At 48.3% G+C, this 57,671-nt stretch carries 50 protein-coding genes (1 of these 50 only partly in view); 7 read left to right on the top strand and 43 right to left on the bottom strand.

All coding sequences use genetic code 11. The features are described from left to right. The 9 genes from ACLD72_RS27740 to pcrB form a co-directional block, all read right to left on the bottom strand. Positions 1 to 10 carry the start of an ABC transporter substrate-binding protein gene (locus ACLD72_RS27740; protein ID WP_458476277.1) on the bottom strand. It extends 1,406 nt beyond the left edge of the window, so the window shows 10 of its 1,416 coding nt (coding positions 1–10); it begins with the start codon at positions 8 to 10; its stop codon lies off the left edge, out of view. Positions 11 to 328: 318 nt separating this feature from the next. Further along, entirely contained in the window at positions 329 to 1,681 is a 1,353-nt protein-coding gene (locus tag ACLD72_RS27735; protein ID WP_411003140.1) for a radical SAM protein, read from the bottom strand. Between the two features lie 173 nt (positions 1,682 to 1,854). Further along, a complete protein-coding gene (locus ACLD72_RS27730; RefSeq protein WP_411003139.1) occupies positions 1,855 to 2,379 on the bottom strand; it encodes a PadR family transcriptional regulator in 525 nt (174 codons plus the stop codon). 148 nt (positions 2,380 to 2,527) lie between these two features. Beyond that, positions 2,528 to 4,033, bottom strand: a complete 1,506-nt coding sequence (locus tag ACLD72_RS27725; RefSeq protein WP_411003138.1) for an efflux RND transporter periplasmic adaptor subunit — start codon at positions 4,031 to 4,033, stop codon at positions 2,528 to 2,530. Positions 4,034 to 4,061: 28 nt separating this feature from the next. Then, positions 4,062 to 5,600: a DHA2 family efflux MFS transporter permease subunit gene (locus ACLD72_RS27720; protein WP_411003137.1), complete on the bottom strand. Its 1,539-nt coding sequence runs from the start codon at positions 5,598 to 5,600 to the stop codon at positions 4,062 to 4,064. Positions 5,601 to 5,613: 13 nt separating this feature from the next. Continuing rightward, positions 5,614 to 6,267: an efflux RND transporter periplasmic adaptor subunit gene (locus ACLD72_RS27715; RefSeq protein ID WP_411003136.1), complete on the bottom strand. Its 654-nt coding sequence runs from the start codon at positions 6,265 to 6,267 to the stop codon at positions 5,614 to 5,616. 251 nt (positions 6,268 to 6,518) lie between these two features. Then, the gene (gene ligA / locus ACLD72_RS27710) at positions 6,519 to 8,540 is read right to left on the bottom strand and encodes an NAD-dependent DNA ligase LigA (protein WP_411003135.1); all 2,022 of its coding nucleotides are present in this window, start codon (positions 8,538 to 8,540) and stop codon (positions 6,519 to 6,521) included. 906 nt (positions 8,541 to 9,446) lie between these two features. Continuing rightward, the gene (gene pcrA / locus ACLD72_RS27705) at positions 9,447 to 11,828 is read right to left on the bottom strand and encodes a DNA helicase PcrA (protein ID WP_411003145.1); all 2,382 of its coding nucleotides are present in this window, start codon (positions 11,826 to 11,828) and stop codon (positions 9,447 to 9,449) included. Positions 11,829 to 12,053: 225 nt separating this feature from the next. After that, the gene (gene pcrB / locus ACLD72_RS27700; protein WP_411003133.1) at positions 12,054 to 12,749 is read right to left on the bottom strand and encodes a heptaprenylglyceryl phosphate synthase; all 696 of its coding nucleotides are present in this window, start codon (positions 12,747 to 12,749) and stop codon (positions 12,054 to 12,056) included. 513 nt (positions 12,750 to 13,262) lie between these two features. Between pcrB and ACLD72_RS27695 the strand changes: the two genes are divergently transcribed. Continuing rightward, on the top strand, positions 13,263 to 13,820 hold the full coding sequence (locus ACLD72_RS27695) for a hypothetical protein (protein ID WP_411003132.1): 558 nt from the start codon (positions 13,263 to 13,265) through the stop codon (positions 13,818 to 13,820). A 183-nt stretch (positions 13,821 to 14,003) separates the two neighbouring features. Here the strand turns inward: ACLD72_RS27695 and ACLD72_RS27690 are convergent, their stop codons facing one another. The 4 genes from ACLD72_RS27690 to ACLD72_RS27675 all read right to left on the bottom strand — a co-directional run bounded on the left by ACLD72_RS27690 (position 14,004) and on the right by ACLD72_RS27675 (position 18,647). Next, positions 14,004 to 14,882 (bottom strand): phosphatidylinositol-specific phospholipase C/glycerophosphodiester phosphodiesterase family protein, encoded by an 879-nt coding sequence (locus ACLD72_RS27690; protein WP_411003131.1) that lies wholly within the window; start codon positions 14,880 to 14,882, stop codon positions 14,004 to 14,006. A 36-nt stretch (positions 14,883 to 14,918) separates the two neighbouring features. Beyond that, positions 14,919 to 16,412 (bottom strand): sugar transferase, encoded by a 1,494-nt coding sequence (locus ACLD72_RS27685; protein WP_458476271.1) that lies wholly within the window; start codon positions 16,410 to 16,412, stop codon positions 14,919 to 14,921. Between the two features lie 87 nt (positions 16,413 to 16,499). Continuing rightward, a complete protein-coding gene (locus ACLD72_RS27680; RefSeq protein ID WP_411003129.1) occupies positions 16,500 to 17,429 on the bottom strand; it encodes a glycosyltransferase family 2 protein in 930 nt (309 codons plus the stop codon). 240 nt (positions 17,430 to 17,669) lie between these two features. Beyond that, the gene (locus ACLD72_RS27675; protein WP_411003128.1) at positions 17,670 to 18,647 is read right to left on the bottom strand and encodes a glycosyltransferase family 2 protein; all 978 of its coding nucleotides are present in this window, start codon (positions 18,645 to 18,647) and stop codon (positions 17,670 to 17,672) included. A 525-nt stretch (positions 18,648 to 19,172) separates the two neighbouring features. Between ACLD72_RS27675 and ACLD72_RS27670 the strand changes: the two genes are divergently transcribed. Beyond that, a complete protein-coding gene (locus ACLD72_RS27670) occupies positions 19,173 to 20,297 on the top strand; it encodes an acyltransferase (RefSeq protein ID WP_411003127.1) in 1,125 nt (374 codons plus the stop codon). A 69-nt stretch (positions 20,298 to 20,366) separates the two neighbouring features. On the opposite strand, the gene rfbD (ACLD72_RS27665) is transcribed toward ACLD72_RS27670, so the two are convergent. From rfbD (ACLD72_RS27665) to rfbA, 12 genes are all read right to left on the bottom strand, one after another. Beyond that, complete coding sequence (gene rfbD, locus ACLD72_RS27665; RefSeq protein ID WP_411003126.1) at positions 20,367 to 21,242, bottom strand: dTDP-4-dehydrorhamnose reductase; 876 nt, start codon at positions 21,240 to 21,242, stop codon at positions 20,367 to 20,369. After that, positions 21,239 to 22,261 (bottom strand): dTDP-glucose 4,6-dehydratase, encoded by a 1,023-nt coding sequence (rfbB, locus tag ACLD72_RS27660; protein ID WP_411003125.1) that lies wholly within the window; start codon positions 22,259 to 22,261, stop codon positions 21,239 to 21,241. Before rfbB (ACLD72_RS27660) ends, rfbD (ACLD72_RS27665) begins: the two co-directional genes overlap by 4 nt. A gap of 160 nt (positions 22,262 to 22,421) precedes the next feature. Then, a complete protein-coding gene (locus ACLD72_RS27655; RefSeq protein ID WP_411003124.1) occupies positions 22,422 to 23,960 on the bottom strand; it encodes an alginate O-acetyltransferase AlgX-related protein in 1,539 nt (512 codons plus the stop codon). Positions 23,961 to 23,972: 12 nt separating this feature from the next. Next, a complete protein-coding gene (locus ACLD72_RS27650; protein ID WP_411003123.1) occupies positions 23,973 to 25,391 on the bottom strand; it encodes an MBOAT family O-acyltransferase in 1,419 nt (472 codons plus the stop codon). 44 nt (positions 25,392 to 25,435) lie between these two features. Beyond that, the gene (locus tag ACLD72_RS27645; protein ID WP_458476268.1) at positions 25,436 to 27,361 is read right to left on the bottom strand and encodes a rhamnan synthesis F family protein; all 1,926 of its coding nucleotides are present in this window, start codon (positions 27,359 to 27,361) and stop codon (positions 25,436 to 25,438) included. Positions 27,362 to 27,379: 18 nt separating this feature from the next. Next, complete coding sequence (locus tag ACLD72_RS27640; RefSeq protein WP_411003121.1) at positions 27,380 to 28,231, bottom strand: NAD-dependent epimerase/dehydratase family protein; 852 nt, start codon at positions 28,229 to 28,231, stop codon at positions 27,380 to 27,382. Between the two features lie 31 nt (positions 28,232 to 28,262). Further along, positions 28,263 to 28,994, bottom strand: coding sequence for an ABC transporter ATP-binding protein (locus ACLD72_RS27635; RefSeq protein WP_411003120.1), 732 nt, complete (start codon positions 28,992 to 28,994; stop codon positions 28,263 to 28,265). 31 nt (positions 28,995 to 29,025) lie between these two features. After that, positions 29,026 to 29,811, bottom strand: coding sequence for an ABC transporter permease (locus ACLD72_RS27630; protein ID WP_411003119.1), 786 nt, complete (start codon positions 29,809 to 29,811; stop codon positions 29,026 to 29,028). Between the two features lie 32 nt (positions 29,812 to 29,843). Then, a complete protein-coding gene (gene rfbD, locus ACLD72_RS27625) occupies positions 29,844 to 30,695 on the bottom strand; it encodes a dTDP-4-dehydrorhamnose reductase (RefSeq protein ID WP_411003118.1) in 852 nt (283 codons plus the stop codon). Between the two features lie 37 nt (positions 30,696 to 30,732). Further along, the gene (gene rfbB / locus ACLD72_RS27620) at positions 30,733 to 31,794 is read right to left on the bottom strand and encodes a dTDP-glucose 4,6-dehydratase (protein ID WP_411003117.1); all 1,062 of its coding nucleotides are present in this window, start codon (positions 31,792 to 31,794) and stop codon (positions 30,733 to 30,735) included. A 42-nt stretch (positions 31,795 to 31,836) separates the two neighbouring features. After that, positions 31,837 to 32,388, bottom strand: a complete 552-nt coding sequence (rfbC, locus tag ACLD72_RS27615) for a dTDP-4-dehydrorhamnose 3,5-epimerase (RefSeq protein WP_411003116.1) — start codon at positions 32,386 to 32,388, stop codon at positions 31,837 to 31,839. Between the two features lie 31 nt (positions 32,389 to 32,419). After that, on the bottom strand, positions 32,420 to 33,292 hold the full coding sequence (gene rfbA / locus ACLD72_RS27610) for a glucose-1-phosphate thymidylyltransferase RfbA (protein ID WP_411003115.1): 873 nt from the start codon (positions 33,290 to 33,292) through the stop codon (positions 32,420 to 32,422). Positions 33,293 to 33,430: 138 nt separating this feature from the next. On the opposite strand from rfbA, the gene ACLD72_RS27605 reads away from it, so the two are divergent. Next, positions 33,431 to 35,887, top strand: coding sequence for an O-antigen ligase family protein (locus ACLD72_RS27605; RefSeq protein ID WP_411003114.1), 2,457 nt, complete (start codon positions 33,431 to 33,433; stop codon positions 35,885 to 35,887). 21 nt (positions 35,888 to 35,908) lie between these two features. On the opposite strand, the gene galU is transcribed toward ACLD72_RS27605, so the two are convergent. The 10 genes from galU to ACLD72_RS27555 all read right to left on the bottom strand — a co-directional run bounded on the left by galU (position 35,909) and on the right by ACLD72_RS27555 (position 45,497). Further along, positions 35,909 to 36,805: a UTP--glucose-1-phosphate uridylyltransferase GalU gene (galU, locus tag ACLD72_RS27600; protein WP_411003113.1), complete on the bottom strand. Its 897-nt coding sequence runs from the start codon at positions 36,803 to 36,805 to the stop codon at positions 35,909 to 35,911. Between the two features lie 265 nt (positions 36,806 to 37,070). Then, positions 37,071 to 37,997 carry a carbohydrate kinase family protein gene (locus ACLD72_RS27595; RefSeq protein ID WP_411003112.1) on the bottom strand — a complete coding sequence of 309 codons (927 nt, stop codon included), beginning with the start codon at positions 37,995 to 37,997 and terminating at the stop codon, positions 37,071 to 37,073. A gap of 5 nt (positions 37,998 to 38,002) precedes the next feature. After that, complete coding sequence (locus tag ACLD72_RS27590; RefSeq protein ID WP_411003111.1) at positions 38,003 to 38,995, bottom strand: SIS domain-containing protein; 993 nt, start codon at positions 38,993 to 38,995, stop codon at positions 38,003 to 38,005. A gap of 5 nt (positions 38,996 to 39,000) precedes the next feature. Next, positions 39,001 to 39,852, bottom strand: a complete 852-nt coding sequence (locus ACLD72_RS27585) for a carbohydrate ABC transporter permease (protein ID WP_124333373.1) — start codon at positions 39,850 to 39,852, stop codon at positions 39,001 to 39,003. A gap of 3 nt (positions 39,853 to 39,855) precedes the next feature. Continuing rightward, positions 39,856 to 40,740: a carbohydrate ABC transporter permease gene (locus ACLD72_RS27580; RefSeq protein WP_196427512.1), complete on the bottom strand. Its 885-nt coding sequence runs from the start codon at positions 40,738 to 40,740 to the stop codon at positions 39,856 to 39,858. A gap of 67 nt (positions 40,741 to 40,807) precedes the next feature. Then, positions 40,808 to 42,091 carry an extracellular solute-binding protein gene (locus ACLD72_RS27575; RefSeq protein WP_155620303.1) on the bottom strand — a complete coding sequence of 428 codons (1,284 nt, stop codon included), beginning with the start codon at positions 42,089 to 42,091 and terminating at the stop codon, positions 40,808 to 40,810. Positions 42,092 to 42,192: 101 nt separating this feature from the next. Next, positions 42,193 to 43,326, bottom strand: coding sequence for an ROK family transcriptional regulator (locus ACLD72_RS27570; RefSeq protein ID WP_411003110.1), 1,134 nt, complete (start codon positions 43,324 to 43,326; stop codon positions 42,193 to 42,195). Positions 43,327 to 43,663: 337 nt separating this feature from the next. Then, positions 43,664 to 43,858, bottom strand: a complete 195-nt coding sequence (locus tag ACLD72_RS27565) for a hypothetical protein (protein ID WP_036619421.1) — start codon at positions 43,856 to 43,858, stop codon at positions 43,664 to 43,666. A 792-nt stretch (positions 43,859 to 44,650) separates the two neighbouring features. Beyond that, positions 44,651 to 45,172: an SRPBCC family protein gene (locus tag ACLD72_RS27560; RefSeq protein WP_411003109.1), complete on the bottom strand. Its 522-nt coding sequence runs from the start codon at positions 45,170 to 45,172 to the stop codon at positions 44,651 to 44,653. Positions 45,173 to 45,185: 13 nt separating this feature from the next. Continuing rightward, positions 45,186 to 45,497, bottom strand: coding sequence for an ArsR/SmtB family transcription factor (locus ACLD72_RS27555; protein WP_458476264.1), 312 nt, complete (start codon positions 45,495 to 45,497; stop codon positions 45,186 to 45,188). 502 nt (positions 45,498 to 45,999) lie between these two features. Here ACLD72_RS27555 and ACLD72_RS27550 point away from each other — a divergent pair. The 3 genes from ACLD72_RS27550 to fucO all read left to right on the top strand — a co-directional run bounded on the left by ACLD72_RS27550 (position 46,000) and on the right by fucO (position 48,018). Beyond that, the gene (locus tag ACLD72_RS27550) at positions 46,000 to 46,290 is read left to right on the top strand and encodes a DUF6809 family protein (protein ID WP_411003108.1); all 291 of its coding nucleotides are present in this window, start codon (positions 46,000 to 46,002) and stop codon (positions 46,288 to 46,290) included. 142 nt (positions 46,291 to 46,432) lie between these two features. Next, entirely contained in the window at positions 46,433 to 46,696 is a 264-nt protein-coding gene (locus ACLD72_RS27545; protein WP_411003107.1) for a hypothetical protein, read from the top strand. A 170-nt stretch (positions 46,697 to 46,866) separates the two neighbouring features. Continuing rightward, positions 46,867 to 48,018, top strand: a complete 1,152-nt coding sequence (gene fucO, locus ACLD72_RS27540) for a lactaldehyde reductase (RefSeq protein ID WP_411003106.1) — start codon at positions 46,867 to 46,869, stop codon at positions 48,016 to 48,018. Between the two features lie 235 nt (positions 48,019 to 48,253). Here the strand turns inward: fucO and ACLD72_RS27535 are convergent, their stop codons facing one another. The 5 genes from ACLD72_RS27535 to ACLD72_RS27515 form a co-directional block, all read right to left on the bottom strand. Beyond that, complete coding sequence (locus ACLD72_RS27535) at positions 48,254 to 48,337, bottom strand: putative holin-like toxin (RefSeq protein ID WP_221928479.1); 84 nt, start codon at positions 48,335 to 48,337, stop codon at positions 48,254 to 48,256. Between the two features lie 132 nt (positions 48,338 to 48,469). Then, the gene (locus tag ACLD72_RS27530; RefSeq protein WP_411003105.1) at positions 48,470 to 49,858 is read right to left on the bottom strand and encodes an MBL fold metallo-hydrolase; all 1,389 of its coding nucleotides are present in this window, start codon (positions 49,856 to 49,858) and stop codon (positions 48,470 to 48,472) included. Positions 49,859 to 49,872: 14 nt separating this feature from the next. Then, complete coding sequence (locus tag ACLD72_RS27525; RefSeq protein WP_458476263.1) at positions 49,873 to 51,273, bottom strand: ABC transporter substrate-binding protein; 1,401 nt, start codon at positions 51,271 to 51,273, stop codon at positions 49,873 to 49,875. A 340-nt stretch (positions 51,274 to 51,613) separates the two neighbouring features. Further along, on the bottom strand, positions 51,614 to 51,826 hold the full coding sequence (locus tag ACLD72_RS27520) for a hypothetical protein (protein ID WP_411003103.1): 213 nt from the start codon (positions 51,824 to 51,826) through the stop codon (positions 51,614 to 51,616). After that, a complete protein-coding gene (locus ACLD72_RS27515) occupies positions 51,826 to 52,725 on the bottom strand; it encodes a carbohydrate ABC transporter permease (protein ID WP_411003102.1) in 900 nt (299 codons plus the stop codon). Before ACLD72_RS27515 ends, ACLD72_RS27520 begins: the two co-directional genes overlap by 1 nt. 422 nt (positions 52,726 to 53,147) lie before the next feature. Between ACLD72_RS27515 and ACLD72_RS27510 the strand changes: the two genes are divergently transcribed. After that, positions 53,148 to 53,441, top strand: a complete 294-nt coding sequence (locus tag ACLD72_RS27510) for a hypothetical protein (RefSeq protein ID WP_411003101.1) — start codon at positions 53,148 to 53,150, stop codon at positions 53,439 to 53,441. A gap of 13 nt (positions 53,442 to 53,454) precedes the next feature. On the opposite strand, the gene ACLD72_RS27505 is transcribed toward ACLD72_RS27510, so the two are convergent. The 3 genes from ACLD72_RS27505 to ACLD72_RS27495 form a co-directional block, all read right to left on the bottom strand. Next, positions 53,455 to 56,103, bottom strand: a complete 2,649-nt coding sequence (locus tag ACLD72_RS27505) for a DUF3656 domain-containing U32 family peptidase (RefSeq protein ID WP_458476262.1) — start codon at positions 56,101 to 56,103, stop codon at positions 53,455 to 53,457. A 265-nt stretch (positions 56,104 to 56,368) separates the two neighbouring features. Then, positions 56,369 to 57,031: a deoxynucleoside kinase gene (locus tag ACLD72_RS27500; protein WP_411003907.1), complete on the bottom strand. Its 663-nt coding sequence runs from the start codon at positions 57,029 to 57,031 to the stop codon at positions 56,369 to 56,371. Between the two features lie 3 nt (positions 57,032 to 57,034). After that, positions 57,035 to 57,655 carry a deoxynucleoside kinase gene (locus tag ACLD72_RS27495; protein ID WP_411003908.1) on the bottom strand — a complete coding sequence of 207 codons (621 nt, stop codon included), beginning with the start codon at positions 57,653 to 57,655 and terminating at the stop codon, positions 57,035 to 57,037. Positions 57,656 to 57,671 lie beyond the last annotated feature (16 nt).

The raw sequence follows: 57,671 nt of genomic DNA, 5'->3' as shown, positions 1-57,671 counted from the left end.
CGTTCTTCATCATAACCTCCAAAAAATAATAATAATGGCCATGCATGCAGCAGCCGCTTTCCCAAAATCAATTAAGCCTCATTAGCCAGCCTGCTCCCCTTTCTCATCACGACCCCCTAAAATGAAATTTTTTAATCTACCCCATTAGTTAGACGTAATTAGACGCTAAATAGTTACCTTTTTCTCAAAAAAAAGCCAACCCTTTTTATATTTCCCCAAGGGTTGGCTTTCCCGGTTATCTTATTCCATCAGCTTAGATTGCCCGGTACGGACTTGGATACCCGGCCGGTTTTAACCAAAGCGGGCTGCGCCGCTGGACGGATAATTTTCATAGTATCACCTCCTCATCCCGCCGGGCCCCCATCCAGATCGTCCGCAGCGTTTTCTTGATCTGCCGCTTCTCGTAGGAGCAGGGACGATTTCCCGTCCGCATGCGGTACAGCGGGCAATGATTGCCCTGGCACGCGGGCCGGAAGAAGCAGGCCTGGCATTTCTCATCCGTTTCTTCCCCGGACGTCGTCCAAAGCGCCAGCTTGTCGTAATCCAGTTCCAGCGTTCCGTCCTCATGAATCCGGCCCAACCGGTTGTTTTCCTGTTCCAGCGCAACGGAGCATTTATACAGCATGCCATCAGAGCCGGCGATCAGGGAATTCGGCTTCGCCGCATAACAAACCGCGCCGGTCGGCAGCAAAATATCCGAAATGAAGGAGCTTACCTGCAGTCCTTCGGCAATCGCCCGTTCGTTCAACTCCCAAATCGCCCGGTCCTTCGTGCGCTCATCGCATACCGGGAGGTTCAGGTCATTTTCGCCGCCCATGCAGCCAACGGGACGGAAATACACTTTAAACCGCGGATCATCGGCAAACAGCTCCCGGAGCACGGGAATAAACCGCGATACGGCGTCAAGGTTGCTGTTGTCGAAATTGACGCGCAGGTTGATTTCAAACGGGCGGTCGACCTGCTTCAAGGACAACAAATTGTCCACGATCGTCCGGTACGTTCCCCCGCCTCCGTTCAACCCCCTGCGGGAATCATGCGTTTCCCCTTCCCCGTCCAGTGTAACCATAAAGCGCTGAACACGCAGATCCAGCATTTGCTCGAAACGGTCCCTGGTCAGGTAGTAGCCGTTCGTCGACATTTCCGCGCCGTAGGTGGCGCCGGTTTGGTCGCAAGCTTCGATAAAAGAACGGGAGAGGCGCTCGATAATATGAGGAACGAGCAGCGGCTCACCGCCATGCCAGCTTACGGTAAGCTGCTTCAACGTCTTGGCCCGCTCGGCCGTATAAGCTTCCAAACCGCGGATCACTTCCTCGCGCATCGAAGCGCGCGGAAACGATTCATAACAATAAGTGCAGCGGAAGTTGCAGGCTTCCGTCACGAGCAGCACCAGATGCATAGCGTCCTGGGCATGCATGGAGTGGTGCAAAAACAAGGCGCGGCGCTGTTCATCCACGTCCGAACGGACGAGGAACCCTTGCTCTATCAACCCGTCAACCAGCGGAGGCGCCGGCTCGGGAACAGGGGCGGCCGGTGCCAGCCACTCCAAAACTTCTTTCCGTTCCGCCGACGAGAAGGAAGCGATCGCCCCGGTGTAGCTGTTGTACAGCATCAGGCCGCCGTCATCCGTCTCGCTTTGCGCATTAAAGCGCGAAGCCTTCCACTGTGACGCGTCAAAATTCATTTTGATCCATCCTTTATTTTGAAATAGGAAACATCGGGCAAAAACCCTTAAATTCTATGATGGAAAAAAAGGGCGCTCGTTTGCCGTGATTTGCGTCACCTTTTCGGTGAATTTAAAGGGGGAGGAAAATAGAGGACACTAAATCAGCAAAGTGTTTTTTGCTCTGCGACAAGTTAAGTTTGTAAAATAAGCAAGAGCTTATTAAACATCTGGATTTCCAGCTTTATGCTTTCCGTGACCACTTCACTGATAAGCATTTTATAGTCCGGATTAACCAGGTCAACCTCGGCTGCCACCCCTCTTTCTTCAAATTCCTTCGCTTTTTTGTTAAGACGTTCCAGGATGTCCTCCACGTAAAAAACCAGCTTTTTAGCGTCAACATACTCTAAAAAAGGTAATACCGGAAATAATGGTCTTATGGACTTGGCGTTTTTAAAGCTTTTATAAATCTCTTCTTTAAAGGCTTCCCGGCCCTTTGGGGTAATGCTGTAGGTTATTTTGTCAGGACGGTTCTCCGCTTGGATAATTTGAGATTTTTGAATAAACTCCTTTTTAAACAGCGCCTCAAAATTGTAATACAGATTACCATCTGTAACATTGACCGCATTATTCGTACCCTGTAAAATTCTTTTCTTGACATCATAGGGATGATAGTCTCCTTTATGCAACAGACCCAGAATGAATATTTGCAGCGACAAGGTTGTTCTCCCCCTTTATTTGATATTAAGTATTTTACACTATAAAGGTATGAGATGCCGAATCGTACGCTCGAAATGAAACAGGGGGCGCCAGCTTTCGCCCATATCAAGGCGGCTGGCTCCCCCTTTTCTGTCTGCTTTGATGCACTTAAGGCTGTGAAACGGTAATAGCCGCATGATCAGAAAGAAGCGCATGGTTGTTTATTATAACTTGCTCCCCATTTTCAAGACCATTAGCAACCAAGGCTTGTGTACCCGATTCTTCTCCTACGGTAATATCCTTGCGTAAAGCATGGCCATCAACAGCGACGTATACATAAGACTGGTCGCCATCTTTTTCAATCGCTTTCGCCGGAATAATGATTCCTTCTGGAGCATTTGCATTCACAAAGCTTACATCGGCCAGCATCCCGGATTTCAGTTTGCCGCTCGTATTGGCAACGGCCACTTTCACCGGAAAGCCGTTGCCTTTTGCATCATCCGTACCTATGTTTTTGACCTTGCCTGTTGTCAATATGCCTGAAGCGGCTACGCGAACCTGCACAGGATCACCCGCATTAATATCATTAATCCGTTCGGCAGGCACGTAAATCTCCAGATTAACGCTATCTAGATTATGGATTACAAGTGCCGGAGATGCGGCGGAAGCTATCTCCCCGACTTCAATATTTTTGCTTCTAACAATCCCGGATATAGGCGAAGTGATGACCGCATTATCCAACGAATTTTGGGCGATTTCAACGTTAAGCTGGGCTTGCTCCAGCTTTTGCCGGCTCGCATCGACCCCTGCTGTGCTCTGTGCCACTTCCAACTGATGCTGGGCATTTTTGTAGCCGTTATTGGCATTTTCATAGCTGTTTTTAGCATTTTCGTAGGCATCTTTGGCCGTGGACAACGCTTTTTGGGCAGTGGCTAATGATCTTTCAGCCGCAGCCAGCTGTTCTTCAGCGTTGGATTTCGCATTTACCGCATTATCATAGGCCGCTTGAGCGCTAACTTGAGCAGCCTGTGCTTCTTCCAATTGCACTTGTGACGCCAGCGAGCTGGCGTAAAGAGACTCAGTGCGGGACAGGTTCTTTTTCGCATTCTCCAGCGCCTCCTGCGTCTGCTTTACCGTATTATTGGCAGTAGAGACGGTTGTCCGGGCCTGCTTCAATCCAGTTTGAGCCTGATCAACAGCTGCCTGAGCCTGATTGATTCCCCCCTGTGCCTGCGTAATTGCGCTTTTGGCGGAGATGACACCGCTTCGTGAGCTGACTACGCCTGAGTTCGCAGACACCATACCGGATTCATGCGAATCCTCCGCGGAGGCAATGGCTGCCTGCGCAGCCGCCACATCGGACTTGGCAATTTTTAATTTGTTCAGAAGATCATCATCTTCAAGCTTAAACAGCACCTGCCCCTTTTTTACCTTGTTCCCAACGTCGACGCTTATGGCAGCCACCTTGCCGGAAATTTTAGGAGCAATATTCACCGTCTCAGATGAGGTGATCTTCCCCGTATATATCTCCCCTCCTCCAATTACTCCTTTTTGCGCCTGGCTGACCTTTACACTTATGCTTATATCCTGAGCAGCCTGGCTGCCTTGCGAACAACCGGATAAAATACCGATTCCAAGCAGCAATACAGCAGTAGTCGCTTTCCACTCTTTCATCTATGCTCCGTCTCCTTTCTCTCCGTGCTTATGCTTGAATTTCCACTACTTCATCCTTTGCTGCTTTTCGTTTTCGTCCGGTGGCAAACAGGAAAATCAGCGGTATCGAACAAAATAATGGTATGGATGATAACAGGAATGTATCCGCAATCCCCCGGGAATAAGCGTCCAGCGAAATTAAACCGGTCACTGTAGAAGCCCACGAGCTCCCAAGCGTCGATTGTAAGATTTGCGCTCCATCCGCGGTTATGGATTCGGCAATATGCTGCGTATGCAGGGCCGTACGGTTCTGCATGAGGAAGGTGAAAACCGCAATGGCCATGGAACCGGCGAGCGTTCTTATCAGGTTGGACGCGGCTGAAGCTTTGCCCACCTTATTGTTCTCTACGGCGTTCATCCCGACCGTGGACAAAGGCATCATGCATAGTCCGATTCCTATTCCGCGCAGTGCAGTCACGGCCTGAAACCACAAGTGTGATGTCTGTGGCGTCAACAAGTGAAGGTGGTAGGTCATCAGACTGGTTAAAGTCAGCCCCGCGAGTCCGATCGGCAAGATGCCTATCTTGTCTAACAGCTTGCCCGCGATCGGCATCATGAGAGCCATGCCTATAGCCTGCGGGAGTAAAATAATTCCTGTTTCGACAGGAGATACCGACTGAATATTTTGCAAAAATAACGGCGTCAAAAAGGTGCCTCCATACATCCCCATCATGACAAAACTGGAGGTAATAACACTGACGGTAAACTTATGATTTTTAAACAGTGAAATATCGATAACTGCATTATCCTTGCCCTTCTCGACAAAAATGAGAAACACCAACGACCAGAAAGCGATAAAAAGCAACGAAACAATTTTAAAAGATCCCCAGCCGTCGGACGGCCCGCTGGAAAGCGCGTAAAGCAATGTGCCCGCACAAGTCGCGGCTAATAAAAAACCTGGAACGTCAAACTTGATGGGCGCACCTTTTGGCGGTTCCTTGATCAATAACACAACCATCAGAATGGCGAATAAGGCAAACGGAACACAAGCAATAAACAGAAATCTCCAGTTAAACCATTCAATCAAATAACCGCTTAGTGTCGGACCGATGGCAGGCGCGGCCATGGAGGAAATTCCCCAGATCCCGATCGCCATTCCAATTTGTTCGCGCGGTATAATTTTATACACAATCGTCATGCTCAGCGGCATGATAACTCCGCCGCCAAGGCCGGCAATAATGCGGGCGGCAATCAACGACAGGTCATTCCAGGCAAAAATGCACAAGGCCGTGCCTATCGTAAATACGGAGAGAGCGCCGAGCAAAAACTTCTTATAGCCAACCCGCTGCTCCATAAACCCCGTGATCGGAACGATAATTCCTTGAGCCAGTGTATAGCCGGTAATTACCCACTGAATCCGCGAGGCGGTCGACCCTAAATCCGTAGTCAATTGCGGAATCGCCACGTTAATCAAACTGTTGTTCAAGACGGCCACAAAAGCTCCCACGACAATGGCAAAGAAAGCCAGCCAACGTTCTTTGGATGATGAATCAGCGGGAGGAGCAGCGGTTATTGGATTTGAATCCATGCCAATCCCCCCCCTATGGAGTGTGAATTCTGACTTCAACGTTCGTTCCTGGAATCAGCTCCATCCCCTCCGGTATATTCAAGGCAATTTTCACCGGAATGCGCTGCGTAACCTTGTTGAAGTTGCCGCTCGTGTTCGTTGCCGGAATTGCCGAAAATACAGAGTTTGAGGCTTGCCCGACATTACTCACTTTCCCTTGAATGACCTGACCTCCCGCGGCATCCAGTGTGACATCGACGACTTCCCCCGGCTTGATCCGGCCAATCTCGGTTTCTTCGATGTTGGTTGACACATACAGGCTGCTCATATCCACCATTACCGCTACCGCGGTGCTCGGCGACGCAATCTCTTGCTCATGAGAGTAAAGTTTAATCACGGTACCGTCAATCGGGGCACGCAGCACGGCTTTGCTGACGGAACTGGAGTCCAGGCCAGATACATCCTGGGCAGCAATCATCTCATCCTTCTTGAGCGTATCGCCTTCTTCGATATAAATCTGCTCCAGCTTGGCAGTGATTTGCGGCATCACTCGATACTGGTCCGCAGCTATACGCGCATCATCGGTTTTCACATAATGAGCGCCCTGGTACCAGTAGAAGCAGCCTAACGCCCCGCCGCTGATTACAACCAAGACAACAAGAATTAAATAAATTTTTTTCTTACTCACGCACTCCACCCCAGTAGGCTGAATTTTTTGGCAACATCCTCAATACCCAATCTGATCATGATTGAAATCACCCTTTTTGGGCAGATTTCTTTAGGAACACGCTCCTCTTTAAGTATTTTTAATCTAAATATATTACTCTGTACAGAGTAATAGCGAAAAGATAATATCTAACTCCAGGCTGATTGTCAATATTAAACATCAAAATAAAAACCCCCGAAATCGGCGATCATGCCGTTTTCGGGGGTTTTTGGCTATCCGTTGCTTTCGTTCAGCAGCCGGACGAATTCATCTTCGTCCTCGATGACCGGAATGCCGAGCTCCTGGGCTTTGGCCAGCTTGCTGCCGGCTTTTTCCCCAGCGATGACGAGATCGGTTTTCTTCGACACGCTGCCGGTCACTTTGGCGCCAAGCTTCTCCAGCCGGGCGGTCGCTTCATCGCGGCCGAGCTGGTGCAGCGTACCGGTCAGGACGACGGTTTTGCCGGAGAAGAAGGAGTCCGTCACTGGGGCCGCCGGTTTGTCCGGCGCCTTCGGGTCGACGCCCTGCTCCAGCATCTTGCGGATGGCCGCCTGCTGGAACGGGTCGGCAAAAAATGAAACGATGCTTTCGGCCACGATGCCGCCGATGTCCGGCAGGGTAATCAGGTCCTCCACCGTTGCCGACATCACTGCGGATAAGCTCCCGTAATGATCGGCCAACACTTTGGTAGTCGATTTGCCGGTGTTCGGAATGCCCAGCGCAAACAGGAAAGATGCGAGGTCGCGGCCTTTGCTCTGTTCGATCGCCTCCAGCAGGTTGTTGGCTTTCTTCTCACCGAAACGGTCGAGCTTGATCAAATCGTCAAAGGCGAGTGTGTACAAGTCTGCCGGTTCATGAACGTTCAGTTCGTCATGCAGTTGCTCCGCGGTTTTTTCGCTGAACGTCTCGATGTCCATCGCGTCACGCGAAGCGAAGTGCGTAATGCGGGCGACAATTTGCGGCTTGCAGCCCAGCCGGTTGTTGCAGAACAGATGGGCGCCGCGCTGCTCCAAAGGCGTGCCGCACGCTGGGCACGCGGTCGGAAAGATGATCTCCCCGCCGTCCTGTTCCTCCGTCACTTTGCCGAGAATTTCCGGGATGACGTCGTTGGAGCGGCGGATGAAGACGCGGGTGCCAAGTGCGAACTTCAAGTTTTTCCGCTCAATGTCACCGACATTGTTGAGCGTGCAGTTTTGCACGGTGACGCCGGCCAGTTCTACCGCCTCGACCTTGGCCAGCGGCGTGATTTTGCCGGTACGCCCGACATTCCAGGAAACGGACTCCAAAATCGTGGTCGTTTCTTCCGCCTCAAATTTGAACGCCACCGCCCAGCGCGGGAATTTATCCGTGTACCCGAGAATCTCGCGGGTGCGCATATCGGTAATTTTGACGACGGCTCCGTCGATGAGGTAGTCGAGCGAAACGCGGCGCTCAACGATCTGTTCCAGTTCGCGCATCACCTCGTCAAAGCTGCTGTGGTACGTCACGAACGGATTGACTTTAAAGCGGTTCTCTTTGAGAAACTCCATCATTTCGCGGTGGTCCCGGAACCGGACTTGATCGGAATATCCCACGTTGTAGAAAAAAGCGCTCAGCTTCCGCTCTGCGGTGACGCGCGGATTCAGGTTGCGCAGGGCGCCGGCTGCAGCGTTACGGGCGTTTTTGAGCGGTTCGGCGGCCGTTTCGTTGTATTTGGCCAGTACGGACAAATTCATGATGCCTTCGCCTTGCACCTCGATCGTGCCCTCACGGTACGGGATGGTCAGCGGCACGGATTTGATCGTTTTTACCTGGGCCAAAATGCCTTCGCCCACAACGCCGTTCCCCCGGGTCGACGCCTGCACCAGATTGCCGTCCGTATAAGTGAGGTTCAACGTCAGACCATCGAACTTCAGCTCAACGACATATGTCGGCGCCGGAAGCGGATTTTCGGGATTTTTGGTGTTATAATCCGCGATCAGCTTGAGTGCCCGGTTGTTCCAGTTTTGCAGTTGCTCCTCGTTTTGGGCCTTATCCAGGCTCCATAAAGGCGCCAGATGCCGATGAGGCTTGAATCCCTGCAGCAGCTCGCCGCCCACCCGCATCGTCGGCGAGTCCGGCAAGGTTACGCCCGTCTCCGCCTCCAAAGCGGTCAACTCATCGTACAGTTGATCATATTCCTTGTCGCTGATCAACGGCTCATCCAGGGTGTAGTAGTGATAGCTGTACTTGTTCAATTGCTCCACGAGCTGCTTCATTTTTTGCATAACATCCATGCAGGGACAACCCTCCTTATAATGTAGAAACGGAACATTCCGGGTATGCCCCGGGAATGGGTTCGCTTCGGAATTAACATTGGTGCTAACGAAGCCGGGCTTTTGTTAACAGTAGCAGCTTTAGTAAAAATGACGTCCTTTTAGGCACTAGCGTTGCATCAAATCGGACAAGATACATTTCTAACCACACAACTATCCAACGGTTGCACAAGCGCTATTTGTTCCAAAAACGTTGATTTCGAATTCTAACGGCTGCCATGGCGCTTATTTCACTTAAACCCGGCTCATTTTGCTTAGATTCAGGCAAATAACGGCGCTCACAACCGTTAGAATTTCGAAAAGGGCTTTTTTCGCAAAATAGCCGCTGCTGCAACCGTTAGAGTTCCGACGGTCGATAGTATCGCTCAAAAACCTGAGCTTTTGCGAGAAATCTGAAAAGTGTCAGGGCGACAAGTTGTCTTGTGCAGGAGTTAAAGCGACATTAGTGACGTTAGTGACGTTAGCGGCATTAGCGACTTTTTTGGGCGTTATTTGTCTTGGTTGGAGCATTTCCGCCAGTTAAGGGAATTTTATGTCGCTATTTTGGGCTACCACTGCAAAATTGCTTCAATTCAGGCCAGGTTGCATGGATAGGGACATTTTTTACCGCTATTTATGTTCAGAAGACGAAAATCGGATAGATAGCGCCATAAAATACCGTTATTTCGGGTAGCTGCGAGAAAAGAAGCTGCTCCCGGCAATTTCGGCCGTTGACTTGACCGCCGGCATGCAGCGCAACGCCACGTGCGCAGATCTATCGTGTCCCAGTCCTAGTTCCAAGTTCCGCTAGTAACTATTATCATCAGTTCCCCAGATTGGGGGAGATATACTTCGGGTCTTTCAGTAATGGTGATGAGTCCCCGGCTCTCACTCGCCGTCGGTGACCTTGGTGATCGGCGCGAATCCGGCGAGCAGGCGTTTGACGCCAACCGGAGCCGGGAAAGCGATCTGCAGCTCCGTATCGTTGCCGGAGCCTTTGATCGAGACGACCGTGCCAACGCCCCACTTGGCATGGGAGACCTTATCCCCGGCGCTGAAGTCGCCGGGGTTCGCCGCCTTGGCCGCCGCGGCTCCCGGCGCGCCGGTGGTCGCGGCAACGTTGTCCCGCCCCCGCAGGGGGACAACGTTGCTGCGCCCGGCCGGTCCGCCCGGCGCAGCCGCGGACCGCGAGCCCAGGCCGCCGCTATCCAGCAGGCGGCCGAAGTTCCCGCCGCCGGCGCTGTCGAAGCCGCGGCCGCTGTAGGCGCCGCCGACGCCCGGCCCGCGGCGGTAGCGGTCGCGCGGCGCGCCCCCGCCGTCCTCTTTCAGTTCCTCGGGGACTTCGTCGAGGAACCGGGACGGCGGGTTGGCCGTCGTGCGTCCGAACAGCGTGCGCATCTGCGCGCACGAGAGGAACAGCCGCTCCTCGGCGCGCGTTATGCCCACGTACGCCAGGCGGCGTTCCTCCTCGAGCTCTTCGTTGTCGAGGAACGCGCGGCTATGCGGGAACACGCCTTCTTCCATGCCGATGATGAACACGACCGGGAACTCCAAGCCTTTGGCGCTGTGCATCGTCATCAGCACGACGGCGTCGTCGGCCGGCTTTTCGGCGTCGCTGTTGTCGTTCATGCTGTCGATATCGGCGATCAGCGCCAGATCCGTCAGGAACGCGACGAGCGACTTGTCCTCGTTGTTGTTCTCGAATTCCATCGTTACCGACAGGAACTCGTCGATGTTTTCGAGGCGCGATCGCGATTCGATCGTATTTTCGTTTTGCAGTTCAAGCCGGTAATGGGTCATTTCCAGCAATTTTTCCGTGAGTTCGGTGACCGACAGGTAATCGACCATCTGATGCAAAGCAGCGATCATATCGTAAAACTCCACCAACGCATTGCGCGTGCGCCCCGCCAACCCGAGGTCGTCTACCGTTTCCAACACCTTGTAAATCGACGTCCCGCGCTCGGCCGCAGCGTCCGCCAGCTTGGACACCGTCGTGTCGCCGATGCCCCGCTTTGGCACATTAATGACCCGCGTCAGGCTGATGTCGTCGTCCGGATTGGACAAAAGCCGCAAATAAGCGAGCAGGTCCTTGATTTCTTTGCGGTCATAAAACTTAATGCCGCCGACAATTTGATAAGGGATGTCCGATTTGATCAAAATTTCCTCGATCACCCGCGACTGCGCGTTGGTCCGGTACAAAATCGCATGATCGCGGTAGCTGCGGCCCTTTTTTACACTATTATGAATTTCCGAGGTAACAAAATACCCTTCATCATGCTCTGAATCGGCGCGGTACACCTTGATCTTGTCGCCCTCGCCTTTATCGGTCCAAAGGTTTTTCGGCTTGCGGCCCGTATTTTGGCCGATCACCGCATTGGCGGCGTTCAGGATCGTCGAAGTGGAGCGGTAGTTTTGTTCGAGCATAATCGTTTTGGCTTCGGGATAGTCTTTTTCGAAGTTTAGGATGTTGCTGATGTCCGCCCCGCGCCAGCGATAGATCGACTGGTCGCTGTCTCCGACCACGCAAATGCGGTGATGCTTGTCGGCCAGCATCCGGCACAGCATGTACTGCGCACGGTTCGTATCCTGGTATTCGTCGACGTGGATGTATTGGAATTTTTTCTGGTAAAAATCAAGCACTTCCGGCGTTTCCTTAAACAGCTCGATCGTCTTCATGATCAGGTCGTCGAAATCGAGCGAGTTGTTGCTGCGCAGCCGTTTTTGGTACATGGCGTACACTTTGGCGACGATGCCTTCAAAATAATCCCCAATCTTCTGCTCATACTGCTGCGGTGTGATCAGTTCGTTTTTGGCCGTGCTGATCATCGCCTGAACCGCCTTCGGCTCGAATTTCTTCGTGTCGATGTTCAGCTCCTTCATGCAGTTGCGGATCACCGACAGCTGATCCGTCGAATCGAGAATGCTGAAGTTGGAGTTGAAGCCGATCCGCTCGATGTCCCGCCGCAAGATGCGCACGCACATGGAGTGGAACGTGGATACCCAAATGTCCCGTCCTTCCGCGCCGCCGACAAGCAGGGATACCCGGTCCTGCATTTCGCGGGCAGCTTTGTTCGTAAACGTAATCGCCAAAATCGCCCAAGGCGGCGCTTTGCGGGTGGCGATGAGATAAGCGATGCGGTGCGTCAGCACGCGCGTCTTGCCGCTGCCCGCGCCGGCCATGATGAGCAGCGGCCCTTCCGTCGCCTCCACCGCTTGCTTTTGCTGCGGGTTCAGGCGGTTGACCGCCTCTTGTATGTTAACAGGTTGCATGTTCATGCACCTTCCTTTCTTAAAGAGGTAGTTCAAAAAATCATCTTTTGAAGATATAAGAAAGAATATGCTTCCTGGGCGTAACTTCCTTATATCGCAAGAAAAACTTCCGCTAAACGCGGTCTGTCTTCCTGGAATGTGCGTCGATAGAGTTTGTCTTATCACGAAGCAGGCCATGAAGCGGATTCAGCGTCGAACCGGCTTTTGAACACGTACTTAAAAAAATTATCGCGTTCCCTTCACGGCCGCCACGGTTTCCAGCGCCTGCTCCAGGTCGCCGTATACCGCGTTGCCGACAACGACGGTGTCGCATACCGCCGCCGCCCGTCGGGCCGACTCGGCATCGGCGATGCCGCCGCCGTAGAACAGGCGGGAGCGCTCCAGCGTCCGGCGCATCGCCGACACCAACTCCAGATCGCCCAGCTGGCCGCTGTACTCCGCATACACGATTGGCAGCCCCAGGAGCTTGTCGGCGAACTGGGCGTAAGCGCCGGCCTGGGCGGCGTCGAGCCCGGCGTTCGCTGCGGTAACCTTGGCTACGGTCGCCTCCGGGTTCAGAACGATGTATCCTTCCGGGATCAACTGCTCCCATGGGATCATATAGCTGTACTTCTCGATCGCCCGGACATGCTGGCCGATAAGCCAGTCCGGATGACCGGCATTCAGCACGATCGGGATCATGTACAGATCGAAGCCCGGCACGACGGCTTCCAGGTCGGACACTTCCAGCACGCAGGGCGCTTCATACCAGCGCACGCGCGAGAGCAAATCGACGGTATTGTCATACGTCACGCCGCTCGACCCGCCGACCATAATCGCGTCGGTCCCGGACAGGCACACGGCCTCCAAGGCCCGGTCGTCCAGCGGGCGGTCCGGATCCAGCTTAAATACGTGCCGCCAGGATGGTATCATTTCTTTCAAGGTGAATTCCTCCAAGCAGTTTTACGCCGCCCGTACAATCATCAAGCAGCGATCGAACATACAGCCCGGAACCAAAATTCGCGAAAAAAGGGGCATCGCTCGCGCCCCGTCGGTCTTTTACACTTTGTTTGTCCAAGCTGCTTTTTTACCATTCTATCTTTTCTGTATCTAGTCTATGTTACCGTGAATAACGTGTCAATGTTCGCATAACAGGGGAACGGAAAATTAACTGCGAATCCTCTTTATGTAACCACAAAATACACTTTAACCAATTTGCCGATTGACAAAACGAGCATGACGGAACATATGTAAATTAATAATATTTTTACCATTTTATTTCAAATTTTAGATAAAGAAGGGTAGCAATCTATCCACTAAAGCCACTCAGGCTTATGTGGCAAAATCTAAATGGGGATCTCTTGAATTGATGCAAACAACATGGGATCCGTATAAACCAAATGGAGGTTACGGTCCGGCTCTAAGATATTATAATTAATGCAGGAGGAGTGCCCCGTGAAGAAACTTTATATATTGATATTGGCTGCATCATTTCTTATTGTGTTCACTGCTCTTCAAGCCAACCATGCCCGTGCCGAGGTAAAGGATCAGATAATAAGTCATATGAATACTCTGCAAAAGAACATTACGGCCTTGCCGGAAATGAATCCGAAATTGGCCGCAAGTTCTAATCCGTATGACTATGTCAAGGATAATAAAGAATATCAGAATATCGTCGCCCTAGGGAATGCCGCCCTTCCCGCGTTAACAGAACTTCTTAACGATTCACCCGAGAACGGATTAACAGAGTACATTTATGCGATCGCACTAGAGCAAATTTCAAAGACAGATCTTAAAGCCGAAACGGGATGGTCCACTGCGAAACAATTTGCAAAAAAATGGAATGTTCATCTATCCCAAATTCCGGAAAAGGTAAGTCAAATCGTCAATTCTGATGATAGTAACGCCGAAAAAATACAGCGCCTCAACAAATTAGGTACTCCAGCCATTCTTTTATTCTCAAAAGCATCGCCGCAGGTCATTCCAATCTCGTCCCGTCACTGGATTACTTAACAGAAGGAGAAGCCGGCAACAACTATAAGTCATGGTACGATAAAAATAGTGATGCCGTTGAAAAAATCAGATCTTTTGTTATCGATAAACAAAAATAGTCTACGCGCTGCCATAAATCCAAATATATAAATACAACTCCAGCGCCTGATCGGTACTGGAGTTGTATTTATATTCAGAGCCGGTTTACCGCCCCAAAGCCAAAATCCACCCCGGCTTGGCCACATCGTCTTCGGTCAAAAAGTCGGTGTAAAAGCCGTAAGCCCCCATCTTTTTGAACGCCGTCATCTTTTTCGGATCGTTTATGGTATGTACGTAAGAAACCACTCCGATCCGGTTCAGTGCCGTGATCAGCTGGGAATTCGCCCGCTGCTCGGACATTGTGATGGCGGTGATGCCTGCTTCCTTGGCAAAGCGTAACACTTCTTCATCCGTGTCGGTCGTCTGGTACAACGTGAAAATGACCGACGGGAACGGATAAATTTGCTTCAGCGGCTCCAACATCGGCTGATTGTAAATTTGCGGCACGATCCGCTCCAGCAGCGCCGGGTCCTTCGCCTTGGCTTTGGCGACGATCTGGGTAAAAATGCGCTGGATCTCCTCCGGTTTGCTCTGCTTCGTATCCGTCACGAAATACACATCCGGATAGAGCTCCATCAGCCCCAAAATGTCGTCCCAATCCAGCGGCTCGTATTGGCCCATGATTTTGGCCGCCTTGAATTCCTCGTGTGAAAAGATCGCACTATGGCGGTCCGGCTCGAGTTCGTCCTGCTGGCCCATCATTTTGGTGAAGCTTTCGCCCCACTCATGGCGGGCGATGAGTTGATCGTCGTTGCTAAACAGCAGATCCACTTCGAAAATGCGGAAACCTTTTTCATAGTTTGCAATGAAAGCTTCATAGGTATTCGTGTATGTCATTCCATTAATCCCGCCAAGGGCGTGAGCCACCATCCGGTGGGCCGTAAACCCTTGAACCTGCGGCGACTGCCGGCCGGACAGGCCTGTCAGCAAAAGAACCAGACAAGCAATGATGATTGCTGCGTTGTACTTCAGTTTGTTTTTCATGAAAAGAAAACTTCCTATCTTAGTTGTGTATCGTATTCAATAAGCCCCGGTGCCTTTAATGACAATCGGGATCGTTTTGAAAATAATCTTCAGCTCCAGCCCGAGGCTCCAATGCTCAATATAATAGAGGTCAAGCTTGACCCACTCATCAAACGGGAGATCGCTGCGGCCGTTAATTTGCCAAAGCCCCGTAATCCCGGGGCGGATGTCCAGGCGGCGCCATTCGTAGTCGGTATACCGTTCCACTTCCTGCGGCAGCGGGGGACGGGGACCAACCAGGCTCATCTGGCCAAAAACGACATTGATCAGCTGCGGCAGCTCGTCAATCGAATACTTGCGGATAAACCGCCCCACCCGGGTGATCCGGGGATCGTTTTTCATTTTAAAAACAGGTCCGTCCGCTTCGTTATGAGCGGCCAGTTGATGGATCAGCGATTCGGCATTTTCCACCATCGATCTGAACTTGTACATATTAAAAGGAGCGCCGTTTTTCCCGATGCGCCGCTGCTTGATCATGATCGGGCCTTTGGAATCCAGCTTGATACAGATCGCGACCACCGCCAACATCGGTGAGATGACAATCAGCCCCAGGCTCGCAAGCACGATGTCGACGGCCCTTTTCAAAATCAGGTTTAAACCGCGCAATGGCGTTTTAACGATCTCGATGCACGGGTAATCGTAAGCCTGGTCAAATACAACGCCGGAGGTGACCATTTCGAACATTTCCGGGATGATTTTGATGCGGACATCGTATTTGCGGATTTTCGTGATCAGTTCGTTAATGAGTTTCCGTTCTGACGGGATTGTGATGTAAATTTCGTGAATCTGGTAGTGCTGCAGCAGTTTTTCGACCTGGTCGACGCTGCCGATGACGTGGTCATCCCCCGCTTTGTAATCGTCCAAAAACCCGACGAAACGATAACCGTTCGTTTTGCTGGCAAACACATTGTTCCGAATTTCTTCCCCCACGCGCCCCGCCCCGATGATCAGCACGTTTTTGCTGTATATATCGGTCCGTTTGAGGAGGAGCATGACCCCCATCCGCAGCAGCCGGGACACAAAAGCGCAAACCACGATCATGACCGCGAACGAAAAGATGACGAGCCGGGAATACACCGTCCCTGTTTGGAGGAAAAAGATAAGTCCCAACGCGATCAAAAAGGAAAGGAACACGGCTTTGCAGACGGTGAACGTGTCATCGATCAACTTAATGTCCCGGTCCCATTTATACAGGCCGTTGTGCGTGCTGTACAATGCATAGATGGCGAAAATGACCGCCAGGAGGATACCGTAATCTACCGCGATGGGCAGCCGCTCCAAATTTCGAAACAGCTCCGACCAGCTTCCCATGTTGTAAGCTGGCAACACACGGTACGAGAACAGCGCCAAAAAGCTGAGCACGTACAAAAGATATTCGAAACCGATCAGAAAAAAATTGAGAATCCACTCCAAACGTACCGTCCTTTTCTTGTACGCCGTAATGTTCTCCGCGATCAGCAGATTGGTAGCTTTTATTTTATGGTTGTTCATCGAAACGGACGAATTCATTTCTACACTCCCTAAACAAACTTCAAACCATTGGTGTTCCTATCACTAACCGCATTCTTAAAGCGGAGCCTACCCGTTCATACCGACGTCCCGGCCGGACCCTTGGCTCTGAGCAGCTGCCGGAGCAGGTCGTTTTGCGGGTATGGCCAAGGCCGATTTCGTTACGGCCAAGGCAAATTGCACAGCGATCCCGGCGTAAATGGCCGCACTCACAAATATGTTGTAATTTTTCCGATAATGCTTGCGATAGAAAAGAATCATAGACCGGTGAAACTCATAAATGATTTTTAGCGGGCGGCGAGGCGCGCTGCCCCCTTTGTAGTGTACGATCGTCGTGCGGGGGTAATAGTAGTTCACCCATCCCGCCTGCTTGATCCGGTAGCACCAATCCGTGTCCTCCGCATACATGAAGTAATCTTCGTCCAATAAGCCAACCTGCTCGATCGTTTCCCGGCGGACCATCATAAACGCCCCGACGAGGCAATCGATCGGGTATTCCTCATTTGGATCCAGATAGCCGAGCTGATATTGATTGAACTTGGGATGGTTCGGGAACCGTTTGGAGAACCCAAACGCATAATAAAACGAAGCCGAAGGCGTCGGAAACCCGCGTTTGCACGCTTTATCCAGCGATCCATCCGGCAAAATCACCTTGCACCCCGAGGCTCCCACATCAGGGCGGCTGTCCATAAAGGAAAGCATGATGTCGAGCGTGTCCTTTTGAATGACCGTATCCGAGTTCAGCAGCAGGACATAACGGCCGGAGGATATTTTAATCGCCTGGTTGTTGGCGTACGAAAAACCCGTATTTTGCTCGTTTGCAATCAAGGTTAACTGCGGAAATTCGCGGCGGATCGTCTCCACCGAATCGTCATGCGAATAATTGTCGACGACGATCACTTCATAGGTGTAGTCCGTTTCCGACGCGTAAACCGACCGCAGACAGTCGACCGTTAAGCGGCATGTGTTGTAATTTACGATGACAATGCTTAAATCCACCTGCAACGCTCCTGACAAATATAGTAATCTATCGACATTATATCATAGGTACCGCCTTAAATAGTTGTGTAAGAATTTTTCAATTTACTTTTTTTATGTGATTCGTTGCTGTTATACTTGAAGTAAATTTCCTCCAATGCGTTAAACAAGTGTAAATAAAGGATCGGCGGCAACCGATCTCCGTTCGGCGGACCGCTATTAAAGCTTCGAGCAGGAAATAGATAGTTTCCATATCGAAGTCTATTCTTTTTCCGCTGGAAGCCTCTTTTTACTGGAAACCGCACGTTTTTTCTCCCGAATAACCCTTCGTTTCTCCCGCAGATGAGGCAGCTGCTCAAAAAAGTCCTTCCACGCGCCCAACACCTTCGGTTCCCTTAGCAAAATGTACCCGTTACTGGCCAGTTCATAGGCCAAGAGCTTCGGCAGATGTTTTAACCATTGATAGCCGAAAAGGTTTTTAAAGATCATTTTGTAGCGGTTGATGTAGGAGAATTTGCGAACAAAAAGCGGCTGTGAACTCCGCTTACCTTTCTTCCAACCACGGGCATGGGTCGCCTTCGCATCGGCACAATAGAATGCTTTCCAGCCGAGCAATCCCGCCCGCCAGGCAACGTCGACATCTTCTTTATAAGCAAAAAAGCTTTCATCAAAAAACTCGTCCTGTAGCGAAATGTCCCGAATCATCTTTCTTTTGTACATCGCCGCAGCGCCCGACACGCCAAACGCTTCACCGGATTCCTTCCAGCTTGCCGCCGATTCGCCCGTTCCGCGATCAAAAGCGCGCCAGATTCCGTTCATGGAAAGGCCGGTGCTGTCCACTATCTCGGGTACATCTTTAAAAAGGAGCAGTCCTGTAGCGCTTCCGATCTCTGGTCGCCGCTCCATCTCCCCGACTAGCCATTCCACATAGTCGGCCCCAAGCTCCACATCCGGATTGAGGACAAGCACGTAATCGCTCTCCGTCAAGCGAATGGCCTGATTGTGCGCAGGAGCAAAGCCGGTATTCAAGTGATTTGGGATGAGTTGAATGATCCGGCTTCCCGTTCGTTCGATATATTCACGTACGCGTTCCGCTGTACCGTCCGCCGAGGCATTGTCGATAACGATGACCTTCTGAGGTTCGTACGTCTGCCGCAAAACGGCATTCAGACAAACTTCGATTTCTTCAGCGCTGTTATAAGTTACAATATGTATGGTAACCGTAGGAGATAATGACATGTTAAAGCTTCCTTTTCTTATAGAGGTAGTTCAAAAAGTCATCTTTTGAAGATATAAGAAAGAATATGCTTCCTAGACGCGGCTTCCTTATATCGCAAGAAAAACTTCCGCTAAACGCGGTCTGTCTTCCTAGAATTTACGTCGATAGATGTTTTTCTTATCACGAAGCAGGTCAAGTAGCTTAATCGACATCGAATCTTGAATTCAGCCGGGCCAAGCGAATGCTTCCGAAGCATGTTTCCTGCGGAAACATTTCAGGTGCTCACGTACCCAAAACGTACGCTCCGCTCCTGACGTCCCTAGCTTCATTCGACCTAAAGCGTTTTGAAAAAACGCACATCGGAAGCATACGCTTCGGTGCTGAAAACCTGACTTTTTGAACTCGAAATTATAATAATTCCTACCATATTTATGTGGTGCGTGTTCATTATACCAAACGAGGCCACCGTACGTACACTGTGGTTGACGGGGCGGGACTTTTTCATTATGGTAATTTTATGACAAAAGCTTCTGGAGGAATTCCCCTTGAAAAAAGCAAAATTGGAAGAGATCGAAATCTTACGAGGGATTGCATTTTTGGCGGTCGTGCTGCAGCATGTCATCGCCGGCATCTTTTACCAGCCGGATGTAAGCGCCCCATCCATCATCGCCGGGACGACGTTCCTCGGATTCATCCGCTTTGCGGTTCCGCTGTTCGTTTTTATCACGGGCGTGGTGTTATTTTATAATTATGACGGCAAACTGAACTATCTGAGCTTTTTGCGGAAAAGATTCCGGCAAATCATCCTGCCCTATTTGACCTGGACCGTTTTTTACTTTGTTTGGGTCAGCTTCTTAAGCGGCGGTCCGGCATCAACGACCTGGAATGAGCTGCTTAACCTGGTGGAAGCCGCTCTAACGGGGAAGGCCTCATATCATCTGTGGTTTATGGTGATGATCATTCCGTTTTACATTTTGTTCCCCTGGTTTCGATTACTGATGTCCAAAAAAAGAAAAACCTGGATCAATCTGCTCGTCGTGGCCGTTTTCTTTGTGGTGAATCTCATTCTGGTCCATGCCTTGTCCAAAGGCATGATCGCCTCGGACAATCCGCAGCTCGCCTTTATTTTTGACTATCTGGACCGGAACTTCCTGTTCTGGATGTTTTATTTTATGTTGGGTGGTTTGGCGGGGTTGTACTACGAAACATGGAAGAAATTTGTCGACAAAGCCAAATACGTAGCCATCGCGGCTCTGGCGGTTTGCTTTTACTTCATTGTTGGCGATATCGTCCGGATAACCGGCAGTTCCACCGGCGATCCGTATCTTTACACCGCCAACGTAACGGCACCGCTTAAACCATTTATGATGATCACCATCATCGCTTTGATCGTGCTCATCTTCGCCGCTGCCATGAAGCTGGCCAGCAAACCGACGAAGTTCTCCCAACTTCTCGCTTTGTTCGGCAAATATTCCTTTGGCACCTACCTCATTCACGCTTTTGTCTTGAGTTTCACCAGCCGTTTGGCGATCGATTATTTATATATGCTGGACGTATATTCACAAACTGTGATTTCTTTTGTCCTGTGCGCGTCCATTAGTTTGTTCCTTACCGTTTGGCTCAGCCGGATGAAGATTTCGGTGGGTGAGATGTGGGTGGGGAAGGTGTAGAATCGGCAAAATACGCTATCGTCCGCCAAGCGGCGGACGATACATAACACATCTATAACGCGAAACGAATCAATTCTTTTGACTTTCCCTGAGTTCCAGTAAAAACGCCCTAAGTCCCTCTCGCCAGGGCCGCAAATCCTCCAGCCCGTTGGTACGGATCGACAGGTGATCCATCACCGAATTCTGTGGGCGCGGAGCCGGACGCGGAAATTGTTCCGTTGTGCAAGGCTCTAAACGAACCGGATAAGCTTGCCCCCAAATACTTTCAGCTTCCGCAAAAATCGCTTGGGCAAACTCAAACCATGTACATTCCCCTGCGTTTGAAGCCTGGTAAATCCCGTACTTTTCCGTATTAACCAGTTCCAAAAGAAATGCTGCTAAATCGACCGTGTAGGTAGGGGAACCTTTTTGGTCATTCACCACATTAAGCACTGGCTTCTCTTGACCAAGCTTCAACATCGTTTTCACAAAATTATGGCCATGCAGCCCGTATACCCAAGAAGTCCGAACGATAAAAAAGGCGGAAGACAAGCTTTGCACCAGCACCTCTCCCGCTCGCTTCGATTTGCCGTAGATGCTTTGAGGATTCGTATTGTCATACTCCTGATAAGCGGACATTGCGGTTCCATCAAAAACGTAGTCCGTGCTAATGTAGCAAAACTTAGCTTTGACCTGTTCCGCTGCAACAACCATATTTCTCGTACCTACTGCATTGACAGCATAAGCCGCATCAATATCGGTTTCTGCTTGATCGACGGCGGTATAAGCAGCGCAGTGAATGATTGCATCCGACTTGAATTCCTTCACACGTTCTAGACACACCTCGTAATCGGTAATATCCAGGGAATCTCGATCACACGGAAGAATTTCATGCCCGGCTTGCTCAAAAAGCCGTATGACGTCTTTTCCTAACTGCCCTCCGGCCCCGGTGACGAGCACTCTCATAAGCGCTCACCCAGACGGTTGCCATACTGATTGGCATAATACTCTTGATACGCACCCGATTGAATCCGCATCCACCATTCTTTATTGTCCAAGTACCAGCGAATCGTTTCTTTAATCCCGGTTTCAAAAGAATACTTTGGCTTCCAGCCGAGCTCCCGCATGGTTTTGGTAGGGTCGATACCATAACGACGATCATGCCCTGGGCGGTCCTGCACGTGCTTAATCAAGGACTCCGGTTTGCCGAGCAGTTCCAAAATCGTCTGCACAATATGCAGATTCGTCCGCTCGTTGTTTCCGCCAATGTTATACACTTCGCCATTCCGGCCTTTGTGAATCACCAGATCTATTGCGCTACAATGGTCCTCAACAAACAACCAGTCGCGTATATTCAACCCATCGCCGTACACCGGCAGCGCTTCGTCAGCCAATGCTTTGGAAATCATAAGGGGGATCAATTTTTCCGGAAACTGATACGGACCGTAGTTGTTGGAGCAGCGCGTAATGTTCACCGACAACCCAAAAGTTTCATGGTACGCGCGCACCAATAAATCCCCGCCAGCTTTGCTCGCTGAGTACGGGCTATTTGGCGCCAGTGGCGTTTCCTCAGTAAACAATCCCGTTTCTCCCAAAGATCCGTAGACTTCATCCGTGGAAACTTGGATATATTTTTTAACCCTATGCTTTTTTGCCGCGTCGAGCAGTATCTGAGTCCCCAGCACATTCGTCTTCACAAAAACATCCGGCTCTAAAATGCTCCGATCTACATGCGATTCTGCCGCAACGTTGACAATAACGTCAACACCTTGGCCAATCAAATCACCCATCGCTTCAGCATCCGTAATATCCGCCTTCACGAAAGTATGGTTTGGGTTACCTTCCACCGATTTCAGGTTTTCCAGGTTCCCCGCATAGCTCAGCGCATCTACATTTACGATTTGGCAATCCGGATGCTGCTTCAGCATATATAATACTAAGTTACTGCCGATAAATCCGGCACCGCCTGTGACTAGTAGTTTCACAAGAAGAGACCTCCTCCTGGCGAAGCATAGGTTCATCTCATAAATATTTCACCACATAGATATTCGAAAAAACGATCGGGGTGATAATATTGGGCCAAGGTGTAGATCTTACTTAAAAAAGCAAAAATGCCTGGTTTCCCAGGCATTTTGTGGTTAACGGTTATTTTACGACAACCTTATATTCAACTGGCGCATATTGATATGTTTTATCCTTAGATATGATTATAAAACTAATTTTACCAGCTTTAATTAACTCTTCGGAATTTACATTAAATGTAAATCCAGAGTTAGTCAGATTAGTATTTTTAAAATATTCTGAAACACTAGTACGAGACTCACCATATGAACCAGGGTAATATTTATCGCCAATTTTCAAGAATATACTGTTGGCAACATCATTAGCCCTTGGATCTATCGCCCAACCATTCAAACTTACTGTGCCACTAGTTTTATCAAGAATTACATTTTCTTGATTCTGAACAAGTTCATTATTAAAATAATCAAGCCACATTGGGTTCGTAGTACTAATTACAGGCAAATTTTTAAAAGGTTCATATTCCATAAATTCAGTAGATGTTGATAAAATATTCATTGTTTTTTCAAAGCTTCTCTCAACATTTTCATAAATAACAATATCCGGATTAAATATTTCTACAAAATCCTTAATTCGGTTAATGTTGTCGGAATATATAAAATATGTTTCAGAAAAGCTTTCCGCTAAATTTGGTGTCATAAAGCCATAAAGATAGCTATCGCCTAAAATAAGGGCTCTCGGTAGTTTACTGTTACTATTTTTATAAGAAGCAGCCATCATAGTTGTCGAAAGGTTTAGATTATCCAGCACGCCAGATGTTTCATGGGCCAATCGTTTCTCTTTATAATTAAATGCATAATCTGTTTCTGGAAAAGAAATAGCATTGTATACAATATTTTCTCTTTGATACTCAGAGATATCGAAGTCTTTCCAGGAAATGACCTTTATATCCGGGTAATACTTACGGACTCTCTTCATCAATTCTGTATATCCAATAAACGCTCCATAATTATTCCAGTGTCCGTTATCATATCTAGGCGAATAAACAGTAGCTTTACTTTTGGCCTTTAATAATTGATCTTTTGGAGTAAAGTAATCAAGGTTTGTATTTTTTTTGAAGTAGTTATCAATCAAATCCGACCTAGAAATATCCCCCACTTTTAAGATTGTGTCAGGGTAATTTTCAGGATAAATTGTTTTTTTATCAGGATTAAGCATAACTATAAAAGGTATTTCTTTTCCTTTTAAATAGTTGTTTGTTTTCTCAAGTGAATCCCCCCATTCTTTCAACTGCTGATCAGAAGGTAGGTTCAAATGTTGATAATCAGCAATAATCTCAGGAGTTACATAATACAGCCATTCATTTTTTCCAACTAATGTATCCGCCTTAGTTAATCTTCCAAACAAATTATATTGTATTTTGGTATTTTCTTGAACAAATTTATCCCTAAAACCTAAATTATCATTAAACCAAGCTTCAAATTCCTTGATAAAATGAGTATTTAGTTTTCCATCTCCCAAAGTGAAATCAGGAAATTTAGCCAGGACTCTATTTTCTGCAACAGAGACTCTCCCTTGAGTTTTATTAACCATAACTAAAGGAAGGGATATAGCTAATAAAAATATAATAGCTATTACTACATTAAACACTTTATGCGCCTTCATCTCCATAACTCCTTAAAATCTAAAATATATAAACGGGTTGTAGGTTGATGTAGCTATAAACATAATACATATCACCAGCAATATGGCAACATAAGCGTTTTGAAACAATAAACTAAATCCGTTATGATCTTCATAGGCTCCGACATTTTCTCGTACATACTTGGAAATAGGTAAGGAGGCAATGCATGCAATAATTATCATTGTTATTACCATTGGATCCAAGTAGTACCAAACAGTAAACCCTACATCATAAGGATGTGTAATACCGAACATAATTTTTAGATAATTGATAGCATAGCTAAGGTCCGAAGCCCTAAATAATACCCATCCAACAACTACAATTAACATAGTGTAAATCCATGTCAAAATTTTAGGGATTTTTATCTTAATATTAGTTCGTTTAAGTACGCGTTCAATTATAAGGAAGATACCATGCCACAAACCCCAAATCACAAAATTCCAGGCGGCCCCATGCCATAATCCCGTGACGAGAAATACAATCAATAAATTAAAATAAACGTTGCCTTTTCTATTCCCACCTAATGGGATATACAAATAATCTCTAAACCAAGATGACAGTGAAATATGCCATCTTCTCCAGAATTCAGTTACAGATTTAGAAACATACGGGAAATCAAAGTTCTCTTTAAATTTAAATCCAAACATTCGCGCAAGTCCTATTGCCATATCTGAATATCCAGAAAAATCAAAGTAAATTTGCAGTGTGTAACAAATTGCCCCTACCCAAGCCGTTGACATTGAATTCTGATAATACGGTAAATTGAATATATTATCTGCCACTTGGCCCAACGTATTTGCAATAATGACCTTTTTACCTAATCCTATTACAAAACGTCTAACACCATACGCAAAATCATCCACTGTAGTAACTCGATTATCGATTTGCTCGTCCACGTCAACATATCTAACAATCGGACCGGCAATTAATTGTGGAAAAAATGATTTAAACAAAGCAAATTTCAATAAATTCTTCTGCACGTTTACTTTTTGAAGATATACATCTATTACGTATGAAAGTCCTTGAAAAGTGAAGAAGGAAATCCCAATGGGTAGTACAATATGTTGTAATTCAAAGCTCAGACCTGTAACACTATTCAAACTAGAAATAAAAAAATCAAAATACTTAAAATAAAACAACAGACCACAGTTTGCAAGAACCCCAACAATCATGGTTAACCTACAAATTGTAATATTAAATTTAGATCTACATAAGTTTATGAGTAGCCCAAAAATATAGTTAATGAGGATCGAGAGTATAATTACGAATACAAACTTGGGTTCGCCCCAAGCATAAAAAAATAAACTTGCCAGCAACAGAAATGCATTGCGGTATTCTATTTTTAATAAAAAGTAACCGATCAAAACAAGTGGCAGAAAACAAAACAAAAAGATAGATGAGCTGAATACCATTAAATTAACTCCTCGCCTTTCTCTTACTGACCGTTATTTTCTACTTAAAATAAAGCCTTTTTGATAGCTTTCAATCTATTAACGACCTTTGGCGGTAGATGTTTACGCAGTTTAGATTTAACCAAATACTTTATGGATTTCTTCCTACCTATCGTTTTTCTAATACCGGTTACAATTTCACTAAGAGGTTGATATCGATACATACCGTTTTCAAATAGAGCCAAGTTTATTTCTCTTAACATATAATTCAAATTGGTAATTTCAATTCTTGCTAATTTATCTGACATAACCCACCCTGGATAATATCCCTCATGTTGCACTATAAATGGGTATACTCTTTCAATTGCATGCAAAAGAGTTCCGTCCATATCATTTGGCTCTTTTGGAAAGTCTTCATACTTCCAATCGTATTCAATAAGTGCTTTTAATGCTTTAGGTCTAAACCAAAACATTGTACCAAGAGGTGCGATAGGTTCTTTAGTTATATCTAATGGTATTTGATCCATTCCAAGTTTCTCTAACAATCGCTTTGTATTATTAAAATTATTAGACCACTCTAATCCAATTGTAGAATAGTATACACCATGATTAGGAGGCGGGGGGGTTAGCAATCCTAGTCTAGGGTTCTCTTCAAATGTATTAATAATATTCGCTACATACTCTTTGCTTCCAAGTACATTTTCAAAACACTTGTACATGAAAGATGTACCTACACTATACGGCTTAATTTGGGTTGTCTTCTTATCATGGGCAAAACATACATAATCATAATTCATTAATATATCTTTACACCCTACCAGAAGGGAGGAGACATCTCTACCTCGATTTTCGATCACTCTAACTTCCAATTTATTGCAATCCAACTCATTAAATACCCGAAGAATCGCTTCCCTTTTCCTCTCAGTATCAGTAGTTATATAGACATCGGAATCAGCAGTAATAGACTTAGCATATTCCAGGCACTCAACTAGCAAATCCTCAAAGTATAAGTGCATAATTAATGCTATTTTTCTATCCTTGTTTTCTTTATAATTACTAAAATTCAAAGGTAGAACGTAGTTTAATTGCATGTTTTTCTTAATATCTGCTTGATTGCTAGTTCTGAGGATATTGTCCCATATCAGATCGATATTATAATCTAAGTTTTTCCTTATATACTCGTAAGTTTCTACTCCTACTTCACCTGTATTAAACTGGAGATAGAAAGAATAATAATCAAAAAATACCTTCCGTTTCACAATCGGGCATCTTCTCTTTAATAATTCTAACGGAGTGTAAGTAGTTGGCGCTTGTGTATGTTCTTTAAGATCATCTGTATCTATATATACATCACAAGAAAACCCACTGTCAGAAAAATCCTTTGTGAAAATACCCTCATGAAATGCCATTGATTCAATGTATGAGCCTATTGGTCTCATCTTGTCCCAATACCGTTTAAACTCAAAGCTGCTATGCATCTTTTTTCTTATAACAATAAAAAATGATTGAATGAAATCGGGGATATATCCGTATTTCATATGCCCACCAGTCCAATCATCTTCCGTCCCGTAATGCTTGGTTATCCCCCAAAAATCAATATTTCTTCTGCTCATTTCATTGAACATTTCACTGAATGGGTAGAAAGGTCCGAACATTGTATAGTTTATCAACACTAGTTCATCATAGTATGAAAGGCCATCCCATCCGATATACTCTATTCCTTCTTTGTACGCCCAAACATCAAACCCTTTATTCTCTCTCACTATAATATCTTCAGTGATTTTTTCAAACTTCTGACGGCCATCAATCGTTAATTTCCCATTGCAGACAACAACAAGCCGGTCTACATTCCTCTTTAAATCTTCCAACATAACTGGAATATAGTCATCCACTATTCCGTCTTTATCATAAAATAAAAATACAGCTACCCTTTTCATACTAATTCCAACGCTTTCTAACGACATTTCGCCCGCCCTTTCAGATGAATCCAAGACTTATTTTTCATTCTTTCATTGTAATAAATTTACTACTTTTATAATTTTTTGAATTTTTTCATTATTCCCCCATATTGCAGGAGAGTCATATGGACGTTCTGGAAATGCTCCATATTCTAATTTAATATTAAAAGCGTTCTTTTCGAGGAATTTTTCTACCATTTCCTTTAATGAAACGGGTTGTCCAGAACAACAATTAATGATCCCTTTAACTTCCGTTTGCAAAACACTCAAAGAAATTTGTCGAGCCAACTCATCAACAGTAATGAAATCATACTTGTTCTCCCCGGTTGTAAATGGGAAAGATTCCTTTCCTTCTTGTTCAGCTTGGATGATCTTAGAAAAAATAGACTTATTCTTCAAATCATCACCATAGATATAGAATGCTCTTAACCACTGAAATACTACGTCTTTATCTCTTATAAAAGTTTCTAACGCTTGACGCAGACTATTTTTAGCAATTCCATATAATGAATAGGGATTTGTAGGGGTATTTTCATTAATTTCACCCTCATGATACCCGACCTCATGCATTGTTCCCATTACAGCAACATGCTTCAAACCACCATTCACCATATTTTTAATAAATTCATAATGAGAAAATAAATTTTTTAGATGAGAGTCTGCGTTATGAACAAATCCATCCCTCCAAGCCATATGCAAACAGATATCAGGTCTTCCTAAATGGTCAAATATTTGTTCATTACTTGAAAAGATGTTATATTCAATAACATTAGCACGAAAATCAATTCGATCTGTGTTATTGTCAACTGCCATAACTTTAACACCCATATCAAGCAACGTTTTAACAACATAGTTACCGATGTACCCACCTGCACCTGTTACTAATACAGTCTTACTAGACATATAACACTCCTCCAATATTGACAATTCGTAGCTATCGTTGGAGATACGCATCACATACGTCCTCTACTAGTCCTGATGCCATTACTTGTCCTTTGTTTAACCAAATTGCATTGTTGCAAACATTCCTAACTTGATCAATCGAATGTGAAACGAGGAGCAAGGTGGTTCCACCAGATGTTAACTCGCTCATTCTTTTTTCACACTTTTCTTGAAAAGACTGATCCCCAACCGACAATATTTCATCAACAATTAACAAGTCCGGTTTTACTAGCGTGGCTATTGAAAAACCAAGGCGGGCAACCATACCTGATGAAAAATTTTTCAAAGGAACGTCAATAAAATCATACAACTCTGAAAAATCAATAATTTCATCAAACTTTTCCTTCATAAATTTCTTAGAATATCCTAAAACCGCCCCGTTCAAAAAGATATTCTCTCTTGCTGTAAGTTCTACATCAAAGCCTGTTCCAAGTTCAATTAACGGTGCAATACTACCACTAACACGAACATTTCCAGAGGTTGGTTTATAAATCCCTGAAATAATCTTTAGCATAGTACTTTTCCCGGAGCCATTACCTCCAATAATAGCAAAAGAGTCACCTTTCTCAACTTGAAAAGAAACATTTGTTAGCGCATAAAACTCATCGTATTCGATACTTTTCTTCAATAGTTTGATTGTATATTCCTTAAAACTATTTATTTTTTCCCTTTCAAGGTTAAATTTCATTGAAACGTCATTTACTTCAACCGCAAATTCTGACATAGATAAAATCCTTCCATATCGAAATAGATCATTATATGTGAAATACAAACTTATGCTGGTTCTTATAAAAAATTAAAAGTCCGAGTGCAATAGATAAAGTTGCAAAAGCAAGGCATGCCACATTTGTCTGAAGATCGGGGAATCGGCTGTATAGAACTACATCCCTAAACGCCTCTACAAAATAGTACATTGGATTAGCATAAATAATTGATTTCACATAATCAGGCACAACGTTGACAGGATAAAAAATAGGTGTGAGATATGTCCAGGCAGATATTAGGACTGTATATAGATGAAGCATGTCCCTAAAATAAACGGCTAGAACCGACATAATAAGACCTATACCAATTGAAAACATTAAAATATAAAGTAATGGTAAAGGAAAGAACAAGAGCTCAGGTGTTATTGGTGCCCCTGTGAACAAAATAACGATAACCATAGCAACCAATGAAAATAACAGAGTAATAAATGAAGAAATAACTCTGGATAGTGGAAAAATATATTTAGGAATATACACCTTTTTTATTAGTGGCCCCACGCTTAAAATGGAATTCATAGCCAAAGATGTCGATTCTGCAAAAAAGTTGAAAATTATCTGCCCAGCTAGAAGATATACCGGGAAATTAGGAATATCAAATCTAAAAATATTTGAAAAAACTGCAATCAGCACAACCATCATTAAGAGCGGATTTAATAAACTCCAAAGATACCCTAGGAATGAACGGCGATACTTAATTTTCAAATCTCTAACAATAAATTCATGTAAAAGTCCCTTATACCGCCAAAAATTCTTGAGATAGTTAATCACTATAATCATTCCTTATGACATTGTATGTTAAATTCAAGAAATTAATCTTTTAATTTGATTGTCTTCAAATATCTATTTAAAGCATCTTTCCAGTCCGGTAGCCGATTAAACCCTGCTAAATCTAAACTTAATTTTGACAACATTGAATTTTTAGGTCTTGTAGCCTTTGTCTGATATTGTTCTGATTGAATGAAGTTAACTCTAGCCTTCTTACCTGCTTGATTAAAAATTTCTGTAGCAAATTCCGCCCAACTGCAATAGCCCTCATTCGTAGCATGGTAAATACCGTATTTCTCGGTCTTTAACATTTCAACAATTAGTTGAGCTAAATCATAGGTATACGTCGGAGAACCTACTTGATCAGATACTACATTAACAGCATCAAACTCCCTGGACAGCTTTAACATTGTCTTTACGAAGTTATTCCCATTAATACCAAACGCCCATGATGTCCTGATTATAAAGTGTTTATCAAGTGATTCTAGAACCGCCCTCTCTCCATCTAGCTTAGATTGTCCATAAACAGAAATTGGCCCAACATTCGAGTTAACTTCATGAGGTATGCTTCCTTCACCAGGGAATACATAATCGGTACTAATATACACTAATTTTGCATTTATCTCATTACAAAGTGAAGCTATATTTGCTGTAGAATCAACATTTATAGCTCTACATTTCTCAACTTCACTTTCTGCCCTATCCACATCAGTATAAGCAGCGCAGTGTATTATTGTGTCGGGAAGATAGCTTCTGATTAATCTTGCAGTTGCGTCTAAATTGGTAACATCAAGATCGTCAATACCTAAACCACTAAATTCCATCTCTTGTTTTTTTAAAAATCTGACGACATCATATCCAAGCTGCCCTTTTGCACCCGTTACTAACACTTTCATGGACATTACTCCCTAGGGATTAATCTATATCTAAAGATCATTTCCCAAAATACAGTTTTTTATAATACTCTGTATACTCTCCTCTTTTTATGTTGTCCAACCATTCTTGATTATTCAAATACCAGCGTATAGTCATTCTAATACCTTCATCAAACATAATCGTTGGTTCCCATCCTAATTCGTCCTTTATCTTCTGCGGATCTATCGCATATCTTCTGTCGTGACCAAGTCGATCATCCACATATTTAATTAGGGATTCCGGTTTCCCAAGTTCCTCCAATATAATCTTTACGATTTCAATATTAGCTTTTTCATTGTGTCCGCCTACATTATAAACTTCACCAGACTTACCTTTATGAATGACAACGTCAATTGCTTTACAGTGATCTTCAACATACAACCAATCTCTTACGTTCATTCCATCACCATAGACAGGAAGCTCCTTACCTTCTAGTGCATTGGAAATCATTAAAGGAATCAATTTCTCAGGGAATTGATATGGTCCATAGTTATTGGAACATCTTGTAATATTAATATTAAGGCCGTAAGTTTCATGGTACGCCCGAACAAACATATCAGCAGACGCTTTACTCGCAGAGTAAGGACTATTTGGAGATAGCGGCGTTCTCTCTGTAAAATACCCCGTTTGCCCTAATGATCCGTAAACTTCATCTGTAGAAACTTGAACAAATTTAGCCTCTGGAAGATATCCTCCATCAATTTTCCAATGACTTTTACAAGCATCCAATAAAACTTGCGTTCCTGCAATATTAGTTTGAAGGAATACTTGTGGATTCAAAATACTCCGATCAACATGAGACTCCGCAGCAAAATTAACTACGTATTGAGGGTTGTATTTTTCAAAAATAGAATTGATCAATGCTTGATCGCAAATATCCCCCTTTATAAAGGTATACTTCCCGTTACTTTCAACAGCTTTTAGATTCTCCAAATTACCAGCATAAGTCAATGAATCAAGGTTGATAATAGTGTAATCAGGATGTTCGTTCAGCATATAGTGAACAAAGTTACTTCCTATGAAGCCAGCTCCGCCAGTTACCAGTACAGTAACTGGAGTATTATTATCATTAGTCGACACCTAATAGTTCCTCCTAAATAACTAAATTAATGATAGTATCCATTAAAATTGCTGATCTTTAAATAACTTTAACTTTTTATCTTTTTCCGACAGTAGGATTTCGGCAATATTTTCAGTTGGCCACTCCACACCGATTTCCGGATCATTCCAAAGCAAACCGCCCTCATCTTCAGGATGATAAAAATCAGTGCACTTATAAACAAATTCAGCTTCATCAGATAAAACTAGAAACCCGTGTGCAAACCTCTCAGGAACATAAAATTGTTTTTTGTTTTCCCCTGAGAGAACTATGCCAAACCATTTCTTAAATGTTGGGGATTCAGGTCTAAGGTCAACAGCAACATCAAACACTTCTCCGGAAAGAACACGGACAAGCTTTCCTTGAGGATGCTTTTGTTGAAAATGGAGTCCTCTAAGAACGCCCTTCCGGGATTTTGAGTGATTATCTTGAACAAAAACCATATTCAATCCAGCATCTTTAAAATCATTGTAATTATATGTCTCCATGAAATAGCCCCTATGATCTCCGAACACATTGGGCTCTATAATTACTAAATCTTCAATTCCCGTTTTTATAAAGTTAAACGAACCCATTTTTCACCCTCCAAAAGTAATTCTTTAGGATTTAATACAAACCATCCGCAACATAGATTAGATATTGACCATAATCAGATTTCATAAGAGGTTTTGCCAATTCCAGCAACTGATCTTTTGTAATGTAGTTCATTTTATAAGCAATTTCTTCAATGCAAGCAATGTATAAACCCTGTCTTTTTTGAACGGCCTCCACGTAATTACCGGCTTCAAGCATCCCGTCATGGGTACCTGTATCCATCCAAGCCATACCTCTACCTAGTAATTTAACATTAAGTTGGCCCTGGTTTAAGTATATGTTGTTTACCTCTGTTATTTCTAATTCGCCACGTGCGGAGGGTTTTATATTTTTTGCTATTTCCACAACCTGATTGTCATAAAAATACAATCCTGGGACAGCATAATTCGATTTTGGATTTTCCGGCTTTTCTTCTATGGATATTACTTTACCTTCATTATCATGTTCTATAACACCGTAATCCTTAGGATTTTTTACTAAGTAACCAAATATGGTTGCGCCTTCTTTGATTTGTGCAGCCTCCATTAGAATGCGTCCAAAACTTTGTCCATAGAAAATGTTGTCCCCAAGAATTAACGCTACAGAGTCCCCATTAATAAACTCTTCGCCAATAATAAATGCCTCGGCCAAACCATTAGGAGCATTCTGAACTTTATAAGAAATGTTCAAACCTAAACTTGAACCATCCTCAAATAACTCCTGGTATACTGATATATCCCTAGGTGTAGAAATAATGAGAATTTCTCGGATTCCTGCCAGCATTAATACCGACAATGGGTAGTAAATCATCGGTTTATCATATACCGGGACAACTTGTTTAGAAATAGCTTTCGTTATTGGATATAATCTCGTTCCGGATCCACCGGCTAAAATAATTCCTTTCATCTCGATCCCTCACAAATTTAGTCATTTTAAAATTTTGTAGTTGTTTATTACTATAAACAATTTCTGGTTGTAGAATTACAAATCTCCCAAGTCTATGCTAAAATAATACCCGTATCTATTAGCAAAGGAGATAAATACGTGTCGAATCCAGTATACGGGAAAAAGGCCGCAGAGTCGAGAAATCGGGAAAAGTTACCTGCGGCGTTATGGGCGTTGATAATCGGTCTGATTGCCTTTTTGGTCTGGGCTCCGTTCCAGGCCGGTGTGTTTAACGGTCTTGTACTAAATTTTGAGCAGCCGATCTATTGGTCGGTTCTTGTCGGCAGCGTGCTGCTGCTGGTGTGGGCCGCGGCTTTTTTCAAAAGCATCAAGCTGGAAGACCAACGGGACTGGACAGCCCTGTTGGTGCTCTTAATTCCCATAACCTACATTATCGCACTAATTTCGGCGGCAAGCCAGTACTTTGCTTCCAATATGGTGCTGATTCAATCGCTTTATGCGTTTATGTTCGTTATCGGACTTTATTTGCTGCAAAACCGTGAGGCCAACCGAGTGATCGAAACGACCGTGATTACGGTTGCTTACATCATTGTAATGTTCGGTCTGTTTAATTGGCTCGGTCAGGGAAGAACCGTGTCGGCCATTGTCAGTTGGTTCTCGGGAATTGTCGTTAATGGATATTACGTACAGGCAGTTTGGGTTGACGCAAATGGTCCGCGTCTCGCATCTGTTTTCCAATATCCTAATACGTATGCCGCGTTTCTGATGGCCTTTTTCTTCATCGCCGTGTTCGGCATCACCCGTTCTAAAAAATGGTATGGCCAAGCGATCCACGCATTTATGCTGGTACCGATGGTCCTTTCGATTTTGCTGACGTTATCGCGCGGCGGCTTGGTGTTCTTGCCTGTCGTCTTCGTCGTACTGTTGTTATTCCTGAAGCCGGCCAAACAAATCCTGTGGATTGTTTATTGCGTGATGGCCGGTGTTGCCACGCTGGTGATCGCTAAACCGGTAACGAACCTCGGGCAGCAATTCCACCTGGGGCAAATCAATGATCCGGCCAAAGGCTGGTTTTATGTGCTTGGCGCCTCACTGGGGCTGGCCGTGATCGCATGGCTGATCCAGCGTTATGCAGCTCCTCGTTTGGAAAGCGGCCTTAGCAAATGGGCCGAGAAAAAGCTGTCCAGCCTGTGGCTGCCGGTCGTTTCCGTCGTCGTGGTCGGTATCCTGGCTTGGCTGTTCCTGGGCACGAACCTCAAGCATATTTTGCCGGGCAACATCGGGGATCGTTTGGAAAACCTTAACCTGCAGCAGCACAGTTTCCTTGAACGGATGACATTCTATAAAGACGCCGTAAAAGTTCTTAAAGATTATCCAATCATCGGTGCTGGCGGCGGCGCATGGGCTTCGATTTTTGAGAAGTATCAAAACAACCCGTACTCCAGCCGTCAAGCGCACAGCTTTGTGATGCAGTATCTGGTCGAGACCGGCCTTTTAGGATTCATTATTTTTGTGGCATTTCTGATCTTTATTTTCTATAAATATATTCGCGGCTACATCAAAGCCGGTGAACAGGAACGTGACTCTTATTTCGCTTATTTCATTCTTGTTTTTTCGATTCTGATTCACAGCTTGATGGATTTCAATATGAGTTTTGTTTTTATCAGCATGCTTGTTTTCCTGGGACTGGGCGGCATGGCGGCTGTGATGGACAACCGCCCGGTAGCCAAACTCAAGTTGAAGCCAGGCACAATGCGAGGCTTGTATAGCACGGTTATGGTGCTCGCCTCGATCGTGCTGATCTTTGTATCGATCCGTTATATTGGGGCGAGCCAAGACGTTGTTAAAGCTAAGAACTTGTTCACCACAAGTAATGATTTCCAGGAAATTAAAACACCGCTGGATAAGGCTCTCAGCAAACGTGAAGATCATCCCGATGCAGTATTGTACATGGCCAGCCTTCTTCAAGCCGGGTACAGCCAGACGAAAGATGAGTCTTTTTACAACGAAGAGCTTAATTTACTAACAAATACGCTGAAAAAAGAACCGTTCGACAAAAATATGTACAAGCAGCTCATGGCGCTGTATCAATCCAATAGTGAAAACGATAAAGCATATGCTGTCCTTCGAGACAATGCCAATCGTTACGCCTATGACATGGATTGGTACGAACAGTTGATTGTGCAGTCTTATGAGCTAGGTTACCAAGCGCTTGATCAACAGGATACTGCCAAAAAAGATGACTACTTCAAAACAGGACTTGCCGCATATCAGCATGTGGTTGCCGGGGTTGAACATTTGAAAACTCTGCCGAAAGGTCAATTGCAAGGAAATCCGTTTGAAATCACGCAACCAATGGTGCTAAACGCAGGTAAAATGCAATATATGCTGAACGATCCGGCAAAAGCTGCGGAGATTTTTAAAGTTGGCATCAAGGATGACTTGAATGATGGTACGAACCGTGAGATCATCCGCTGGTATTTGGCTGCCTTGCAGAAGAACGGAACCACCGACCAGGCGGTATATGATCGCTTGCTGCAAATGGATCCGAACGAAAAAGAGGAAATTGACAAAATAACTCAGCAAAACTTTTAAAGCATAAAGAAAAACGGTCTCTCACTCAGGAGAGGCCGTTTTTTGATTTGAATTCTGATTGACGATTTCCGTCATATAGCGAAGCAGTTCGCCCCGAAGTTCGGGGTTTTCCAGAGCATAATGGATGGTGGTTTGAATGAAGCCCATCTTCTCCCCAACGTCATGCCGGGTTCCTTCGAAGTTATAGGCCAAGATCCGTTCGGTATCGCCAAGCCGCGAGATCGCATCAGTCAGCTGGATTTCTCCGTTCACTCCTACCCGCTGTTCTTCAAGGATACCAAAGATTGCCGGAGTCAAAATATAGCGGCCCATAATCGCCAGATTGGATGGTGCTTTGCCGGTTTCCGGCTTTTCTACAAGTTGATTGGCCAAATATACGCGATCCTGAATCGCCGTAGGATTCACTATCCCGTACCGGGACACTTCATTCCAGTCTACAGGCTGCACACCAACAACCGAAGCTTTATGCTCCTCAAAAACGTTGATCATTTGTTTCAGGCAAGGCACTTCCGACTCGACGATATCGTCGCCCAGCAATACAGCAAACGGTTCATCGCCGATAAATTTCCGCGCACACCAGATCGCGTGTCCCAGGCCTTTAGGTTCCTTTTGCCGAATGTAGTGAACGTCTGCCATCTCCGAGGATTTACGTACCTCTTCAAGAAGCCGAAATTTTCCTTTTTCATTTAGATTGTATTCTAGCTCAAATGATGTATCAAAGTGATCTTCGATCGCACGCTTACCCTTCCCTGTCACGATAATAATGTCTTCAATCCCGGAAGCGACCGCTTCCTCTACGATATATTGGATCGTAGGCTTGTCGACGATCGGCAGCATTTCCTTGGGCATGGCCTTGGTCGCCGGCAAAAAGCGCGTCCCTAATCCGGCCGCGGGAATAATGGCTTTACGAATTTTCATTAAAATTTCTCCCTAATTGGAAAATAAATTGCAGATGTTGACATTATACCACATACATCGTACAAACATAGATACACGGACCTAGAGACATGCTCCAGATCCGCCCATTTTGTCCATTGTCTCTGATTTAGGTTCTGAATCCCCACACTAAAAATTCTCAAATCTAGCTACTCCCCTGAAGAAAAAGGTTTATTCCGAGGCTTCGGTCCTGCGGAATAAACCCTAGAATAAACCCTTATTTGTGAAATTCGGTTATTTCAACCGGTTACCTGCCCGCCTTTTCCATAATGTTTCTCTCAATTTCATCGGGCGTGGGGTACCGGTCTTCTTTTTTGGAGACGACAATACTGGCAAGCATATTCCCGTATCGCAATGCTTCTTCGAGCGGTTTCTCCTCCAGCACGCTGTAAATGAAGCCGGCGTTGAAGCTATCCCCAGCCCCCGTCGTGTCGTAAGCCTTTACAGGAAATCCGGCATGATGCACGGCTCCCGAGCGAGTATAAGCGCTTGCCCCCCGGCTTCCCCGCTTGACAATGATGGTATTGGCGCCTAAAGAAATCAAGTGCTTCGCGGCTTGATCCACCTCGCTCGCCCCGGTTAGATGCAAAATTTCTTCATCGTTGGGCATAAAATAATCGATGTACGGCAGGAAGGAGATAATCTCCCGCCTGCTCTTTAAACTCCAGCCATCGATGGCCGAGTTGGCATCGAAGAAGGTGATTTGACCGGCGGCTTTAGCCCGTTTCAAACAGGTCAACGCCGCATCGGGACCAAATCCCGGTGCCAGAAAATAACCGTACAACAGCGTCGCACGCGCAAAGTCGAAGTCTTGCTCCCGTTCAACCAAAGCCGCGGTTAAATCGTAGGCGTTCCCTTTATAAGTAACAAAGTAGCGATCCCCGCCCTCTTTGACGATGGATACGGACAGCACCGTCCCCTTTTCGGTCCGCACAAGCTCATTTTCTATCAATGGCGCTATCTCGTCGTAAATTTTGCTTCCGTAATCGTCTTGGCCCAAAAGGGAGATGACCCGTTGTTTGACGCCGAGCTTGGCCAGCGGGAAAATCGTGTTGGCCAGGCCGCCGGGCCGCAAAATCATCGTGTCGACCATATGTTCTTCGCCAAAGTCCGGCCGCTCTTTCACTTGGGCGAGGATCAGATCTGCGGTGATCACACCTACCAAATTAATCATCGAGGTTATTCCTTCCCTGTAACTTTCGTGATGATTTCAGCTTCCCCAGCGACCAACCCCCGTTTCGCCGAGAGTTCGATGGCGGCTAACTGGATGACCAGCGAGTAAGGAATGGGGCTCACGTATTCGTGAACGGATGGAATTGCGAACGACATGACGCGTTCATGTCCAAGCTCTTCATCGGAGACATAAAGCACTTTTGCCCCCAGTTCGGCCATTTCCAGAACATACTTTTTATTAGTTTCGTAAGTTGCTCCTTTAGGATTAAAGAAGATGGCTTGCAAATTCTCTTTAATCAATTCAAAAGGGCCATGCCGGAATTGCGGAGCCGAAGCGGCCTCGGCAAAAATCCGCGCCGTTTCCTTCAGCGTCAAGGAACCCTGCCGCGCCGTGTAAACCGAAGGCCCCCGGCCCAGCAGAACGAGCGGTTTCTCCGGGCTAATGAAATCGACGATCCGCTTCCGGTACTCCTCTTCTCTATTCAAATGCTCCTCAATGACGTCAGCCGCCCGATAAAGCGAATCCGTCAGATCGTTCCCCGTCATTTTAGAGCCCAATAGCAGCATCAAAGCCGCCGTCGTCGTAAAAGATTTCGAGGAAGCGATAGCTATTTCTTTTCCCGCATGCGTGAGCAGAACCTCCCGGGCCAAACCGGCCAAAGAACCGTCCGGAGAGTTGGTGATGGCCGAGGCCGAGCGGCAGCGTTTGGCCAGCTCCTTGGCCTCGAAGCTCTCCCCGCTCTGCGAAACGATGTAAAGCTGATGCTTGTCCAGGAAAGAATCGGGATAATAGTATAAAAGTTCGGAATTATCGATAGCCGATGCTTGAATGCCGTGCAGGTTCAAATAAGAGACAAGCAGTTCGGAAGCGGCTAGGGAGCTGCCCATCCCCGTCAACAACAGCGGCTTGTCGCCGGCCGCGCTGACGGAAATATTGTTTCGCATCGTCTCCCGGATCGCCTCCGGTTGTTGTTTAACCTCGTTGAAAAATTGACTCATAATTCTCATCCCTTCTCAGAGCCTTCCGACAGGCCGCTGATGATGTATTTTTGTAAGAACAAAGCCAAAGCAATCGGCGGCAGCGATGCCAGTAATCCGCCGGTAATCTGCATGCCGAAGTCGATCATGCCGCGTTTCGAAAACTCGGAGATCGCCACCGTAATGGTCTTGGCGTCATAAGTCGAAGTGAATATGCTGGCGAACATAAACTCGTCCCAGGCGATCAGCAGCACGAATATTCCGGTGGCCACCAAGCCCGGAAGCGACAGCGGCAGCAAAAACTTGAACAAAATGCCGAGCGGCGATACGCCGTCGATTTGCGCCGATTCTTCCATAGACCTCGGGATCGAGCGGAAATACGTCTGCATCATCCAAATGACGTACGGCAGGTTGAAGGCCATATAGATCACGATAAGCGCCGGCTTATGGTTGATCATCCCCATTCGGGCAAAGATCACGTACAGAGGGATCAGCAGCACCACTTCCGGCACCATCCGGAAGCCAAGAATCGAGACCAGCAAGGCGTCCCTGCCGCGGAAACGGAACCTGGCGCAGGCATACGCCGCAAACATCCCGATGAACAGCGTCAGCAGGGTGGAGCTGAGCGCGACGACCACGCTATTTTTCATCGCCGTTAAAAAGGGGGGCAGGCTGCCGTCGCTCGCTTCACCGGAGAACACTCTCGAGTAATTGTCAAAAGTCCATTCCGCAGGCCACAAGTGAAGGGTTTTCGCGTTCAAATCCCCGCTGGAGGAGAAGGTGGCGATCACCAGCAGGAGCAGAGGCAGCGCCGTAAACAGCATGATAAGACACACGCCGACATATATCCAAAACTTCTGAGCTCTTGTTCTCTCCATAGGTCACTCCGCTTTTTTGTATAGAATTTTGATGTAGATAAAGGCGAATATCAGAATAAAGATCGACATCACAAACGCTATGGACGAGCCGTAACTGAATTTGCCGAACATCATGGAGGACTGATAGGTCAGGAAGGACAGCACTTGCGTTCCCCCGGCCGGGCCGCCCCCGGTCATGATATAAATAATGTCGAATACTTTGAATGCTTCCATCGTCCGCATGATCAGCGCGACCAATATGGCCGGACTTAACAACGGAAGCGTGATGCTGAAAAATCTCCGGAACGCCGAGGCCCCATCGATTTTCCCTGCTTCATAGGCCTCTATCGGGAGGGACTGCATCGCCGCCAATAAAATCAGAGTCACGAAAGCCGTATTTTTCCACACATCGGCGATGACGATGGCATTCATAGCCGAAAAAGAGGAGCCCAAAATATTAAAGTAACCGTCTGTAATGCCAAGGGCGGCCAGCAACACGGTGACCGTTCCATGATCCGGGTCGTAAAGCCATTTCCATAGGACCGCATTTACAATCGTGGGGAACGCCCAAGGAATCAGCATGAACCCCCTCACAAAACCTCTTCCTGCGAATTTCTCATTCAGAATCAAGGCAAACGCCATGCCGAGAATGAACTCCAAACCTACCGAGGTCACCGTAAAATACATCGTTCGGCCGACGGCCTGCCAAAAGGAAGAGTCGGACAGCACTTTGGCGAAATTTTCAAAACCTACGTAATCCCAAAGTTTCGGATTGTCCAGTTTGTGCACATTTTTGGTCAAGTTAATGAAGCTGATAAAGATCGCGTAGATCAAAGGAAGCAGGGTCACGCCGAGAATAACGAGAAAACTGGGCAGCAAATATCCGAAAGGCCGAAGTTTTTTGATCATTAGATACCTCCACATCCATATGAGACTCCGCAGGTTTGATGGAAAGTCCCGCCGGAGCGGGACCCGTTTAATTGCCGTTGGCCGCAAGCTGTTCCGTCGATGCCGCCAGCTCATCAAGCGCGGTCTTCGCATCCTTTTGACCGGTTAATACCGCCTGGAGAACAATCTGCATATTTTTGGAGAACTCATTGTAGGAATCCAGCGACGGGCGGGAAATCACCTGCTCCAGCTGTTTCTCCATATCCTTCAATGCCGTAAAGTTCTGATTGAGATCGGCGTCGCTGTAGAGCTCTTTCCAAATCGGCAGAGAGCCGGCTGCAAGCGATTGCTGTTTTTGGACTTCCTTGCTGCCCAGGTATTCGATAAACTTCCAAGCGGCGTCTTCATGTTCCGATTGCGGAGTAATCGCCAGGTACATCGACCCGGTAGCCGCCGTATGCGGGGCTCCCTCGGCCGCCGGAACCATCCCCACCTTCACCTTGCCTTTGACTTTAGAATCGCTGCCGTTCAATTCGCCCCAGTAAAAGGACCATCCGGCAACAAACGCCGTTTTCCCGTTTTTAAAAGCATCCAGCACTTGACGGTCGTTGTAGTTGATCGACGCCTTGTCGATCACTCCGTTTTTCATGGAATCGGCCATGAACGTGAGCGCCTGAACTCCCTTCTCGTCATTGAACGCCGGCTTACCCGCTTCATCCATGAACTTTCCTCCGAAGGAGCCGAGGAATTCGGCAAAGTAAGCAACGAGGCCTTCATTGGCGCTCCATCCCCATGCGCTGGCCGGACCGGGGGTTATTCCTTTCTCCTGCAGAGCTTTCGACATCGAGGCGAACTCGTCCCAAGTCACCGGCGGATGATCGAAACCGGCCTTCTTTAACAGTTCTTCGTTATAGTAAAAGAACACGACATCGTTAAACATCGGTACGCCATAGATCTCTTCGCCCAGGCTGGCGATTTGCAAGCTCGCCGGCAGGATGCCTTGCTTCATCTCGTCGGTGTAGCGGCCGGTCACCGGAAGAATGAATCCGGCGTTGGCATACTCGGAGGTCCAGATTTCATCGACGTCCACAATGTCGTAAGCCGCGTCACCGCTGGCATTAAAGGAGGCCAACTCCTTATCGTGCAACTGATCGTACGCTACATGATCCAGAACGACCTTGATGTCCGGGTTTTTCGCATTGAACTCCTCCACCGCTTTTTCCCGGAAGCCCGCAAAGTCATCGCTCGACAAAACGCGGATCGTTTGAACACCGCCGTCATTGGCGCCGCTTGCCGGTTTTCCGCCGGAACACCCGGCGAGCAGGGACGGAATTAGCACAAGGGACATGATACCGAGTAATGACTTTTTCATGAAATAACCCCCATTGTTATGTTAGTTTGTTCGAAGTACAAACAAATTGAAAGCGGTGCGGCTCTTTACTCAGAGCCTCTTGCTGACTGAACTTGAACTTTTTATAGATCCTCCGCATCCTGCAGCTGCTGGAATACGTAAGCGACTGCTCCCAATCCGCCCGCATCCCTGCCCAGGCGGGCCAGCTTAATCTCCGTGCGGATCGGTGTGAGCTCGGACACCTGCTGGCGGATATCCTCAATCACGGCGGACATGGAGCCGGATACGCCCCCGCCGATAATCACTCTCTGCGGATTCAGCAAGCTTGCGATATTCGCGATGGTGATGGACAAATATTGCACAAATTCGTTAATAACGCGAGCCGCCTTAGGTTCTCCCCGGGTGTAGCGCACAAAAAGTTCTTCGGGAGATACCCCGCTTTTCTCCAGAGCGAATGCCGAAATTTGCTGCTCGAACGCTCCCGTCTGTCCGGGACGGTTCCGTCTGTTTTGGGCCAGGTCCTCCCGATCGATAAAACAGTTGATTTCCCCCGCCGAGTAACGATGGCCTTCGATTAATTCGCCGTTGGCGATAATAGCTCCGCCCACCCCGCTTCCAATGGCTATGAAGAACATATTGTCCGTTAACCCCTCACTGCCCAGCCATCTTTCGCCTAATGCGGCAAAATTGACATCGTTGTTGACATATACCGGAAACGGAAAATAGGTTTTCGCCTTCTCAACCAGGTTGATATTGCCCCAGTTCAAAGCGGGCACGTCGAGGAGAATCCCTTCCCTGCTGTCCACAATCCCCGGAAGCCCGATCCCCATGCCGAGGATACGATCCTTTTCAATCCCGGATTTTTGAATAAACGATTGAACCAGATCCAAAGTCTCTTCTACGGTAGCCGTTGTTTTGCATTCTTCCTTATGCTCGATCTCACCGTCAAGGTCGGTCAGTACGATCAGGGTTCGAGTCCGCCCGATATCGACGCCGATGCCGTATCCCGATTTAGGATTAAAGCCCAGTTCGATTCCCCTGCGGCCCCCATCCTTGGTAGAGTCGCCCAACCCCGTCTCCACGACAAACTTTTTCTTGATCAGCTCATTGACGATGGAGGTGACCGTAGATCGGCTTAAACCCAATTTCTTGGCTATTAAAGCTCTGCTGATTTTCTTCTCGCTGCGGATCATTTCCAGAACCAAGTTCCGGTTGATCTTCTTGATCAGATCCAAACTTCCGGTTCGATTATACAACCTCTCCCCTCCTTTCATTCAGTTTCGTCGGAGAACAAACAAACTAAAATTTAAAGTAATTATAACATGTCGAAATTTACTGTCAATAGTGTAAGCGATGTCATTTTGAAAATATGTTATGAAAACTGACAATCTTGTTCGAAATGATATGAAAAAGAACAGAAAAATAGATAAAAGTAACACAATATGTATATATAAACTTACATGACATTGTGAAAACGTTCGTCCCTCATCCCTCTTCGATAACAAAAAACCGCTTCACCGGACAAACGTCCGATCAAGCGGAATCGGGATAACAAGTTCAGGTACAAAACTTCTTCTTTGGCAGCTTCACTTCTTAGTGGAACCACCATTTGCGCCGCGGATGTTGCCGAAGTTCTTCTTCGCTGTAGAGCCGATGGCCGGGTTCGGGAGTATGCAGGAAACGTTCGGTGCCGAATTCGATTTTGCGGTATTCCGACTCTCCGTCGATTTCCAGCCGTCCTTGAATTTGGTGTACGGCGATTTGCATCTCAAGGAATCCTTCAACCATCTTAAGTCACCCTCCTAAATTGATGAGCTTTACTTTGAAAATCATGGCCTTCCGACGTTGTGAGCGATGCTTTGATTTATGCCTTCATTATAGCAAATCAACGATTTTTTTAGCACCGATAAACATTGGTTATCAGGGTCTTCAGCGCCCCAGTTCACAAAACTTCCAAAACTTGTCTTTCCTAGAAAAACGACTGTCTGCACGGGGAGAATTCTGAATTTTTACGTAAAAAAACGAACGCCCCTTTAATGGGACGCCCTTGTCCAAGACTGATTCAATGACTTTACAAGCTCAACTTAATAATCAGCGCTTGACAGGGAAGGCTGGTAACCGATCGTGGCAAGAAATATCGGCAGATCAATATCCGCTGTCCGGACGCTTTGCATGATTATCCCGTTTGATCCGGAAACAGAGAGGAAGATAAATTCAGGAGAAGAAAATAGGTTTGGGAGAATCATACATGTTCGAGATCATTAGACAGGTTTGTAAGAAGGAGGTTTATGGAGAAGTGATGCAGACCTAACGGGAGGAATGGGGCACGACACCGGGAAAAAAGAAAGGCCCGTGATTATCCCCTCCCCTCCCCCCTGAACAAGAGGGATAATCGTGCAAAGTAGCATGCAGGGATACCAAGACACGAAACGCTATAAACAGCCCAGCCGCCTCAGAGCCAAAGTCATAATTTATTTGTCAAGCATTGATCTCGGTTTTGAGCCACTTTGCATTGTTTATTTTCGAGTCAGTTAAGCGGGTTATGCTTTAATCAGCAGGTTTTCGATTGGGTTATGGCGTTCATTTCGTGCGGATCCCCAGCTTTTCCTCATAGACCTCGTACAATTCCTGCCAACCGTATTTGAGCGCTTCTTCCCCCACCATCGAGGGCATTTGTTCGCCGGCCAGCGTTCCGGTCAAGCCATCCAGGCAAAGATGCCAGCCCGCCGCGTAAGAAGGCGCTTGTTTGCGATCCGCAAACCGATGCCGCAACACCAGGGTCGTCTTGTCTTGGTCAAGGGTAGCCAGCTCCCAGCGTAGGATGTCTGCACCCCATCGAAACACAAGCAGATGGGGAGCGTTAACCTCTAAAACATATCCCTCCATCTCTTCTGCCTCAGGCGTGTTGATATGCTTCAGCCGTACGGCCCCCACTTCGGTCAGATCCTTGTCTGCTGAAAACGGCCCCCATTTGGGGACTTGATCGGCCCGGGTCAGCGCGTCCCAAACTTTTTCAGGCGGATGGTTCAATCCCCGTTCCAGCACAAGCACCCAGTCCTCCTGGTCTTGCATAAGCTTTGGATTCACAATCGGCGATCTCATGTTCCGTTTCCTCCTAATCTTTTTTCTGCTGGTCCAAAAAATTCTCCAAGGCATCAACATGCCGATTCCACTTCTTGCGATAGGCCTTCAGCCATTCGTCGATCTCCGCCAGCGGCTCGGCTTCCAGCGAATAGATATGCTGCTGGGACTTGACCCGGACCTTGACCAGGCCGCTTTGGCGCAGCGTCCGCAAATGCTTGGACACCAAGGGCTGCGACAGCCCCAACGCCTGGGCCAGATCCGTTACGTTGGATTCCGACTGAAGCAGCAGGTCCAAAATCCGCCGGCGGGAAGGCTCGGCAATGACGGCAAAGGTATCCGGCATACTTATCTCCCCTTTCGATAGTATTATCATAACCAATTGGTTATATAACTACAAGTTCATGTATGGCGAAAAGAAGAATTTTCTGTTGAGAAGAGTATTCTCACGTCAAAAGTTGGAATTTTTATATTGATTTTACGTGTCACATAATATATGTTTTATTTGTGTGACACAGAAAGGAGGTGTACAAGCTGAGTCCACGAACAGGTCGGCCAAAAGCGGACAACCCCAAGAATTACATTATTAAGGCGCGGTTCGATGAAGAAACGTACAGAGCCGTGACTGATTATTGTAAGAAACATAATATCACCAGAACCGACGCGATCCGTCTGGGACTGAAACTGCTTTTGTCCGAAGAAAAATAATAGGAAGCGGCGCATCCCTCAAAGAACGACGCCACTTCCCCCAAGGCAACCCCCAAGAAAGGAAAGTTGCATAAATATCCTACCATGTGCAAACTTTCCTTTCAAGGAGGCGGCCTCTTATACCGAAAGGGAGGATAAACATGCCAAGCATTTTGGAAGAGCTTTATGCCGGAAATATTTTGCCGGATGAAATGATCGTGCCCAGGAACCCGAAATATCGTCCATTATGCGGACAAATCTCCGCGGCGATGGAGAACTGGCGCAAGAAACTGGGCGAAGAGGAATTCCGCGAATTGGAAGCTTTGCTGGATCTTCATGCGGAGGCCAGTGCCATGCATAATGAGGCGGCATTCACGCACGGCTTCAAGCTGGGAGCGGCCATCCTGGCGGAAGTGCTGGTCGGAAAAGAGGAGCTTGTCCGCTCAATATAGAAAGTAAGCAATAGCCGATTTTAGGGGCGGTAAGCTTCATGGAATAGCGGCACAAATAGACCGATTCCTTGGCGTGGGCGGTCTATTTGTGCTTATGAAAGGAAAGTATCAGGACACATATAAGTAAAGGAGATGATCTCTTATGACAAAGGTAAAGCTTCGTAAAGTCCTTAGAGTCAGCCAATCCTCGGTAATCAAATCCCATAAGACTAAGCGGGCAATTTCACCTGTAAATGGGGTCATCATTATTCCTCCTACTCGTGCTCAAAGAGAACAATCTTCGATTTTAATGCGGAGAGCCCTGCAAAAAATAATTCAATCCATTGGCCAAGAGGCATATGATAAACGAAGAATAGATGCTGATGAGGAATTTGAACGCATTACTGGTTTCAAAGTCCGCTCTTAATGGAGCGGATTTTTTTATGCCCAAAAAATTCAAACAAAAACCACAAATTAATGTTGTTTTATGTTGATTTTCCAACAAATCGTATTTATGATGGAGTCAGATAGTGCAAGACTTGAAAGTCCTATGCACTTATTCAAGTGAACAGTTTCACAAAAAAGGAGGGTTTGGCCATGAGCCAACGTATGATTTTGAACGAAACCTCGTATTTCGGGGCCGGGGCGATTGCCGATATCGTCAATGAAGTGAAGCAGCGCCGTTTTGTTAAGGCATTGATCGTAACCGACAAGGAGCTTGTGAAGCATAATGTCGTGTCCAAAATTACCGAACTGCTTGACCTCCACCAGTTGCCCTATTCCGTTTTCGATGAAACGGTAGCGAATCCTACCATTGAAGTCGTGCAAAAAGGATTGACCGCCTTTAAGGCAGCCGGGGCGGATTATATCATCGCGATCGGCGGCGGATCGCCGATGGATACGGCCAAAGCGATCGGCATCATCAGCAACAATCCGGAATACGCCGACGTTCGCAGTTTGGAGGGAGCAGTGGCGACGGCCCATAAATCGGTACCGATCATCGCCGTTCCGACAACGGCCGGGACAGCGGCGGAGGTTACAATTAATTATGTAATCACGGATACGCAAAACAAACGGAAATTTGTCTGCGTTGATCCTCATGACATTCCCGTTGTCGCCATCGTTGACCCGGATATGATGAGCTCCATGCCCAAAGGACTCACCGCCGCCACCGGCATGGACGCTCTAACCCATGCGATCGAAGGATACATTACCAAAGCAGCCTGGGAATTGACCGATGCGCTGCATCTAAAAGCGGTGGAAATCATCGCCCGGTCCCTGCGCGGCGCCGTGAACAATGATCCGCAAGGCCGCGAAGGAATGGCACTGGGGCAGTATATCGCCGGCATGGGCTTTTCTAATGTGGGCCTGGGGTTGGTGCACGGTATGGCTCATCCGTTGGGAGCTTTTTACGATACGCCTCATGGAGTGGCTAATGCTATTTTGCTGCCGTCCATTATGGCATACAACGCCGATTACACCGGGGAGAAATACCGCGACATCGCCAAAGCGATGGGCGTGCCGGGAATCGAACAAATGAGCATCCAGGAAGCGCGCAACGCCGCAGTTGCCGCGGTTCGCCAGCTATCGGAGGACGTCGGCATCCCATCCCGTCTCCGTGAAGTCGGTGTGCGGGAGGAAGATATCCCCACCCTGGCGCGTTCGGCATACGAGGACGTATGCACAGGCGGTAATCCGCGGGAGACAACGGTGGCCGAGATCGAGGAGTTGTATCGGGCGATTTTTTAGGTTGCTAATTCTCACAGGTTAGTAAGCAAGGGGAGCTCACAGCCATTGAACGGCTGCAGGCTCCCCTTAAAAATTTTCACGAACGTGTAAATTTCAGATTAGTTGTGATACAATGAAAGTACTTATTAAGGAGCCGTGCTTGCAGGGCACGGCCCCGGGCAATAGCCGCTTTTAAGGGCGGCAGGCTGTATTGGAATAGCGGCACAAATAGACCGATTCCTTGGCAGGGGGCGGTCTATTTGCGTTTATGGAAGGAAAGTATCAGGACAATTAAAGTCGCAAATGAGATCATTAGCGTCAATGCTTGATAAACTTCCACCTGGCATCCCTCCCTTCTATAGAGAGGTAGCCCAACCGCCCTTGCAAGCCTATTCTATTGCTTACTTCGTATTATATCACTCTTGTAAAAGTATGGAATTTAAGATCATGACAACCGCGTGACACTTCTCCGTCATCCTTCTTGTCCTTTTTGCCCGATAAGCTTTCCATTTTCAAAACAGTAGGTTTTCCCGTATTCGGGAAGCAGGCGAATTCCTGACGATAGCTCCATTTGTTCCGGATGCAGGCTGTGCAGCGGAATAAACCAATCGGCGCCGATCCGATCGCCGATGAGCCGTAAATGCTTGGGAGTCGCGTGGCCGGAAGCGCCAATATAGCGATAATTCAGGCCGATCCGCCGCAGCAGGTCCCGCAGTGCGGCGTAATCGGGATCGTAGGCGCCGAGCGGTGCTCCGTTAGAGTGGATATACACGCCAGCTTCCGTCCGCAACCGCAGCAACTCTAACGACCGGGCGAAGCTGTTCTGCAGCGCAAAGCGCTCCGGAGCCGCGTTGATGTCGGCGAGCGAAACCGGAACACAGCCTTCGAGCGGAGTTTCCAAAAGCACCGCCAGGCCCTCACGTCCGCTGAGTGAACGCAGCAGGAAGGCCGTGTCAGGCTCCAACACCGGCGTCCGTCCGACCGCGATCGCCGCTTCGCACAAAGCCTCCACCCGCTCGATATGCCGATGATACATGTTGATAACCGCCAGACCGGACGTTTCCCGCATCGCCGCCGCGGCGCGTTCCGCCACACTGCCTTCCGCATCCTGTCCCCCGCCGCTGGCAGGATCGCCGTCAGCCTCCCCACCTTGCGTCAGGCCAAGCGTTGTGCCCTCGATGATCAGCGCGTGGACTTGCCGGCGCTTAGCTACCTCCGCCATCCCAAGTGTCCACTCGGGATGATTGCCGTGCAAACGGAAATCACCCGTATACAGCAGCCGGACGTCTGGCGTCTCCACCAGAAAAGCGCAGGCGCCGGCCACATCATGATCCACCCGCAGCGGTGTGACGCTGATCTCGCCGCAAACAACCGGCTGATCATAGGCAAAAGAGTCAAACATACGGCCGGAAGCGAGCGGCACGCCTTCACCGATCGCCTCCAGCGCTTCATACAGCCGCAGGCTCTCCTCAGACATCAGGACCGGCACCGACGGATCGATCATTCCCATCAGTGCCATGTGATCCAGATGAAGATGGGAGATGAAAACCGCCTGCTGCAAAAGGCTTTGACCCGCGGGTCGCAGAGCGCTTTGGCCTGCCGGGCGAAGACCGCTCCCTGCTGCGAGCAGCGACTTTTCGCCGTACAGCCCGTCCAGCGGGGGCAACAGCCCCAACCGCAAAAAGTCAGACACCGGGTCGGTCAACTCGGCAATGCCGTGCTCCAACTTATTTCCCGCCGGACTGAAGCAGCGGCCGAAATCGAAAACGATGCGGCTTTGCCCGTGCTCCACCGTGACGATCGTTTCGCCAATCGTCCGCAAACCGGACCAAAAACGGATGAGCGTGTTCGATTCTCCCATGACAAACACCTCCGTTACGGCTTCAAACTGTTCAATGCGGCTTGCTCGGCGCTCGCCAGCCCTTCTTGTACCGATTTCTGTCCGTGCAGCGCCTCGTCGATTTGCTTCGATACATCGGTACGCAATTTGTTGTAGCCGTCCAGATGCGGTTCGCCAAAGGCGGAGTCAAATTGCTGCGATGCCGCTTTTTGCTCAGGATGCTCCACGATGAATGCCGTCCACTCGCTGTCTTCCAGAGCCGAACCTCGCACCGGCACGTATCCGGTTTCCTTGGCCCACTGGATCATCGCTTCCTTGGAAATCAGAAATTTCCCGAACTCCCAGGCTGCGAGTTTCTGCTCCGGTGTGGCGTTTTGGAAAACAATCACGTTCGTGCCTTGAAACGGGGAAGCGGCCGCCTTATCCTTCGGCAACGTTGCGGTAGACCATTTGAATTTGCCGCTCACCGCGCTGTCGACAAAAGAGGTACCGGCGGAAGAACCGATATACATCGCTACATCCCCGCGCCCAAAAGGATCGGACATATAACCGTCTTCTCCGGCCAAACGCCCCGTTTTGGTCGTAACGATCAAGTCGTACAGAAAACCGAGCGCTTTTTCGCCTTCCGGCGAATTGAACGCGACTTTGCCGTCCTCGGTCACGTACTCGCCGCCCGCCTGTTTTACATAAGTGGCCAAATTGCCGGATACCGAGTTTTCAAGACCGATGCCGACGACTTTTTTACCGTTGATGTTGGACGTCAGCTTGGCCGCCGCCGTTTTCAGCTCATCCCAGGTTGCCGGAACATCCAGCCCGAATTTGTCCAAATAGTCCTGATTGTAGTACAGCACTTCCGTACTTTTGTTAAAAGGCAGGCCGTACGTTTTCCCGTCCCAGGCGTTGTCGTCCATAAAAGCTTTGACGATATCGGCCTGGTCCTCGGCGCTCAGGCCTACTTTGGCATCATTGATATATGGCGTCAGGTCTTCAATCAGATCGTTCGCCACGTATTCGGTCTGCCAATTGGAATAACCCTGTGACATCGTGGGCGAAGTTTTCGCTTTCGCTGCGGCCATCAGTTTCTGCGACAGATCGTCATAACTGCCTTGGGCCACCAGCTTAACCGTAATATTCGGGTTCTGGTTGTGGAATTCGTCCGCCAACTGCTGCAGCACCTCTTCCAGATGCCAGGACATCGCATGCCAGAACTCGATCGTTACCGGCTGGTCGAGCGTAATGGAACCGGGACCGGCTGCAGTGCTCTCCTCCGCCCCGCCTGCCGCATTCCCGCCGGCTCCGGCATTAGTTGCACCTGCGGTCTGATTTTTCCCGGCATTGCCCGAGTTCACCTGTCCGGCTCCCCCGCCGCAGGCCGTAACGGCCAGCATGATCAAACAAAGCAGCATGAGGACTACAATTCCCTTTTTTCGCAACATGCGTTTCCCCTCGCTTTCTTTTTTTGAACAATTAACAGCGTTTGTTCCGACATCGTCACCTGGCAATCTCATTGCGAACTACTCCCGACCATCACCACCTTTAAGAGGTAGTTCAAAAAGTCATCTTTTGATCACAAAGCAGGCCAAGATGTAGACTCGACATCGAATCTTGAATTCAGCCGGGCCAAGCCTATACTTTCGAAGCATGTTTCCTGCGGAAACATTTCAGTTGCTCACGTAGGATCTCCCTACGCTCCGCTACTCAGTCCCTAGCTTCATCCAACCTTCTCGGTGCTGAAAACCTGCTGTTAAGCAAATAACGGCCAAAAGGAGCCGCCTCTCAGGCAATCCGGTAATTGTCCCATTTCCAACTCACCGGAATCCATTGCGGCGGCATCATCACCACTTCATCCGGCGTTTTGAGGGACGTCGTGAGCATCCAGTAAAAGGGCAAAATCATCGTCAGGCCGCCCACGATCAACACCGCGTAGATCAAGGCGCGCCCGGCCGCACGGATCGCCTCTTGTTGGAGAAAATGCATTTTTGGAGCCATCAGTAATGCACCTTCTTTTTGCCGATATAAAATTTCAGAGCCGTAATGAGAGCTATGACGATAAACATCAAATAGGAAGCCGCGGCAGCCGCGCCGAAATCCCATTCGGCGTAAAACTTGCGAAATACGTAAAACACGATCGTCAGCGCGCTGTCGGACGGCCCCGCCTTCCCGCCTCCGCCTCCGAACAGGGCGTACACCTCGTCAAACACCTTAAACGATGAAATCGCCGAGACAACGGTGACAAAAAAAGTAGTCGGTGAAAGCAGCGGCAGAACGATATGCCACAGCCTGCGCCCGTAATTCGCCCCGTCGACGCTGGCGGCCTGCTCGTATTGCTTGTCGATCGTTTGCAGCCCCGCCAGAAAGATGATGATGTTGTAGCCGAGGCTTTTCCAGATGGACATCAGCACAAGCGCCGGGATCGATAGCTGCGGCGTGTTCAGCCACGAAACAGGCTCGATACCCAGCCAGCCAAGAAAGTAGTTGAGAATGCCGTAATCCCGGTGGTAAATCCACTGCCAAACGACGGCAACGGCCACCAGCGAAGTAACATACGGCAAAAAATAGACAGTCCGGAACAAGCCGCGAAACCGGATGTTGGCATTCAGCATCAGCGCGATCAGCAGGGACAGCGCCACCGATACGGGCACGCCACCGACAACAAACAGCAGCGTGTTGCGCATGGCCAGCCAAAAATCGGGATCATGCAGCACTGCAGCATAATTGCCCCATCCTGTGGCGTAAACGATATCCTTAAAATAGTCGTATTCCGTAAAAAAGCTGAGCTCCAGCGACTTGAACAGCGGATATACCGTAAATACCCCGATAACCGCAAAAGCGGGCAGCAAGTACAACAGTGCTTTTAACGTGCTTTGTATAGTCGGCCGCCAATTCATCGCATCACAGCCCTCCCTCCATAGAATCGCCGGTTCCTTCAATGGACCAGCATTTCATCATAAGCGATCCCAGGCGTCAATCCATTGTTAAATTTGTTCAATACCAAAAAACACCTACACGGAATTTGCCTTGAAGCCAATAAAGCTGGTTCCAAGGGTCAAATTCTTAGAGGTGCGATTCAGGCAGGCGCTTCCGGGAGGCACGGGCTTCTCCGGCGGAGGTAACCGGGGACGCTAGCCGCGTCTTCAGGAGCCCCCTTCGGCTGCGGGCTTCCGTGTGCTGCTTCCGGGCAGCGCTTCTGGGAGGGGCAGGCTTCTAGTCGAGGGCGCCGGCCACCTAGCCGAACTTCCAGGCGGTGCCTCCGGTTGCGGCTTCCGAGTGTAGTTTTCGGCTAGAGGTGGTAACCGTACCAGGTTGAGCGATGGCGTGGCACGCAAATAAAGGACTTTTTAGGCGTTATTGGGGCGCTTTCTTCCTTCACCGGGAAAATAGCGGTAAATTATGGCCTTACTTCTCCCGGCGCCCGGATATTTGCCGTTTTTACAGCCTTCCCCGCAAAATAACGCCAAAAAATACCTCTATCCTGCAAGTTGCCGGGGAGCTAGCGAAAATAACGCCTTTTTGTTCCGTTATTTTCTGCGATGCGATAATCTCTGCAGTGGCGAAAAATCTTGTGCATACAAAAAGGGAGTCTAAGCAGCTAGAACTGCTGTAGACTCCCTTCGTATTTACTTCACAAGTTGTCCGCGGGTGACGCCGAGCTGGTTGGTGGCTTTGAGCGTTTTCCAGACCTGGGTTCCGCTGATTTCGCCGCGCAGAGCGCGGTTGTACAGGTCGATGACCTCGCGCACCTGCTCCGGCGTTTCCTCCAGGAATTCGACTCGGTAGCTAGACACGCCAAGCTCGAGGAAATGGTTCAAATATTCCGCACCGGACTGCTCGATCGCGTTGTACACCGTGTTGCGGCAGCCTTCGTCTACCCGGACGGGATGGGACATGCCGATACGGTCCTGCAGCGAAGCCCGGTGTTGTTCGCACGGACGGCCGCAGTTGGTGTAGTCGGTGCCTTCGCTGAGGAAGGTGCAGTACACGCAGTGCTCCGTATGGAACATCGGCAAATGCTGATGAATGACGACTTCCATGTCGGCCGTCGGGCTGACTCGCAGCAGATCGACCATCTGCTGGATGTTCAAATCATAGGACGGCGTGACGATGTCGCAGCCGGCCTCCAGGAACAGCTCTACCGTTTTGTGATTGGCGATGTTCAGCGAAAAATCGCCGATCAGCCGCGGGTGCACGGCCGACGGATTCTCCATGCGGTGGCGCAGGTAAAAGTACAGCGCCCCGGTGTTGCGCACCAGCACCGCGTCGGGCTGAAGGCGCAGGATGTTGTTGTGGTAGCCGTTTTCGCCCGGCATATGGATGCGCGGCGTGGCCAGCGCGATCTGCTTACCGGCGGCATGAACGGCTTCAACCGCTGCCGGGAACTGCTTGATAAATTCGAAGTCGGCGTAAACAAACGAGACGCCGGCTTCAAGCGCAGCCTGCACCTGCGGCAGGCTGCGGCACAGCGCGGTGAGCTGCGCTTCACCGTGCTTTACGGGCGCGCGGCTCGGGCCGGCCGCGGCGCCGCCCTGCGCAGCAGCGTCAGCTTCGCTGGACGCTGCGCGCGCGCTCCCGGCGCTGCCATGCAGCGCGCCGGACACGGCCCCCGGCCCCCCGCCGTACGCGGGGGCCGCCACGGACGCCCCGCCCGCGGCAGGGGCGTCCCCCGCCGCCGCCCGTGTCCACACGGGCGGCTTCGGCCGCTCGGCGGCGAGCAGTTCCACCGCGCGCCGGCGGATGCCGTTCAGCTCTCGAATCGGCAGGATGACGTCGCCATGCAGCTCCGCATCCAGCTTCTCGAGCTGAAACACCGTGCCGCCGAGACGCCCAAACTGCTCTTCGAGCAGCGCCGCGTCCATCGGCCGTTTTTGCGCGACCTCGAGCTCCAGCTCCGAGTCGACGCGCACCATCGTCCCCTTCTGCACATCCGTCCAGAAGGTGGTGAGCAGCCCGCCGGGATGCCCGACGGCCCGCACATGCACCGGGAACACGCGGTACGGCTTGTCCGTCTCAAACGTTTGGCGCAGCCGTTTATCGAGCGCCTGATCACTCGTTTTCCAGATGCGGTCGCCGACATGCAGCCGGCGCAAATCCACGTCGTTCCGGCCCGGCACGATGTCCACGATCCAGCCCTCGCCGGCCTCGCCCTCGTGCTTCACGCCTTTGCGGCGCAGGTCGTAAACGCGTCCGCCTTCTTCTTTTTTCGTCGGATCCCCGGCATCAAACACGATCCCGTCGCCGCGCTTCAGCGGCGCTTCCAGCTTGCAGACAACGCCGTCGCGCAGCACCTTTTCGACCCGGCCCAGGTACACGCCCCGGCTTTTCGGGAACGTCCCGTCGACCAGTTTTTTATTGTTCGTCCCTTCCAGGAACCCGTGCGTAAAGCCGCGCGAAAAACTCTGCTGCAGTTCGCGGATCTCCTCCTTGGAAGGCCGCGTATCATCCCCATCAAAATACCGGTCGATCGCCTTGCGGTATTTGCTCACCACATTCGCCACGTACTCCGGACTTTTCAGCCGCCCTTCGATTTTGAACGAGGTCACGCCCGCCTCGATCAGCTCCGGCATAATGTCGATCGCCGCCAAATCCTTCGGCGACAGCAGATAGGCCACATCGCCCATCGGCTTCTTATCTCCGTCGACCATGAGGTCGTACGGCAGCCGGCACGCCTGCGCGCATTCGCCGCGGTTGGCCGAGCGCCCGCCCCACATTTCCGAGGTCAGGCACTGACCGGAATACGACACGCACAGCGCCCCGTGCACAAACACCTCCATCGGCAGCTTCGCCTGCTCCCCGATCACCTTGATCTGCTTCAGGTTGTTTTCCCGTCCCAAAACGACCCGCTCCATGTTCCACGGCTTGACAAACTCCACCGCCTCCGGCGAAGTAATCGTCATCTGCGTCGATCCGTGAATCGGAAAATCCGGCGATATTTCGCGGATCTGCTTCACCAGCCCGAGGTCCTGCACGATCACCGCGTCCACGCCGCTGCCCATGCACGCCTCCACCAGTTCCTGCGCCTCTTTCAGCTCATCCTCGAACACAAGAATGTTGAACGTCAGAAACCCTTTGACCCCATAGCTGTGCAAAAACGCCATGATTTCCGGCAGCTCGTCCATGCGGAAATTGTTCGCCCGTGCCCGGGCATTAAACTTCTCAACGCCAAAAAAAATCGCGTCCGCCCCGTTCGCCACCGCCGCCCGCATGCAGTCCCAGTCACCCGCCGGCGCCAGCAGCTCCACATCCTGCCTTGTTAATCCCGTCTTGCTCATGTATATCCTCCTAAACCGGTAATGCCGGCACAAAGTCTTAAATCTATATTCATACCTAATAAAAGTTCAAAATTTAATCATCCGTCAACTTATATATTCTAGCAGACATTGCTGGCGTACTCTAGCTTTTCCATCCATTCACAAGGAAAAAACATGCTCAGCGATGCCGTGAGTCCGCATGCGAAAAAAACCGTACAGCCTGCCACGCCGCATCTACAAAAAACCTCCGCTCCCTTAAATGGGATGCAGAGGTTGTGTACCCAGTTTATTTGCTTCGCCGCGCCCGCGAAGCTTGAATGATCTCCGCCGCCTGGCGGATGATCTCGTCCAACGAGGTTTCGTCCGTGGCGTCGTATTCGTCGATGTTCAGCCGCAGCACCGGGCATGCGTTAAATTCCTCGATCCACCTGGCATAGCGCTCATACATCTGCTCCCAATAGGATACGTCGGTCTGGATTTCCATTTCCCGGCCCCGCAGCCGGATCCGGTTCAAAATCGAAGACAAATCGCCTTCTAAGTAGATCAGCACGTCCGGGTGCGGAAAATACGGCGTCATCACCATCGCCTCGAACAGGCTGCTGTACGTTTTGTAATCGGTTTTGGACATCGTGCCCTGGTCGGCATGCATTTTGGCAAAAATACCGGTGTCCTCGTAAATCGAACGATCCTGCACAAATCCGCCGCCCGCTTCGACAATCGCTTTTTGCTCCTTAAACCGTTCAGCCAAAAAATAAATTTGCAAATGAAAGCTCCATCTTTCAAAATCGTGGTAGAACTTCTCCAGATAGGGGTTCTGATCGACCTTCTCCATCGAAGTGCGGAAGCCGAGCCGGGCCGCCAGGGCGGTGGTCAGCGTGGACTTGCCGACGCCCACGGTGCCCGCGACCGTGATCAAAGCGTCTTTGGGGATGTGAAAATCATGGCTCATCGTTTACATGCGCTCCTTTATCTCGGCAACGATTTGTTCGAAATGATCCGGATGCTCGACAAAATCCATCGCATTGCCGTCAACCGTGATGACAACCGTTTCAGGTTCATTCGCCTTTATGTGGGCCATAGCCGTCTCGTAATCCTCGATTAACTGCTCCAGATAACCGGGATCGATGTCCTTCTCAAAACTCCGGCCGCGTTTCGCGATTCTTTGCTGCAGGGTCGCCAGATCCGCCTGGATATACACGATAAGGTTAGGCTTCGGCAAATCGTCGGTCAGCAGATGATAAACCTGCCGGTATTTGTCGAGTTGGACCTCTTTCAGCGTGCGCTGGGCAAAAATCAAATTTTTATAAATATGATAATCCGACACGACCGGCTGGTGCCGGGACACAAACTTAAGCGCCGTATCCTCCAGTTGCTTATACCGGTTGCACAAAAAAAACATTTCCAGTTGAAAGCCCCATTCCTCGATGTTCTGATAAAACTTGTCCAGGAACGGATTTTCCTCCACAATCTCCTTCAGGAGCGGAAAATCAAACCGTTCGGCGAGCATCGTCGCCAGCGTTGTTTTACCGGCCCCAATGGCGCCTTCCACAGCAATATACGGACTTGGTTTCATAACTCTATGGTCCTCC

The sequence above is a fragment of the Paenibacillus lacisediminis genome (assembly GCF_046567315.2).
Note: the sequence above shows the minus strand (reverse complement) of the source record. Positions and strands in the feature narration are given on the sequence as shown.

What these genes read in the sequence shown, in the direction of transcription:
- ACLD72_RS27590 (WP_411003111.1), bottom strand. Translation starts at nt 38,995, where the DNA reads ATGAGTCAATTTTTCAACGAGGTTAAACAACAACCGGAGGCGATCCGG.
- ACLD72_RS27580 (WP_196427512.1), bottom strand. Translation starts at nt 40,740, where the DNA reads ATGATCAAAAAACTTCGGCCTTTCGGATATTTGCTGCCCAGTTTTCTC.
- ACLD72_RS27585 (WP_124333373.1), bottom strand. Translation starts at nt 39,852, where the DNA reads ATGGAGAGAACAAGAGCTCAGAAGTTTTGGATATATGTCGGCGTGTGT.
- ACLD72_RS27555 (WP_458476264.1), bottom strand. Translation starts at nt 45,497, where the DNA reads ATGCCGGATACCTTTGCCGTCATTGCCGAGCCTTCCCGCCGGCGGATT.
- ACLD72_RS27530 (WP_411003105.1), bottom strand. Translation starts at nt 49,858, where the DNA reads ATGGGAGAATCGAACACGCTCATCCGTTTTTGGTCCGGTTTGCGGACG.
- ACLD72_RS27520 (WP_411003103.1), bottom strand. Translation starts at nt 51,826, where the DNA reads ATGGCTCCAAAAATGCATTTTCTCCAACAAGAGGCGATCCGTGCGGCC.
- ACLD72_RS27560 (WP_411003109.1), bottom strand. Translation starts at nt 45,172, where the DNA reads ATGAGATCGCCGATTGTGAATCCAAAGCTTATGCAAGACCAGGAGGAC.
- ACLD72_RS27500 (WP_411003907.1), bottom strand. Translation starts at nt 57,031, where the DNA reads ATGAGCCATGATTTTCACATCCCCAAAGACGCTTTGATCACGGTCGCG.
- ACLD72_RS27595 (WP_411003112.1), bottom strand. Translation starts at nt 37,997, where the DNA reads ATGATTAATTTGGTAGGTGTGATCACCGCAGATCTGATCCTCGCCCAA.
- ACLD72_RS27495 (WP_411003908.1), bottom strand. Translation starts at nt 57,655, where the DNA reads ATGAAACCAAGTCCGTATATTGCTGTGGAAGGCGCCATTGGGGCCGGT.
- ACLD72_RS27515 (WP_411003102.1), bottom strand. Translation starts at nt 52,725, where the DNA reads ATGAATTGGCGGCCGACTATACAAAGCACGTTAAAAGCACTGTTGTAC.
- ACLD72_RS27650 (WP_411003123.1), bottom strand. Translation starts at nt 25,391, where the DNA reads ATGGTATTCAGCTCATCTATCTTTTTGTTTTGTTTTCTGCCACTTGTT.
- fucO (WP_411003106.1), top strand. Translation starts at nt 46,867, where the DNA reads ATGAGCCAACGTATGATTTTGAACGAAACCTCGTATTTCGGGGCCGGG.
- rfbC (WP_411003116.1), bottom strand. Translation starts at nt 32,388, where the DNA reads ATGGGTTCGTTTAACTTTATAAAAACGGGAATTGAAGATTTAGTAATT.
- ACLD72_RS27735 (WP_411003140.1), bottom strand. Translation starts at nt 1,681, where the DNA reads ATGAATTTTGACGCGTCACAGTGGAAGGCTTCGCGCTTTAATGCGCAA.
- ACLD72_RS27685 (WP_458476271.1), bottom strand. Translation starts at nt 16,412, where the DNA reads ATGAACAACCATAAAATAAAAGCTACCAATCTGCTGATCGCGGAGAAC.
- ACLD72_RS27640 (WP_411003121.1), bottom strand. Translation starts at nt 28,231, where the DNA reads ATGTCTAGTAAGACTGTATTAGTAACAGGTGCAGGTGGGTACATCGGT.
- ACLD72_RS27545 (WP_411003107.1), top strand. Translation starts at nt 46,433, where the DNA reads ATGACAAAGGTAAAGCTTCGTAAAGTCCTTAGAGTCAGCCAATCCTCG.
- ACLD72_RS27690 (WP_411003131.1), bottom strand. Translation starts at nt 14,882, where the DNA reads ATGAAAAACAAACTGAAGTACAACGCAGCAATCATCATTGCTTGTCTG.
- galU (WP_411003113.1), bottom strand. Translation starts at nt 36,805, where the DNA reads ATGAAAATTCGTAAAGCCATTATTCCCGCGGCCGGATTAGGGACGCGC.
- ACLD72_RS27550 (WP_411003108.1), top strand. Translation starts at nt 46,000, where the DNA reads ATGCCAAGCATTTTGGAAGAGCTTTATGCCGGAAATATTTTGCCGGAT.
- ACLD72_RS27565 (WP_036619421.1), bottom strand. Translation starts at nt 43,858, where the DNA reads ATGGTTGAAGGATTCCTTGAGATGCAAATCGCCGTACACCAAATTCAA.
- rfbD (WP_411003126.1), bottom strand. Translation starts at nt 21,242, where the DNA reads ATGAGAGTGCTCGTCACCGGGGCCGGAGGGCAGTTAGGAAAAGACGTC.
- ACLD72_RS27630 (WP_411003119.1), bottom strand. Translation starts at nt 29,811, where the DNA reads ATGATTATAGTGATTAACTATCTCAAGAATTTTTGGCGGTATAAGGGA.
- ACLD72_RS27675 (WP_411003128.1), bottom strand. Translation starts at nt 18,647, where the DNA reads ATGTCATTATCTCCTACGGTTACCATACATATTGTAACTTATAACAGC.
- ACLD72_RS27725 (WP_411003138.1), bottom strand. Translation starts at nt 4,033, where the DNA reads ATGAAAGAGTGGAAAGCGACTACTGCTGTATTGCTGCTTGGAATCGGT.
- pcrA (WP_411003145.1), bottom strand. Translation starts at nt 11,828, where the DNA reads ATGCAACCTGTTAACATACAAGAGGCGGTCAACCGCCTGAACCCGCAG.
- ligA (WP_411003135.1), bottom strand. Translation starts at nt 8,540, where the DNA reads ATGGATGTTATGCAAAAAATGAAGCAGCTCGTGGAGCAATTGAACAAG.
- ACLD72_RS27635 (WP_411003120.1), bottom strand. Translation starts at nt 28,994, where the DNA reads ATGTCAGAATTTGCGGTTGAAGTAAATGACGTTTCAATGAAATTTAAC.
- rfbD (WP_411003118.1), bottom strand. Translation starts at nt 30,695, where the DNA reads ATGAAAGTGTTAGTAACGGGTGCAAAAGGGCAGCTTGGATATGATGTC.
- ACLD72_RS27510 (WP_411003101.1), top strand. Translation starts at nt 53,148, where the DNA reads ATGGCGTGGCACGCAAATAAAGGACTTTTTAGGCGTTATTGGGGCGCT.
- ACLD72_RS27505 (WP_458476262.1), bottom strand. Translation starts at nt 56,103, where the DNA reads ATGAGCAAGACGGGATTAACAAGGCAGGATGTGGAGCTGCTGGCGCCG.
- rfbA (WP_411003115.1), bottom strand. Translation starts at nt 33,292, where the DNA reads ATGAAAGGAATTATTTTAGCCGGTGGATCCGGAACGAGATTATATCCA.
- ACLD72_RS27525 (WP_458476263.1), bottom strand. Translation starts at nt 51,273, where the DNA reads ATGTTGCGAAAAAAGGGAATTGTAGTCCTCATGCTGCTTTGTTTGATC.
- ACLD72_RS27720 (WP_411003137.1), bottom strand. Translation starts at nt 5,600, where the DNA reads ATGGATTCAAATCCAATAACCGCTGCTCCTCCCGCTGATTCATCATCC.
- ACLD72_RS27575 (WP_155620303.1), bottom strand. Translation starts at nt 42,091, where the DNA reads ATGAAAAAGTCATTACTCGGTATCATGTCCCTTGTGCTAATTCCGTCC.
- ACLD72_RS27655 (WP_411003124.1), bottom strand. Translation starts at nt 23,960, where the DNA reads ATGAAGGCGCATAAAGTGTTTAATGTAGTAATAGCTATTATATTTTTA.